This is a genomic window from Pseudoduganella ginsengisoli, from assembly GCF_009720865.1.
Classification (GTDB): Bacteria; Pseudomonadota; Gammaproteobacteria; order Burkholderiales; family Burkholderiaceae_D; genus Rugamonas; species Rugamonas ginsengisoli.
This window is the reverse complement of the sequence record NZ_WNLA01000004.1, coordinates 283,078-340,748: the sequence shown is the minus strand read 5'-3', so window position 1 is coordinate 340,748 and position 57,671 is coordinate 283,078. Positions and strand designations below refer to the sequence as shown.

The 57,671-nt window shown below is 61.8% G+C and carries 45 protein-coding genes and 3 tRNA genes (2 of these 48 only partly in view); 19 read left to right on the top strand and 29 right to left on the bottom strand.

The genetic code is table 11. From position 1 onward, the window contains the following. The 8 genes from fabF to GM668_RS09865 all read right to left on the bottom strand — a co-directional run. Positions 1-924, bottom strand: the 5' portion of a protein-coding gene (gene fabF / locus GM668_RS09900) for a beta-ketoacyl-ACP synthase II (protein WP_155438764.1). It extends 321 nt beyond the left edge of the window; 924 of the gene's 1,245 nt are visible here — the first part of the coding sequence; its start codon is at positions 922-924; its stop codon lies off the left edge, out of view. Positions 925-956: 32 nt separating this feature from the next. Beyond that, positions 957-1,199 carry an acyl carrier protein gene (gene acpP / locus GM668_RS09895; protein WP_155438763.1) on the bottom strand — a complete coding sequence of 81 codons (243 nt, stop codon included), beginning with the start codon at positions 1,197-1,199 and terminating at the stop codon, positions 957-959. A 143-nt stretch (positions 1,200-1,342) separates the two neighbouring features. After that, on the bottom strand, positions 1,343-2,089 hold the full coding sequence (gene fabG / locus GM668_RS09890; protein WP_155438762.1) for a 3-oxoacyl-ACP reductase FabG: 747 nt from the start codon (positions 2,087-2,089) through the stop codon (positions 1,343-1,345). A gap of 52 nt (positions 2,090-2,141) precedes the next feature. Continuing rightward, complete coding sequence (gene fabD / locus GM668_RS09885; protein ID WP_155438761.1) at positions 2,142-3,074, bottom strand: ACP S-malonyltransferase; 933 nt, start codon at positions 3,072-3,074, stop codon at positions 2,142-2,144. A gap of 123 nt (positions 3,075-3,197) precedes the next feature. Beyond that, positions 3,198-4,184, bottom strand: a complete 987-nt coding sequence (locus GM668_RS09880) for a beta-ketoacyl-ACP synthase III (RefSeq protein ID WP_155438760.1) — start codon at positions 4,182-4,184, stop codon at positions 3,198-3,200. A 135-nt stretch (positions 4,185-4,319) separates the two neighbouring features. Beyond that, complete coding sequence (gene plsX, locus GM668_RS09875) at positions 4,320-5,372, bottom strand: phosphate acyltransferase PlsX (protein WP_155438759.1); 1,053 nt, start codon at positions 5,370-5,372, stop codon at positions 4,320-4,322. Between the two features lie 148 nt (positions 5,373-5,520). Beyond that, complete coding sequence (gene rpmF, locus GM668_RS09870) at positions 5,521-5,703, bottom strand: 50S ribosomal protein L32 (RefSeq protein ID WP_028104096.1); 183 nt, start codon at positions 5,701-5,703, stop codon at positions 5,521-5,523. A 207-nt stretch (positions 5,704-5,910) separates the two neighbouring features. Continuing rightward, a complete protein-coding gene (locus GM668_RS09865; protein WP_155438758.1) occupies positions 5,911-6,405 on the bottom strand; it encodes a YceD family protein in 495 nt (164 codons plus the stop codon). Positions 6,406-6,540: 135 nt separating this feature from the next. On the opposite strand from GM668_RS09865, the gene GM668_RS09860 reads away from it, so the two are divergent. Next, on the top strand, positions 6,541-7,164 hold the full coding sequence (locus tag GM668_RS09860; protein ID WP_155438757.1) for a Maf-like protein: 624 nt from the start codon (positions 6,541-6,543) through the stop codon (positions 7,162-7,164). 2 nt (positions 7,165-7,166) lie between these two features. Then, positions 7,167-7,904, top strand: coding sequence for an SAM-dependent methyltransferase (locus GM668_RS09855; protein ID WP_155438756.1), 738 nt, complete (start codon positions 7,167-7,169; stop codon positions 7,902-7,904). A 54-nt stretch (positions 7,905-7,958) separates the two neighbouring features. Here the strand turns inward: GM668_RS09855 and GM668_RS09850 are convergent, their stop codons facing one another. The 4 genes from GM668_RS09850 to GM668_RS09835 all read right to left on the bottom strand — a co-directional run bounded on the left by GM668_RS09850 (position 7,959) and on the right by GM668_RS09835 (position 14,145). Beyond that, entirely contained in the window at positions 7,959-9,224 is a 1,266-nt protein-coding gene (locus GM668_RS09850; RefSeq protein ID WP_155438755.1) for an EAL and HDOD domain-containing protein, read from the bottom strand. Positions 9,225-9,364: 140 nt separating this feature from the next. Then, positions 9,365-10,978 carry a 23S rRNA (adenine(2030)-N(6))-methyltransferase RlmJ gene (locus GM668_RS09845; protein WP_155438754.1) on the bottom strand — a complete coding sequence of 538 codons (1,614 nt, stop codon included), beginning with the start codon at positions 10,976-10,978 and terminating at the stop codon, positions 9,365-9,367. Positions 10,979-11,091: 113 nt separating this feature from the next. Further along, positions 11,092-12,393 (bottom strand): isocitrate lyase, encoded by a 1,302-nt coding sequence (gene aceA / locus GM668_RS09840; protein WP_155438753.1) that lies wholly within the window; start codon positions 12,391-12,393, stop codon positions 11,092-11,094. Between the two features lie 528 nt (positions 12,394-12,921). Then, complete coding sequence (locus tag GM668_RS09835) at positions 12,922-14,145, bottom strand: MFS transporter (protein ID WP_155438752.1); 1,224 nt, start codon at positions 14,143-14,145, stop codon at positions 12,922-12,924. A gap of 98 nt (positions 14,146-14,243) precedes the next feature. On the opposite strand from GM668_RS09835, the gene GM668_RS09830 reads away from it, so the two are divergent. Further along, positions 14,244-15,038 carry an AraC family transcriptional regulator gene (locus GM668_RS09830; protein ID WP_155438751.1) on the top strand — a complete coding sequence of 265 codons (795 nt, stop codon included), beginning with the start codon at positions 14,244-14,246 and terminating at the stop codon, positions 15,036-15,038. Between the two features lie 3 nt (positions 15,039-15,041). Here GM668_RS09830 and GM668_RS09825 read toward each other — a convergent pair whose 3' ends face one another. Continuing rightward, positions 15,042-17,888 carry an ATP-binding protein gene (locus GM668_RS09825; protein WP_155438750.1) on the bottom strand — a complete coding sequence of 949 codons (2,847 nt, stop codon included), beginning with the start codon at positions 17,886-17,888 and terminating at the stop codon, positions 15,042-15,044. Positions 17,889-17,980: 92 nt separating this feature from the next. Between GM668_RS09825 and GM668_RS09820 the strand changes: the two genes are divergently transcribed. Continuing rightward, complete coding sequence (locus GM668_RS09820) at positions 17,981-19,417, top strand: aldehyde dehydrogenase family protein (protein WP_155438749.1); 1,437 nt, start codon at positions 17,981-17,983, stop codon at positions 19,415-19,417. Positions 19,418-19,448: 31 nt separating this feature from the next. Then, complete coding sequence (locus GM668_RS09815) at positions 19,449-19,829, top strand: hypothetical protein (RefSeq protein WP_155438748.1); 381 nt, start codon at positions 19,449-19,451, stop codon at positions 19,827-19,829. A 39-nt stretch (positions 19,830-19,868) separates the two neighbouring features. Here GM668_RS09815 and clpB read toward each other — a convergent pair whose 3' ends face one another. The 7 genes from clpB to GM668_RS09780 form a co-directional block, all read right to left on the bottom strand. Then, positions 19,869-22,454: an ATP-dependent chaperone ClpB gene (gene clpB, locus GM668_RS09810; RefSeq protein ID WP_155438747.1), complete on the bottom strand. Its 2,586-nt coding sequence runs from the start codon at positions 22,452-22,454 to the stop codon at positions 19,869-19,871. A gap of 59 nt (positions 22,455-22,513) precedes the next feature. Further along, positions 22,514-22,981 (bottom strand): molybdopterin synthase catalytic subunit MoaE, encoded by a 468-nt coding sequence (gene moaE / locus GM668_RS09805; RefSeq protein WP_155438746.1) that lies wholly within the window; start codon positions 22,979-22,981, stop codon positions 22,514-22,516. Further along, complete coding sequence (locus GM668_RS09800) at positions 22,978-25,593, bottom strand: DUF349 domain-containing protein (RefSeq protein WP_155438745.1); 2,616 nt, start codon at positions 25,591-25,593, stop codon at positions 22,978-22,980. The genes moaE and GM668_RS09800 overlap by 4 nt, the downstream gene beginning before the upstream one ends. A gap of 98 nt (positions 25,594-25,691) precedes the next feature. After that, positions 25,692-26,282: a hemerythrin domain-containing protein gene (locus GM668_RS09795; RefSeq protein ID WP_229499117.1), complete on the bottom strand. Its 591-nt coding sequence runs from the start codon at positions 26,280-26,282 to the stop codon at positions 25,692-25,694. A 211-nt stretch (positions 26,283-26,493) separates the two neighbouring features. After that, on the bottom strand, positions 26,494-28,893 hold the full coding sequence (locus GM668_RS09790; RefSeq protein ID WP_155438743.1) for a bifunctional acetate--CoA ligase family protein/GNAT family N-acetyltransferase: 2,400 nt from the start codon (positions 28,891-28,893) through the stop codon (positions 26,494-26,496). Positions 28,894-28,987: 94 nt separating this feature from the next. Beyond that, on the bottom strand, positions 28,988-29,977 hold the full coding sequence (locus tag GM668_RS09785; RefSeq protein WP_155438742.1) for a DUF2804 domain-containing protein: 990 nt from the start codon (positions 29,975-29,977) through the stop codon (positions 28,988-28,990). Continuing rightward, the gene (locus GM668_RS09780) at positions 29,974-31,209 is read right to left on the bottom strand and encodes a winged helix-turn-helix domain-containing protein (RefSeq protein ID WP_155438741.1); all 1,236 of its coding nucleotides are present in this window, start codon (positions 31,207-31,209) and stop codon (positions 29,974-29,976) included. Before GM668_RS09780 ends, GM668_RS09785 begins: the two co-directional genes overlap by 4 nt. A gap of 286 nt (positions 31,210-31,495) precedes the next feature. On the opposite strand from GM668_RS09780, the gene GM668_RS09775 reads away from it, so the two are divergent. From GM668_RS09775 to GM668_RS09735, 9 genes are all read left to right on the top strand, one after another. Next, a complete protein-coding gene (locus GM668_RS09775; RefSeq protein WP_371868671.1) occupies positions 31,496-34,039 on the top strand; it encodes a sensor domain-containing diguanylate cyclase in 2,544 nt (847 codons plus the stop codon). Positions 34,040-34,127: 88 nt separating this feature from the next. Next, positions 34,128-35,351, top strand: a complete 1,224-nt coding sequence (locus GM668_RS09770) for an exonuclease SbcCD subunit D C-terminal domain-containing protein (protein ID WP_155438739.1) — start codon at positions 34,128-34,130, stop codon at positions 35,349-35,351. Between the two features lie 2 nt (positions 35,352-35,353). After that, positions 35,354-39,262, top strand: a complete 3,909-nt coding sequence (locus GM668_RS09765) for an AAA family ATPase (protein WP_155438738.1) — start codon at positions 35,354-35,356, stop codon at positions 39,260-39,262. Positions 39,263-39,581: 319 nt separating this feature from the next. Then, on the top strand, positions 39,582-40,052 hold the full coding sequence (locus tag GM668_RS09760) for a putative metalloprotease CJM1_0395 family protein (protein ID WP_155438737.1): 471 nt from the start codon (positions 39,582-39,584) through the stop codon (positions 40,050-40,052). Positions 40,053-40,096: 44 nt separating this feature from the next. Continuing rightward, positions 40,097-40,312, top strand: coding sequence for a hypothetical protein (locus tag GM668_RS09755; protein ID WP_155438736.1), 216 nt, complete (start codon positions 40,097-40,099; stop codon positions 40,310-40,312). A 78-nt stretch (positions 40,313-40,390) separates the two neighbouring features. Then, positions 40,391-41,317, top strand: a complete 927-nt coding sequence (locus tag GM668_RS09750; protein WP_155438735.1) for a hypothetical protein — start codon at positions 40,391-40,393, stop codon at positions 41,315-41,317. 80 nt (positions 41,318-41,397) lie between these two features. Beyond that, positions 41,398-42,549 carry a methyltransferase gene (locus GM668_RS09745; protein WP_155438734.1) on the top strand — a complete coding sequence of 384 codons (1,152 nt, stop codon included), beginning with the start codon at positions 41,398-41,400 and terminating at the stop codon, positions 42,547-42,549. 47 nt (positions 42,550-42,596) lie between these two features. Continuing rightward, positions 42,597-42,673 (top strand) — tRNA-Met (locus GM668_RS09740). A gap of 62 nt (positions 42,674-42,735) precedes the next feature. Next, positions 42,736-43,410 carry a hypothetical protein gene (locus GM668_RS09735; RefSeq protein WP_170305564.1) on the top strand — a complete coding sequence of 225 codons (675 nt, stop codon included), beginning with the start codon at positions 42,736-42,738 and terminating at the stop codon, positions 43,408-43,410. A gap of 37 nt (positions 43,411-43,447) precedes the next feature. On the opposite strand, the gene GM668_RS09730 is transcribed toward GM668_RS09735, so the two are convergent. Beyond that, positions 43,448-44,329 carry a cupin domain-containing protein gene (locus tag GM668_RS09730; protein WP_155438733.1) on the bottom strand — a complete coding sequence of 294 codons (882 nt, stop codon included), beginning with the start codon at positions 44,327-44,329 and terminating at the stop codon, positions 43,448-43,450. After that, positions 44,322-46,088, bottom strand: a complete 1,767-nt coding sequence (locus tag GM668_RS09725; protein WP_211923369.1) for a GMC oxidoreductase — start codon at positions 46,086-46,088, stop codon at positions 44,322-44,324. The genes GM668_RS09730 and GM668_RS09725 overlap by 8 nt, the downstream gene beginning before the upstream one ends. A gap of 331 nt (positions 46,089-46,419) precedes the next feature. On the opposite strand from GM668_RS09725, the gene GM668_RS09720 reads away from it, so the two are divergent. From GM668_RS09720 to GM668_RS09705, 4 genes are all read left to right on the top strand, one after another. Next, positions 46,420-48,051 carry an acid phosphatase gene (locus GM668_RS09720; RefSeq protein ID WP_371868670.1) on the top strand — a complete coding sequence of 544 codons (1,632 nt, stop codon included), beginning with the start codon at positions 46,420-46,422 and terminating at the stop codon, positions 48,049-48,051. A 122-nt stretch (positions 48,052-48,173) separates the two neighbouring features. Then, entirely contained in the window at positions 48,174-48,398 is a 225-nt protein-coding gene (locus tag GM668_RS09715; RefSeq protein ID WP_155438731.1) for a hypothetical protein, read from the top strand. Positions 48,399-48,527: 129 nt separating this feature from the next. Further along, on the top strand, positions 48,528-49,940 hold the full coding sequence (gene dbpA, locus GM668_RS09710) for an ATP-dependent RNA helicase DbpA (protein ID WP_155438730.1): 1,413 nt from the start codon (positions 48,528-48,530) through the stop codon (positions 49,938-49,940). 44 nt (positions 49,941-49,984) lie between these two features. Continuing rightward, positions 49,985-50,371 (top strand): VOC family protein, encoded by a 387-nt coding sequence (locus GM668_RS09705; protein WP_155438729.1) that lies wholly within the window; start codon positions 49,985-49,987, stop codon positions 50,369-50,371. On the opposite strand, the gene GM668_RS09700 is transcribed toward GM668_RS09705, so the two are convergent. From GM668_RS09700 to GM668_RS09690, 3 genes are all read right to left on the bottom strand, one after another. Further along, a complete protein-coding gene (locus GM668_RS09700; RefSeq protein WP_155438728.1) occupies positions 50,372-50,773 on the bottom strand; it encodes a hypothetical protein in 402 nt (133 codons plus the stop codon). Positions 50,774-50,781: 8 nt separating this feature from the next. Further along, positions 50,782-51,744, bottom strand: coding sequence for a threo-3-hydroxy-L-aspartate ammonia-lyase (locus GM668_RS09695; protein ID WP_155438727.1), 963 nt, complete (start codon positions 51,742-51,744; stop codon positions 50,782-50,784). A gap of 72 nt (positions 51,745-51,816) precedes the next feature. Next, entirely contained in the window at positions 51,817-53,484 is a 1,668-nt protein-coding gene (locus GM668_RS09690) for an amidase (protein ID WP_155438726.1), read from the bottom strand. Between the two features lie 177 nt (positions 53,485-53,661). Here GM668_RS09690 and GM668_RS09685 point away from each other — a divergent pair, with 177 nt between their 5' ends. After that, complete coding sequence (locus GM668_RS09685) at positions 53,662-55,509, top strand: DUF4214 domain-containing protein (RefSeq protein ID WP_155438725.1); 1,848 nt, start codon at positions 53,662-53,664, stop codon at positions 55,507-55,509. Positions 55,510-55,578: 69 nt separating this feature from the next. On the opposite strand, the gene GM668_RS09680 is transcribed toward GM668_RS09685, so the two are convergent. From GM668_RS09680 to GM668_RS09665, 4 genes are all read right to left on the bottom strand, one after another. Further along, positions 55,579-56,154, bottom strand: a complete 576-nt coding sequence (locus GM668_RS09680) for an elongation factor P (protein WP_155438724.1) — start codon at positions 56,152-56,154, stop codon at positions 55,579-55,581. A 133-nt stretch (positions 56,155-56,287) separates the two neighbouring features. Continuing rightward, the gene (gene earP, locus GM668_RS09675) at positions 56,288-57,442 is read right to left on the bottom strand and encodes an elongation factor P maturation arginine rhamnosyltransferase EarP (protein ID WP_155438723.1); all 1,155 of its coding nucleotides are present in this window, start codon (positions 57,440-57,442) and stop codon (positions 56,288-56,290) included. A 51-nt stretch (positions 57,443-57,493) separates the two neighbouring features. After that, positions 57,494-57,569: transfer RNA gene (locus GM668_RS09670), tRNA-Glu, on the bottom strand. A 28-nt stretch (positions 57,570-57,597) separates the two neighbouring features. After that, a tRNA-Glu gene (locus GM668_RS09665) sits at positions 57,598-57,671 on the bottom strand; it runs 2 nt beyond the window's last position.

Here is a 57,671-nt window from a genome sequence, read left to right as displayed (position 1 = left end):
CGTGCCGTGGGCGTTCACATACTGCACCTGGTCTGGGTTGAGGCCGGAGTTTTTCAGCGCAGCAATCACAGCCTTGCTGCCGCCGCTACCGTCTTCCAGTGGCGACGTCATGTGGTAGGCGTCCGCGGTCATGCCGAAGCCATGGACTTCCGCATAGATCTTGGCGCCACGGGCTTTCGCATGTTCGTACTCTTCCAGCACCATCACGCCGGCGCCCTCGCCCAGCACGAAGCCGTCGCGGTCCTTGTCCCATGGACGGGATGCGGTTGCCGGGTCGTCGTTGCGAGTCGACAGGGCGCGGGCCGAGGCGAAGCCGCCCATGCCCAGTGGCGACACGGTCGATTCCGCGCCGCCGGCCACCATCACGTCGGCATCGCCGTACTCGATGAGGCGCGCGGCTACGCCGATGCTGTGCAGGCCGGTGGTGCACGCTGTCACGATGGACAGGTTAGGACCACGCATGCCGTACTTGATGGACAGATTGCCCGAAATCATGTTGATAATCGACGCAGGCACGAAGAACGGCGAAATGCGGCGCGGGCCGCGCTTGTCGTAATCCGCTTTCTGCTCTTCGATCATCGGCAGGCCACCGATGCCGGAACCAATGATCACGCCGATACGGTCGGCGTTTTCTTCGGTAACAACAAGGCCTGCATCCTGGACCGCCTGAATGCCGGCCGCCATGCCAAAGTGGATAAACGTATCCATATGGCGCGCTTCCTTACCGGGGATGTAATCCTCGATATTGAAGCCCTTTACTTCACCAGCGAAGTGGGTAGAAAAAGGCTGCGCATCAAATTTGGTGATGTTGGCGATCCCCGATTTACCCTCAGTGACTGCGCTCCACGCTTCGGCAATCGAATTGCCGACGGGAGACACGCAGCCGAGGCCGGTGACCACTACACGACGGTTTTTAGAACTCAAGCGATTCTCCTGGAGTGGATCGGGTCGGCTGATTAGCCAGCCTTGACGTGCGCGGTCGCGTAGTCGATCGCTTGTTGCACGGTGGTGATCTTTTCTGCCTGTTCGTCAGGGATTTCCATTTCGAACTCGTCTTCCAGTGCCATCACCAGTTCAACGGTGTCCAGCGAGTCAGCACCCAGATCGTCAACGAAGGACGATTCGTTTTTGATGTCCGCTTCAGCGACGCCCAGTTGTTCAGCGACGATCTTTTTAACGCGTTGTTCGATATCCGACATGTTATGGCTCCATTGTGTTTGTTACGGAAAGCGCGCATTTTATCAGGTTTGCGCGCTGAAAAACTAATTTCAGCAAGTGGTGCTATTTAGACTGAAATCATTACTAAATGATGTCTTTGCGTGCTCAAAACCACGCAATTCCATCAATTCATATACATGCCGCCATTCACGTGCAACGTGGTGCCCGTGATGTAAGCGGCCTGTGGCGAGGCCAGGAATGCCACCGCTGCCGCGATGTCTTCCGGCTTACCCAAACGGCCCAGCGGGATCTGCGTCAGCAGTGCCGCGTGCTGGTCATCGCCCAGCGCCTTGGTCATATCGGTATCGATAAAGCCAGGCGCCACGCTGTTGACGGTGATGTTGCGGCTGCCGATTTCACGGGCCAGCGCGCGCGTCATGCCTTCCACACCGGCCTTGGCCGCTGCGTAATTGATCTGGCCTGGATTGCCGGCCGACGCCACGACGGACGTGATGTTGATGATGCGGCCGCCCTTGGCTTTCATCATGCCGCGCAGCACGGCGCGCGACAGGCGGCCCACCGACGACAGGTTGGTGGCGATCACGTTATCCCACTCTTCATCTTTCATGCGCATGGCCAGCTGGTCTTGCGTGATGCCCGCATTGTTGACGAGGATGGCGACGGCGCCGTGCGTTTTGGCGATGTCATCGATGATGGCGGCGCAAGCGGCGGCATCGGTAACGTTCAACACCATGCCTAGTCCGGCTTCGGCGCCGATGTCAGCCAGGTAGGCGGAAATCGCTTGCGCGCCGGCTTCAGTCGTTGCCGTGCCGATTACGCGCGCACCCTGGCGCGCCAGTTCTTGTGCGATGGCCTTGCCGATGCCGCGCGATGCGCCCGTTACCAGGGCGACTTGATTCGACAGAGTCATGTCTATCCTTTAATCAGTGGTACCTGACACCTGCGGTATCAGGCACCAGTTATTACTTATACGTTGCAATAATGCTGTCCAGCGTCGCCTGGTCATAGATGGCGCTGCCAACCAGATTGCCGTCGATGCGCTTGGCCAGGCCCATCAACACCTTGCCCGGACCGCATTCGATCACTTGCGTCATGCCGTCAGCAGCGACCTTTTGCATCGTTTCCACCCAGCGCACTGGCGACGCAGCCTGGCGCACCAGTGCATCTTTAATGGCGGCCGGATCGTTGACGATGGCGACATCGACGTTGTTGATCAGCGGGATTTGCGGCGCGTTGAACGTGATGTTGGCCATGTAGTCGCGCAGGCGGTCCGAAGCCGGCTTCAGCAGCGACGAGTGGAATGGCGCCGATACCGGCAATTTCAGCGCACGCTTGGCGCCCTTGGCTTTGGCCAGTTCGCAGGCGCGCTCAACGGCGGCAACGTGGCCGGCAATCACGACTTGCGCGGGCGCATTGAAGTTGACCGGTTCGACGACTTCGCCGTTAGCCGCTTCAGCGCACGCTGCACGCACGTCATCATCGGTCAGGCCCAGGATGGCTGCCATCGTGCCCTGCCCGACCGGCACGGCTTCCTGCATGGCTTGCGCACGGAAGCGCACCAGCGGCACGGCATCCTTGAAGGCGATCACGCCGCTTGCAACCAGCGCCGAGTATTCACCCAGGCTGTGGCCCGCCACCACGGTTGGCACGGGACCGCCGGCGGCAATCCATGCGCGGTAGGCAGCCACAGCGGCCGTCAGCATGACGGGCTGCGTGTTGGTGGTCAGGTCCAGCTCTTCTTTCGGACCTTCGGCCATCAGTTTGCCGATATCAAAACCCAGCGCGTCCGATGCTTCCGCAATGGTTTGCGCCACCACGGGGTTGCCCGCGAAACCATCCATCATGCCAATGGCTTGCGAACCTTGGCCTGGGAATACAAATGCAAATTTGCTCATATCTGTCTCGTTCTAATTGGTCAGGGCTAAGGCGTGCCATGGTAGGACAACTCCCCGCACCATCCCAACTTTTAGAACTCTAATTCTAAAGAGATCGCTATTTTACCGCGCCAGTGGCAAAAATCACATCCGCGCCAGGACGGCGCCCCACGTGAAGCCACCGCCAACGCCTTCCATCAAGACGTTATCGCCTTTCTTGATGCGGCCATCGCGCACGGCGATATCGAGCGCCAGCGGAATCGACGCAGCCGACGTATTGCCATGCTGGTCCACGGTCACGACCATTTTTTCTTCCGGCATGCGCAGTTTTTTCGCCGTGCCTTTCATGATGCGGATATTGGCCTGGTGAGGAATCAGCCAATCCAATTCTTCCGCCGACATGCCGGCATGTTCCAGCGCTTCATTGGCCACTTGCTCCAGCACGGTTACGGCCAGCTTGAATACCGCCTGGCCATCCATGTACAGGTACGAGCTGCCGGCCACGGCGCCGCCCGCCAGCGTGCCTGGCACACTGAGGATGTCCGAGTGGCGGCCATCAGCATGCAATTTCGTGGCCAGGATGCCCGGCTCTTCCGACGCGCTCAGCACAATGGCGCCCGCGCCGTCACCGAACAGCACGCACGTGGTGCGGTCTTCGAAATTCAAAATGCGGGAAAACACTTCGGCGCCTATCACCAGCACATTCTTGTGCACGCCGGCGCGGATAAAGGCGTCCGCCGTCGATACCGCGTAGACGAAGCCGCTGCAAACCGCTTGCACGTCGACTGCCGCACTGTGGTTGGTCATGCCCAGCTTGCGCTGCACGATGCAGGCGGTGCTGGGGAAGCTGCCGAAGAAGTCCGGCGTCGAGCTGGCAACAATGATCAAGTCGATCTGGTCGGCTTGCAAGCCGGCCATTTCCAGCGCTTTGCGGGCCGCGTGGGCCGCCAGGTCGGACGAATTCTGCTCAGGCTCGGCATAGTGCCGCGCTGAAATGCCGCTGCGGCTGACGATCCAGTCGTCCGAAGTCTCGATCCCCTTGGCTGCCAATTGCTCAGCCAGGTCTTGGTTGGTCACACGTTTTTCAGGCAGATAACTGCCGGTGCCTATAATTTTGCTGTACAAAGTCATGCCGTTTCATCCCTGTTATGTGGATGCCCGACCTAAAGGTCCGGCACCCAGTATCCAGATATTCAGGCCGGCGTATTGCGAGGCGTTCCCAGCCGGCGCTCACGCCGGCAGCTCCCTTGGAACGGCATCCCCGCGTTACGCCTGCTCTTGCGTTGGTTCCGCACCGCGCGGCATCAGTTCAGCGATCATGGTCGCCACCTGAGCCTGCACGTCATTTTTTGCTGCCTCGTACGCCCGGCGCAGCGCCCATTCGAACGCATACGCATCAGCCCCGCCATGGCTCTTGAACACCAGGCCGCGCAAGCCCAGCAAACCGGCGCCGTTATAGCGGGATGGGTTAAATTTGTTTTTCATGGCCTTCAGCGCGCCACCGGCAATCACGGCGCCCAGCATGGTCAGGAAATTGCGCTTGAATTCCGTGGTTATCACGGTTTTCATGAAGTGGCCCAAGCCTTCCATGGCCTTCAACGTCACGTTGCCGACAAAGCCGTCGCACACGACGAGGTCCACAGTACCCTTGAAGATATCCGTGCCTTCCACGTTGCCGTAGTAATTCAGTGCGCCGCGCTCTTTATCGGCCTGCAGCAGCTTGGCCGTGGCCTTCACCAGCTCATTGCCTTTGATATCTTCCGTGCCCACGTTCAGCAAGCCGATGGTGGGCTTGTCGATACCTTCCATTGCGTGCACGAGCACGGAACCCATGATGGCGAACTGGTGCAAATGGTGCGGTTCGCAATCAACGTTGGCGCCCAGGTCGAGCATGTAGGTGGGGCCACCCTTCTCATTGGGCAAGATACTGCAAATGGCTGGGCGGTCGACACCGGCCATGGTTTTCAGCACATAGCGGGAGACAGCCATCAGCGCGCCGGTGTTGCCGGCGGAAACGGCCGCTTGCGCCTTGCCGTCTTTGACTTGCTCGATCGCCACGCGCATCGACGAATCTTTTTTACGGCGCAGGGCAACCTCGAGCGGGTCGTCCATGGCCACCTGTTCGGAAGCGTGCTGGATCGTAATGCGCGGCAGCGTATCCGCGCCGTGTTTTTTCAATTCCGCGCGGATGACGTCTTCCAGGCCGACCAGGATCAGCTCGACATCAGGCATTTGCCTGGAAAAGGAAATCGCGGCCGGAATAGTGACAGACGGGCCGTGGTCGCCGCCCATGCAGTCGATGGATATTTTTATTGTCATGTGGGACAGATGCGGGGCCGGAACGGATTGCGTTCAGTCCTGCTGGATACAGATGACGGGCTGGAATTCAGCCGAAAGAAAAGAAAAAAGCGGCGTAACGTCAGTCAAGCTCACGTCGCACCGCCTTTATTCTGGGTAAAAACGCCGATTACTCGTCGTTTTTGGTCTTCAGCACTTTACGGCCACGGTAGAAACCGTTAGGGCTGATGTGGTGACGCAGGTGCGTTTCACCGGTGGTTGGCTCGACTGCCAGGTTTGGTGCAACCAGGAAATCGTGCGAACGGTGCATGCCACGCTTCGATGGGGACTTTTTGTTCTGTTGAACTGCCATGATGACTCCTAATACAAAGTTCTAAGATTCTAACACATTCGACCGGCAAATACATGCGAATCGAGTATCTCTACGGCAAATGGTTAGTAAAACGATTAGTAACTTAGCCACTTGCCAACGCTTACTTCTACTACAACTACAACGATGCCAATACTCGATACTTGCACGCGTCTGACACGTTTTTTACTACTACAAACTTGAATTCGATTATTTTTTCAGGTTCTTCAAACCTGCAAACGGCGACTGCGCATCGGACTTCAACGAGTCGAGCAGCGACGTATCCGGACATTCCTCGTGTTTGGCCGTGTGCGGCAATGCCAGCAGGGCTTCATCTTCCACCAGGTACATCAAGTCCATTTCGCGGGCGCCGACAATCACGTCGATGGTTTCATCGTCGATGATCTCTTCGATTTCATCCGCGTTTGCATCGTCCTTGCCCAGCATCAGCAGGGTCGACGACTCCAATTCATGAGCAAACGGCTGCATGCAGCGCTGGCAAACCAGTTGCACCGTACCCTTGGTCGACAGGCGCAACTGCGGGAAACCATGCTTGCTGGTGCCCCCTTCTGCTTTCCAGGTGATTTCACCGGAGGCGTCCGCAGTCTCCTTGGCCAACCGGGTCATGTCAGCGACTGGCGTTACGCCGTCGCGGGTTCCATTGGTCCGACAAAATTCAAACGCGTCGATCACAAAGGCAGTCATTAGCAGCATTCCCCGGAAAACCTGCGATAATAGCAGGATTTTCTGCGGTGTGCCTGTTTACGAGCACATTTTTATTTGCGCCAAATCACAGTGCGCAAAGCATATAACAAAATATTGCTACGAGCCAGTAAACCAATGCCGATTATTCAAAATTCCCCTCCCGACAACGGTGTGAAACTGGTGCTGGCCTCCAGTTCCGTCTACCGCCGGGAATTGCTGGGCCGTTTGCAGTTGCCGTTTTCCGTCGACGTGCCCGATATCGATGAAAGCCCGAAGCCTGGCGAGACGCCCAGCGCCACAGCGCTGCGCCTGGCCCGGGAAAAAGCGGCAGCCGTGGCGGCGCGCCATCCGGGCGCACTGGTGATTGGCTCCGACCAGGTTGCCACGCTGGACGACGAACAGATCGGCAAACCCGGTTCGCACGCCGCCGCGCTGGCGCAATTGCAAAAAATGCGCGGCCGCGAAGTGATCTTCCATACGGCGCTGTGCCTGTGGGATGGACGCAACAATTCCGCGCAAGTGGAAGATATACAAACCATCGTCACGTTCCGCGATTTACCGGATGCGGAACTGGACGCCTACCTGCGTATAGAGCAGCCGTATGACTGCGCGGGCAGCGCCAAGAACGAAGGTTTGGGCATTGCCATCCTCGAACGCATCGCCACTGACGACCCGACCGCCCTGACCGGCTTGCCGCTGATTGCCCTGACCGGCATGCTGCGCGCCGCCGGCGTGCCCTTCTTCCACCCGACCAAATGAATATGACCGGCACCCTGTTCCTGATCCCGAATACCCTGGGCGACACTGAATCGCTGTCGCACGTCATCCCTGAACACGTACAAGCCACCACGGCCGGCCTCGTCAATTTCGTGGCGGAAAACGCCAAGACGGCGCGCGCTTTCTTAAAACTCGTCAGCGCGAATTACCCGTTGGCCAAGCCGATGCAGGAAATCCGCATCAGCGAATTGAACGTGAATACGCCGCCGGCGGCGCTGAAAGGCTTATTGGAACCGCTGCTGGCCGGTGAAGATGCGGGCTTGCTGTCCGAAGCCGGCGTGCCGGCCGTGGCCGATCCGGGCGCGGACCTGGTGCGCCTGGCGCACCAGCACGGCATTCCCGTGCGGCCTTTGGTGGGACCGTCGTCGCTGCTGCTGGCCGTCATGGCAAGCGGCTTGAATGGCCAGAGCTTTGCTTTCAACGGCTACCTGCCAACCGATGCAGCACTGCGCAGCAAGCGCTTGAAAGAACTGGAAATCCGCTCGCGCCATGAAAAGCAGACGCAGCTGTTTATTGAAACACCGTACCGCAATGGCCCGATGCTGGAAGCGATTACCGCCAGCTGCCATGGCACCACGCTCGTGTGTGTGGCCACCGACATCAGCCTGCCTGGCGAAACCATCAAGACCATGACCGTCGCGCAGTGGAAGGGTCAGCTTGCGGCGGGCAAGACGCCGGACTTCCACAAGAAGCCGACCGTGTTTTTGATATTGGGCCAGTAACGCACGCTCAGCATAAATTGCCGCGGGGCGCGCAGCGTGCCGCGGCATCCATGCTCAGTGCAGCCCCGCCCGGTATTCATTGACCCAGTCATACGCCGTCACCTGGATTTCAAACAAATCCGCCGGTTCCAGCCCCAGGTTATCCAGCAACCCGGCCATCTCTTCACCATCCCCCGCCCGTTCGACATGCTCGATCAACGACAGCATGCCGCCATATTCGCCGCGCCGGTACAGCAGCGCGGCGCGCACGTCGTCAATGACATTGACGCTGTCGAGGATGTCTTCCATCGGCACGGAAAACAGCGTATTCATCAGCGACATGATGCCGACCGTGAAGCCGATATCCGCACCGGTGCGCTGGCCCGGGTGCAAGCGCTCCATCATCAATTCCATCATTTTGCCGCGGGTAGTGGCCATCAGCAGAAGCGGCGAATCAAATTCCTGCTTAGGCCCGCTCTTTACATAGAGCAGTATCTGCAGCCACCGCTGCAATTGCCGCCGCCCCAGCACGATCAACGCATGGCTGACGGAATTGATGCGGAAGCGCGCCCCCACTGCCGGCGTATTGACCAGGCGCAGCAAATTGAGCGTAATCAGCGCATCGTGTTTCACGCTGCGCTCGATTTCCTGCTGGTCCGCATCCGTGTTCAACAGGTTCAGCAAATGCAAGATGGCCATGTGTGACGGCTCAATCTTCTTGCCGCTAAGGATGACAGGGCGGGCAAAGTAATAACCCTGGAAATATTCAAAACCGAGGTCCATGCAGTGCTGGAATTCCTCGATGGTTTCCACCTTTTCCGCCAGCAGCTTTTGCCGTGAATTTTTCAAGCTGTGCGCCAGCGTATCGAGTTCCGCGCGGGGCATGTCGTGGATATCGACCTTGATGACATCGGCCATCGGCTGGAATTTTTGCACGTCTTCCGTGTGATGGATCACGTCGTCGAGCGCAAACCGGAAGCCCTGCTCTTTCAATTCCCGTACCCGCGCCAGCACGTCCGGCGTCGCATGCACGGTTTCCAGGATTTCCAGGATGACTTTATCCGTGGGCAGGAAGTGGATGAAATCACTCATCAGCCCCACTTCATCGACATTGACGAACGCCATTTGCTCGCCCACCACCTGTTCCATGCCCAGCTCGCTGGCATGGGCAATGACGGAAGCGGTGGCCGTGGCATTGTCCGTCACGTGGGCGGATTGCGCATCGGCATGGCGGAACAGCAATTCATAGGCAACCAGACGCTGGCTGCGATTGAGGATAGGTTGTCGGGCCAGATAAAACTGGTTCGCAATAGCAGGAGAAAAGTCCGCAGGCGTGGTCATGAACGGCCTCAATCTGCAAGTTAGTGATAGCGCAGCGGCATGCAAACCGCTACGGCGCCGCCAGACCTGTTGTAGCGTCCGGTTAATACTAGCCTATACCTAACAATGCAGTCCTGACAATACTTTTCGTTACAACTTTTTCAACCTTTGCGGGGGCCGTTGCGCGGTCCCGACGTCCGGCCCGTGCCCACGAAGGGTTTCCCCGCAGGGCGGGCGCCGCGCTGGCTGCCGCCGTCCGCCGGACCGGAGCCGCCCATGCCGGACGGACGGCCAGTGCTTCGGCCGTAGCCGGCGCCGTCACCGCCACGTGGCGGGCGGCTTTCGTAGCCGCTTCCTTCGCCACCACGTTGAGGACGTCCCTCATCGCCGCGCCCTTCACCGCTGCGCCGGGAACGGCTTTCAAAGCTGCGCTCGTCACCACCGCGCTGTGCACGGCCGCCATGGGCACGCTCATCGCTGTCACGCTGGGACCGGTTCGGATAGCCACGCTCGCCGCCATCACGCTGAGGACGGTTCTGATACCCGCGCTCGTCCGCGCGCTGGCCGCGGCTGTCATATCCGCCGTCGCGGCCGCCGGCAGGACGTGCATCGCGCATGCGTTCGCTGCCCGGGCGGCCACGATTGGAACCTTCCATGCCGCCGCGTTCATTGCCCTGCCGCCCACCGCCAAATCCGTCATCGCCGCCACGCCCGCCTTCCGGGCGCTCGCTGCGAGGCCGTCCCGATCCGCCGCGGGCTTTGCCGCCGCCATAAACGCTGCCGCCGCCGGAGCCTTCCGGACCTGCACGCTTGCCGCTGCTGCGCGGCGACGCAGCCGCGCGCGGGCCATCGGCATGCGGCGACGCCGTCATGCGCGGTGTCGTGGCGGCCAGGCCGGATTCCAGCACAAATGCCGCGCCCTCATCGACACCGAGCACGTCCACCAGGTATGGCATCACTTGCTTGAGCGTGGCTTCCAGCGTGTAAGGCGGATTGATGATGAACATGCCGCTGCTATGCAAGCCGCCAAAACCGTCCGGCCCCGGCGTGCGGATTGTCAGCGACACGTTCAGCCATTCGGTGCCCGGCAAATGCTTCAAGCGCTCGGCAAAATTGCGTGCTTCGATGCGCTGCAAGATCGGGTACCACACGGCGTACGTGCCGCCCGGGAAGCGCTTGATGGCTTCCTGCAGCATGTCCGTCACCTTGCGGTAATCCTGCTTGTCTTCATACGGCGGGTCGCACAGCACGACGGCACGGCGCGATGGCGGCGGCAACAGCGCTTTGAGCGACTGGAAACCGTCGGCGCGCGTCACCAGCGCGCGCTGGCCGCGCACGGATGGACGGTGGCCCTGCGCAGCCGCATGTTCGGCCAGCTTGCGGAAGTTATCGGTACACAGCTTGAAATCGGCCGGGTGCATTTCATACATGCGCAGGCGGTCTTGTTCGCGCGCCACCTGCTCGGCGCAATAAGGCGAGCCCGGATAAAAGCGCAGCTTGCCACTCGGGTTCATCCCCTTGATCAAATTCACGTATTCCGCCAGCGCTTGCGGCAAATCGTCGCGCTCCCACAGGGGGCCGATACCGGTCGCCGACTCGCCGCTTTTTGCCGCATACTCCCCGTCCAGCTGGTACACGCCCGCACCCGCATGGGTATCGATATACGTGTAGGCAGTGTCTTTCCGGTTCATGTATTGCAATAACTGGATCAACACAAAGTGCTTCAGCACGTCGGCGTGGTTGCCGGCGTGGAAGGCGTGGCGGTAACTGAACATGGGATTTTTCCTCTTGGTGGATGGTGCTGCAAGGGGTGCATTATACAGGCCGCCCCATGCAAAAACCGCCGCGCGCCAGGAGGAGACTGGCGGCGGCCGCCCTATCCTGACGATTACGCAACCTTCTTGCCGCCTTCAAAGAATTGTTCATTTTCCGTGGAACCATGCAGCGCCGTGGTCGAGCTCTGGCCTTGCTGGATGGTTTGCGTGACCGCATCGAAGTAGCCGGTCCCCACTTCCCGCTGGTGCTTGACAGCCGTGAAGCCCTTTTCTGCCGCCGCAAATTCGGATTCCTGCAATTCCACGAAGGCCGGCATCTGGCGCCGCGCATAGCCGTGCGCCAGATTGAACATCGAGTAATTCAGCGAATGGAAGCCTGCCAGCGTGATGAACTGGAATTTATAGCCCATGGCGCCCAGTTCGCGCTGGAATTTTGCAATGGTGGCGTCATCCAGGTTTTTCTTCCAGTTGAACGACGGCGAACAGTTATACGCCAGCATCTTGCCGGGGAATTGCGCATGCACGGCTTCGGCGAATTTCTTGGCAAAGACCAGATCCGGCTTGCCTGTTTCGCACCACACGAGATCTGCATACGGCGCATACGCGAGCGCGCGGGAAACCGCCTGCTCAAGACCGGCCCGCACTTTATAAAACCCTTCCACCGTGCGCTCGCCCGTGCAAAAAGGCTGGTCATTGACGTCGATATCGGACGTCAGCAAATCCGCCGCTTCCGCATCCGTGCGGGCAATCACCAAGGTCGGCGTGCCCATCACGTCCGCCGCCAGCCGCGCCGCCGTCAATTTTTCCACGGCTTCACGCGACGGCACCAGCACCTTGCCGCCCATGTGGCCGCACTTTTTGACGGACGCCAGCTGGTCTTCAAAGTGCACGCCTGCCGCACCGGCTTCGATCATGGCTTTCATCAATTCATACGCATTGAGCACGCCGCCGAAACCTGCTTCCGCATCGGCCACGATGGGCGCGAAATAATCGATGTCGTCTTTGCCTTCGGACCATTGAATCTGGTCGGCCCGCTGGAACGTATTGTTAATGCGGCGCACCACCATCGGCACGGAATTGGCGGGATACAGCGACTGGTCCGGATACATTTCACCGGCCACGTTGGCATCGCCCGCAACTTGCCAGCCGGACAAGTAAATCGCCTTCAATCCCGCTTTGACTTGCTGCATGGCCTGGTTGCCCGTCAGCGCCCCCAGTGCGTTGACGAAGGGTTCGTTATTGACGAGATGCCACAGTTTTTCCGCGCCCCGCTGCGCCAGCGTATGCTCGATTTTCAGCGAGCCCCGCAAGCGCACCACGTCCGCGGCCGTATAGGTGCGGGTCACGCCTTTCCAGCGCGGATTCGTGTCCCAGTCCTGCTGTAATGCGGCGATTTGCTGTTCTCGGGTAGCCATGGCGTTCTCCTGTCTGAGTCTGATACAAAGTGAAGTGTGTTAAAGACATAGTAGGCGCTGTTGTTCACCGCAGCAATACTCTTATATAAGACAAATGAGTAACAATATGTCACACTAAAACAATGGTTTACCACACTGATTTCATGATTCGGAACGTAATTTCTTCCCGTGAGAGCAAGCGCATGCGGCAGAGCCGCATGGGTTTCCGCGATATGAAACAAGGATTCCGTCACATGAAAAACAGCGAGGGATTCTCTTATGGAAACTATCATTAATAAATAGAAACGATAGTTATCGTAGGAAAATACAATGGGACATTCTGGCAACCTCTGCTATTCTGAAGTCACCAAGAACAAAACATATCGGAGCAGCCAGCAGCACGGATCCGGGACCGGATGATGTCGACGCCAGCGGAAGCAATAGTTCCAATGCGGATATCCAGCCACCAGAAACGCACCTGGCACGCTGCACTGCCCCTCCGGAAGGGCAGTGCGAGCGCATCGGCCGCACCCTCGCAGGTGCGGCTTTTTATTGTGCGGAAGCGTTTTGCAGGCGCACTGCGCGGGTATTGCCCCCTACGCCGACTGCCGTGGCAATCGCCATGGCCTGGAAGATGCCGATGCCGATAAACAGCCAGCCCGGCCGGCCCGCGTCCATCAGCGCGCCAAACAGCAGCGGCGCCATGGACAAGCCGCTGTCCAGCCCCGAATACACGACACCAAATACGCGGCCCGTGGCGTTGGCCGGCGCCGCGGCCTTGATCATCAAGTCGCGCGACGGACCGGCGATCCCGGCGGCAAAGCCGATGGCGCCCATCAGCACGAAGGCCAGCCACGCCGGTACGGCGCCGGACGCCAGCACCACCGCCAGCAGCGCCGCCAGGGTGAAGGCAAACGCGATGGTTTTATCATGGTCTTTGCGCCCTGCTGCCAGGAAGCCGCCCAGCACCATGCCCACTGCCGACGCGCCCATATAGGCCGTGTAGCTGGACGTCGCCATGGCCAGCGACATGCCATACAGCGACACCAGCGCCGGCGACGCGAAACTCTGGATGCCGCCCAGCGCCAGCGCCGTCACGAAGAAGAACGCAAAGCACATCCACACCGATTTCAAGCGCAGGAAGTCCAGCGAGCCGCCGCTCTTCGCATGGGCGTGGCGCACGATGGGATTCGGGCGCAGCGCATGGCGGTTCAAGACCAGGATGGCCAGCACCGTGAACGGCAGCGCGGCGGCCCACAGCAGCGCCGTGCGCCAGTCTGTCATCGTGGTGACGGCCGTCATGAACAGCGGCGACAGGGCCCAGCCGATGTTGCCGCTGATGCCGTGCACGGAAAACGCGTGCGCCATGCGCGCCTGCGATACGCGCTGATTCAGCAGCGTATAGTCAGCCGGGTGGAATACGCTGTTGCCCAGGCCGGCAAGCATGGCGCCGGCAATCAGCACCGGATAATGCTGGGCGCCGGACAGCACCAGCGCCGACACACCCAGCAAGCCGACGCCGGAAAACAGCACGGCGCGCGCGCCGAAGCGGTCAACGACAAAGCCGGCCAGCGCCTGGCCGATGCCGGATACGATGAAGAACACCGTCATCAGCAGCCCCACTTCCACGTGGGTCAGGTTAAATTGCGGAATCAGCCACGGGAACAGCGCGGCCAGGATCACGTGGTAAAAGTGCGAAATGCCGTGCGCGAGGCCGACCAGGCCAATGACACGGGCATCGGAACGCAAGGTAGCGTTGTCAGGGGATGCCATCAAAAGACTCCAGTTGAATGAACTGAAGTGCAGTGTATGCAAATTTGCCGCGTCTGAATTAAGATAGAAAGACATCTTTTATCGCAAAACCGCCAACCATGCCTGTTCCTGTCGTCACCCATACCGGGCTCGATTGCCCGCTTGCAGATCCAAGCGATGCCCGGCCCGTGACCGTGCGCGCCCGCAACCTGGACGTCACCCACCAGATGCAGCCCCATGCCCATGCGTGGGGCCAGGTGACCTTCACCTTGGAGGGCGTGGTGCGCGTGACAGCCAATAACAGCAGCTGGGTCGTGCCGCCGCAGCGCGCCATCTGGATTCCCCCCGGCGTCATGCATGCCGTCGATATCCTGGAACCGGCGCACTTGCGTCCCCTGTTCGTGCTGGCCACGCGCTCGCCCTTCCCCGGCAATGAATGCCGCGTGCTGGCCGTGTCGCCACTGATGCGGGAAATGCTGATGGCGCTGGAACAGCTGGACCAGACCGACCATGGCAGCCGCGCGACATTGCTGTGCGAATTGATCCTCGATGAAGTGCCGCGCCTGCTGACGCGGCCCATGCGCGTGCCGCTGCCGGAAGACAAGCGCCTGGCCAGCCTGTGCGCCGCGCTGATGGCCGATCCAGGCATGCCGCATACACTGGAAACGTGGGCCAGCCACGTGGGCGCATCGGAACGCACGTTGGCGCGCCTGTTTGAAAAAGAACTGGGCATGACGTTTGGACAGTGGCGCCAGCAAGTCCGGCTGGCCCATGCTGCACCCATGATTGCGCGCGGCGTGCCGCTGGCGCAAGTGGCCGAGCAATTGGGCTACGCCAGCCAGTCCGCGTTTTCCGCCATGTTCCGTAAAACCTTCGGCACCACGCCATCCGCATTCTTTGCCGACGGCGTGTAAGTGCTACGCCAGCTCGTCAAGCAGCGCGCGCGCCAGCAGCAAGTCGCGCGTGCCGAATCCTTCCGTAAAGCGGCCGTAGGCCGCCTGCAACGGCGCCAGCGCTTCCCTGGCCCGGCCCTGCGACTGGCGCAGGCGCGCGAGGCTGGTAGCGGCGCGTAATTCCCAGGCGCCCGCGCCCTGTTCGCGGGCAACGTCCAGCGCGCGCTGGAACAGCTGGCCCGCCTGCTCCGGCGATCCGCCCCGCATCATCGATTCGCCCCAGCTGCGCAGCACTTCCGCACAGCTCCAGCCAGCCTGGCCGGCATCGGCGCGCGCAATGGCGCGTGCGCTCAGCAGGCGCAGATGCAGGGTCGCCATCACATCGACTTGCATATCGCCGCAATAAGGGCTTTGCTGCAGCGCCAGCACGGCAGGATCGGCCGCGTCGTCGCCGTCCTGCTGCAAGCGCTGGGCCAGCGCGAATCCCTCGCCCCAGAAATGCCAGTGCGGCAGCGAACAGCGCTGCGAATGGTCCAGCATCATTTCCGTATAGCGGGCCGCATCGGCATCGTGGCCGGACCATGCCGCCACCGTGCAGCCCAGCAGCAGCGCAAAGCACAGTGAAATGCCATGCCCCACGCGCAGCGCATCGTCCACGCATTGCTGCGCCACTTGCGCGGCCTGTTCCGGATAGCCCTGCAGCCACAGCACGCGGCCCTGGATCGCCAGCGTTGATATATGCTGGTCGAACTGGAAGCCCCGGTGCAATGCATGGCGCCGGTGGCTCAATGGGTGGCGCGCCACAAAGTCGACGTGGGCGCGGGCGCGCTGCTGGTGCCCGAGATAATGCATGCTGCGCGCCAGCATGCGCGCGTGCCCTACTTGCGCCAGTTCGCCGCCATGCACCGCCGCCGCGCCATAGCGCTCGGCAAAACCCAGCGCCGCCTGATAGTCGCCGCCGAAGATCGCATCCGTATAGCATCCCCACAGCGCGGCCATGCGGGCCACGCCGTCATCGAGCCGCTCCGCCAGCGCCAGCGCGCGCGCAAACGCCTCGGCGCGGCGGGCGCTGTCGGCTTGCCCGCCCACATGCACCAGTGCGTGTCCCATCGCCAGCTGCAGCCGCATTTCCGTGCCCGCATCGATGCGCAGCGCGCCGCCCTCCACGCGCCGCATCGCCTGTTCCAGGCGGCGCCGGTATTCATCCATCAGCGACAGCTGGTACCACAGCGTGGCGGACGCCGCGCACAGCCGCAGACCCGCTGCAAAGCGGTTGCCGCCATCGTCGTCCAGCGCATCGCCCGCAGTTTCATTGGCTGCATCAAGCGCCCAATCCAGCGCTGCCCGCACGTGGCCAATGCTGCCGCCAAAGCGGTCCAGCCATTTTGCCAGCGGCATGTCGTCGAACAGGTTTTGCGCCTGCTCCATCAACGTGCAGCAGCGCTGCACATAGCGGCCCGATACCCGTTCCAGTTCGCCGCTGGCGCGCAATTTATCGAGCGCATAGGCGCGCGTCGTGCCCAGCAGGCGGTATTGTGTTTCACTGCCGCTGCTGTCCACGCTGAGCAGCGACTTGGCCGCCAGGTTGGCAATGCTGTCAACGACGAAGTCACGGTCCACCTGGCCGCAACATACGACATCGATGGCGCAATCCAAGCCGAATGGCGCACGGAACACGGCAAAGCGCCGCAAGATCGCCTGTTCCAGCGGCGGCAGCATGTCGTAGCTCCAGTCCAGCGTAGCGCGCAAGGTCTGGTGGCGCGGCAGTGCGGTGCGGCGGCCCCGCGTCAACACGGCAAAGCAATCTTCCAGCCGCGCCGCCAGGCCCTGCACGCCGAAAAATTCCGCCCGCCCCGCCGCCAGTTCAATCGCCAGCGGAATGCCGTCGAGGCGGCGGCAAATGTCGGCCACGCAGGCGGCATTGTCCATCGTGAGTTTGAACCCATCCATGCCGCTGGCGGCGCGTTCGGCAAACAATTGCACGGCGGGGCTGGCCGCCAGCGCCGCGAAAGCATCGCCGCTGTCTTCCACGCATTCCGGCAGCGCCAGCGGCGGCAAGCGGTGCACGCATTCGCCTTCCGCGCGCAAGGGTTCACGGCTGGTTGCCAGGATGCGGATGCCATTGGTTTCGTGCAGCAGGCGCTCCGCCAGCGCAGCGGCGGCGTCGATCACGTGTTCGCAATTGTCGAACACCAGCAACGCCTGCATGCCGCGCAAATGCGCCAGCAAGCCGGGGACCGGATCTTGCGCCAGCGCGGGCACGCCCAGCACCATGGCCAGCGCACCGCCCAGCTGGGCGGCGTCAGCCAGCGGCGCCATGTCCAGCATATGCACGCGTTCGCCCAGCGCGGCGCTGCGCGCGGCCACGGACAGCGCCACCGATGTCTTGCCCATGCCGCCCGGCCCGGCCACGGTCACCAGCCGTCCTTCGGACAGCATGTCTTCGATGCGCTGCACCGTATCGCGCCGTCCGAACAGGCGCGGCTGCTGCAGCAATGGCACATTGGCCGGTATCAGGGCGGACGCCGCCGTGGTTTCCGGCGCCGCGGCAACGCGGCGCACCGGCGCAACAAAACTGTAGCCCCGCCCGACGACGTTATCGACATACGGATGGCCGCTGTCGTCCTGTAACACCTTGCGCAATGCCGCCACGTGCACCCGCAAATTGCCCTCTTCCACAAAGGTTTGCGGCCACACGCGGGCCAGCAGTTCATCCTTGGCAATCACTTCCCCGGCCCGCTCCACCAGCGCCAGCAGCAAGTCAAACGCCCGTCCATGCAGCCGGACGGCGCCGCCGCTGCCATACAGTGCACGCTCGGCGGGCACCAGCCGGAACGGACCAAACAGAAAGATGGTATCGGGGGCAAGCATGTCGTTAAAACATGTAGTAATGGCAAAGGGTTTGCTTAACACCAATTTACAAGAATTTATGCGCGGGTGCAGCAATTAGTTCTTAATATGGCATGGTTCCCACCCCGGAGGCTGCTGTGATTCCATCCGTGCCATCCACCGACCATGCTGAAGCCTGGACCCGGCTTGATGCGGTGGTGCGCCGTGCCGACAGCGCCGCCGGCCCCTATGGGCTCAGCAATGCCGCCACGCGCTGCCGTCTGTTGCAGGCGATCGCCGCCGAACTCGATGCGCAGGCGGACGCGCTGCAGGAAGCCGCGCGGCGCGAACTGGGCACCGATAGCGGGACTGTCATGCTGGAGCGGGCCGCGATCCGCCAGCAAATCGATGCGCTGTGCACGGTGTTGCAGCGCCACCACTGGCAACATGCTGCGATTGAAACCACGCCGCTGCGCCTGTGCGCGCAGCATGTGCCGTTGGGTCCCACGGCGATCCTGGGCGGCGGCGCCACGCCCGTCCATGGCGCCATCGGTCCCGATGCGCTGGCAGCGCTGGCGGCAGGCTGCCCCGTCATCGTGCATGCCCGCCATACCCACCCGATGTGCCATGCGCTGGCCGGGCAGGCCGTGCTGCGCGCCGTGCGCGAGGCAGGTTTGCCTGACGGCGTGTATGCGCTGACGCCGGAATTGCCGGGCAGCGTAGACGCGCTGGTGGCGCACCCTGACGTGCGCGCGGCAGCCGCCGGCAACCGCAGCGATGCGCTACGCCTGATGCGGCGCAGCCTGGACCGTGCGGAGCCTATCCCCGTGCTGTCCGAACCTGGTGCGTGCAATCCTGTCTTTATTTTGCCGGGCGCCTTGAATGCGCAGGCGGAACATCTGGGCCAACGGCTGGTGCGCCAGTTTGCCGCCGCACCGGCCGCGCACCGGCCCGCGCTGGTGTTTGCGCTCGGTGGCGATGGCTACGTGGATTTACGTGAAACCATCATCGACGCCGTCAATGCGCTGGCGCCAGTGGTCATGCCGGAGGGGACGCATGGCCATGCGCAGCGGACCGACTGGCTGCTGTCGGCGCCACGCGTCACGCTGCTGGCCGAAGGAGCGCAGCCCGGCGCGCGGGGGCTGGCAAGACCCATGTTTGCTGAAACGGATGACACCCACCTGCCCGCGCCGCCGCTGCTGGACGATGCCTGCCGCAGCCCTGCCGGACTGCTGGTGCGCTGCAGCAGCGGCCAAGCCATGCTGGACGCCGCCGCACGGCTGGGACGCCAGCACGCCGCCGTGATCCACATGACGGCCGGCGACGGCTTTGACGATCTGGCGCTGGCCACTAAATTGCTGTCCCGGCTGCAGCGCATTGCCGGGCAAATCGGCATCAACAGTACCGTGGCGCCGCCAGCCTGGCATGTGGCTGGCGCCAGCTTTGCCATTGAACGGTTCCTGCGTCCCGTGGTGTATCAGGACGCGCCTCCCATCCTGCTCCCCGCCGCGCTGCAGGATGACAACCCGCTGCACTTGTTGCGCGCGGTTGACGGGGAAATGCGGCACTAGTGCTACCCAGCTATCTCTGCAGGAGAACAGTATGCGAAGCAAGTACGTGGAAGAAAAAGTCGGTGTCGCTAAAATCCGCATCCGCCAGCAGCGCAGCTGCACAATGGCGGTTTTGGGTTCCTTCGTGGCGGCGGACAAGCTGCTGAAGAACTGGGCCACGGCCATGCAGCCCAGCGCCGAGTGCGACTTTGAAATCGAATACCTGGATGGCTATACGGTCACGGGCCGCTATCCGATGCGGCAAAAGTGCACAACCAGGCAATCGCTGGGCGCATACGTAAAACGGGCGATTGAAGGCGTGGCGGCGGGCGGCAAGGCCGTGGCCATCGCGGGCATGGAAGCGTCAGGCTTTTTGGCGCGCTATGAAGTGGAGGATTTTGCCGAGCGGGATGGACGCAGGAAGGCGGCTTGATGGGTGGCCTGGATTCCAGGCCACCTTGCCGCACAAGGCTTACTTGCTGAACGCCAGTTCGCCATCCTTGACGTCGACACGGATCGTATCGTTCGGGCCGAAGCGGCCTTCCAGGATCAGTTTCGACAACGGGTTTTCTATCCCCTGCTGCACTGCGCGCTTCAACGGCCGCGCGCCGTACACCGGATCGTAGCCTGCCTCCGCGATCTTTTGCAGCGCCGCGTCGGACACGTTCAAGCCCATATCCATGCGGTTCAGGCGCTGTTCCAGGATCCTCAGCTGGATCTTCGCAATCGCGCCGATGTTCTTGTCGTCCAGCCCGTGGAACACGACGATTTCATCGATGCGGTTGATGAATTCCGGCCGGAAGTGGGAACGCACTTCCGCCATCACGGACAATTTCACCAGCGCCGGATCCGAGTCTTCCATCGACTGGATTTTTTGCGAACCCAGGTTCGACGTCATGATGATCACGGTATTCTTGAAGTCCACCGTGCGGCCCTGGCCATCCGTCATGCGGCCGTCATCGAGCACTTGCAGCAGCACGTTGAACACGTCGTGGTGCGCTTTTTCCACTTCGTCCAGCAAGATCACGCTGTATGGCTTGCGGCGCACGGCTTCCGTCAGGTAGCCGCCTTCGTCGTAACCCACATAGCCGGGCGGCGCGCCTATCAGGCGGGCCACCGAATGCTTTTCCATGAATTCACTCATGTCGAGGCGGATCAGCGAATCTTCCGTATCGAACAGGAACGCTGCCAGCGCCTTCGTCAATTCCGTCTTGCCGACACCCGTCGGGCCCAGGAACATGAACGAACCATAGGGACGGTTCGGGTCCGCCAGGCCGGCACGGGAACGGCGGATCGCGTCGGCTACGGCATTGATGGCCTCATCCTGCCCCACCACGCGCTCGTGCAGCTTTTCTTCAATGTGCAGCAGCTTGTCGCGTTCGCCCTGCATCATGCGCGACACGGGAATCCCCGTCGCACGCGATACGACTTCCGCGATTTCTTCCGCACCCACTTGCGTGCGCAGCAGCTTGGGTTTATCGGCAGCCTGCGCCCCGCCCGCGGCGGATTCGGCCTGCTTCAATTGCGCTTCCAGCTCCGGCAATTTACCGTACTGCAGTTCCGATACCCGCTGCCAGTTCGATGCGCGCGTCGCTTCTTCCATTTGCTGGCGGATGCGTTCGATTTCTTCCTTGATGTGCGTGGTGCCCTGCACGTTGGCTTTTTCCGCCTTCAGCACTTCTTCGAAATCGTTGTACTCGCGCTGCAGCTTGGCGATTTCTTCATCGATCAAGTCCAGGCGGCGGCGCGACGCCTCATCTTTTTCCTTCTTGACGGCTTCCTTCTCGATCTTTAACTGGATCAGGCGCCGTTCCAGCTTGTCCATGACTTCCGGCTTCGAATCGATCTCGATCTTGATCTTCGACGCGGCTTCATCGATCAAGTCAATCGCCTTGTCCGGCAGGAAGCGGTCCGTAATGTAGCGGTGCGACAGTTCGGCCGCTGCGATGATGGCCGGATCGGTAATGGCAACCTTGTGGTGCAGCTCATATTTGTCCTGCAGGCCGCGCAGGATGGCAATCGTGGCTTCCACGGTCGGTTCATCGACGAGGATTTTCTGGAAGCGGCGCTCCAGCGCGGCATCCTTTTCAATGTATTTGCGGTATTCGTCCAAGGTCGTGGCGCCCACGCAGTGCAATTCGCCGCGCGCCAGCGCGGGCTTCAGCATATTGCCCGCATCCATTGCGCCTTCCGCTTTGCCGGCGCCCACCATGATGTGCAGCTCATCGATGAACACGATGGTCTGCCCTTCATCCATGGCCAGTTCTTTCAGCACGGCTTTCAGGCGCTCTTCGAATTCGCCACGGTATTTCGCGCCCGCCAGCAAGGCCGCCATGTCCAGCGACAGCACGCGCTTGCCGCGCAGTGAATCGGGCACTTCATTGTTGACGATACGCTGCGCCAGCCCTTCCACGATGGCGGTCTTGCCGACGCCGGGTTCGCCGATCAGCACAGGATTGTTCTTGGTACGGCGCTGCAACACCTGGATCGCGCGGCGGATTTCATCGTCGCGGCCAATGACAGGATCAAGCTTGCCCTGGCGCGCACGTTCCGTCAGGTCCAGCGTGTATTTTTTCAGGGCTTCGCGCTGGCCTTCCGCTTCCTGCGAATCGACTTTGCCGCCGCCGCGCACGGTGTCGATCGCCGCTTCCAGCGATTTGCGGGTCAGGCCATTTTCACGGGCCAGGCGGCCCGCATCGGACTTGTCGTCCGTCAGCGCCAGCAACACCATTTCACTGGACACGAACTGGTCGCCGCGCTTCTGCGCTTCCTTGTCGGCCAGATTCAACACGCCGATGAATTCACGGCTGGCTTGGACGTCGCCGCCGTTGCCGGAGACCTTGGGCAGGCGCTCCATGCCGCTCTTGATGCCGTTGGTCAAGCCGCCCAGGTTGACACCCGCGCGCTGCAACAGCGAACGGGCGCCGCCATCGTCCTGGTTGATCAGGGCCGACAGCAGGTGCAGGGGCTCAATATAGGGATTGTCGTTACCGACGGCCAAGCTTTGTGCGTCCGCCAGGGCTTCTTGCAATTTCGTTGTGAGTTTGTCTTGCCGCATGATAAACCGCTCCGGTTTGTGTCTGTGTTGCGGACAAGGTAAGGCTCAAAGCCGCATTTTCAAGACTGCCATTTCTTGAGCGCAGCATCATCGCTGACGCGCGCATCGACCCAGCGCGCCCCGTCCGGCGTCTGTTCTTTTTTCCAGAACGGCGCTTCGGTTTTCAGATAATCAATAATGAATTCGCAAGCGGCAAATGCTTCGCCACGGTGGGCCGACGTGACGGCCACCATGACGATTTGTTCCGCCGGCTTCAGCGGGCCGATGCGGTGGATCACCAGCGCACCATAGATCGGCCAGCGCTGCTGCGCCTGGCCAATGATGGCGGCAATTGATTGTTCCGTCATGCCCGGGTAATGCTCCAGTTCCATTTCCGCCACGTGCGCGCCTTCATTCAGGTCGCGCACGGTGCCGACGAAACTCACGACGCCGCCCACCTTGGCATTGCCGGCGCGCAGTTGCGCCAGCTCATAGGCCACATCGAAATCTTCCGCCTGGACACGGACTTGACTAAAAAACGCCGTCATTTTGCATCGGCGCCTATGCGGCGGAACAATTGTTCGATACGCGACGCCGTGCGCGCATCGGCCAGCGCCGGCATCGCGCACAGTTGCAGGAATTGCGCCGCTTGCGTCATGGGCTTTTGGCCGGACTTCAGCGACGATTGCAGCACTTCCACCTGCATTTTCAAACGGTCGCGGGCAAATTCCGCGCCGCTGTCCACGCCCGCCACGATTTCCAGGCGCAGTACTTCACTGAGCAACGTGGCGCGGGCCTGCTCCAGGCGCGCCGCATAGGCGCTGCGCTTGCCGCTCTCGGCGGCTGCCGCAATGCCCGCCGCAAAGCGGCCGTGCAGCACGCGTTCATATTCGCCCGGCAAGGCCGGCAACGCTTTCCAGCGGCTTTCCCAATCGGCGCCATCGATGGTTTCACCGGTGGTGATGGCCGATTCCAGCGCTTGCGTCAAACGCAGCTTGTCGCGCAGCGCATTGGCTTGCGCCGCGCCGGCGCGTTTGCGGATCGCATCGGCTTGCGCCTGGACGGCGGCAGTGGCGGCTTTGTAGCGGGCCTCGATTTTCCCTTCGCTGGCACGCGGCACGTGGCCGGATGCATGCCATGCCTGCGCTGCATCGCGCAGCGCTTTCGTGATGGCAGCCAGTTGCGCCTTGTCGTCGCCCGTGAACGTGGCGTTTTCCAGTTGCGCGCAAATATCTTCACGCACGTGCAAGTGGGCTTTGCGTTCACTGTCGGCTGCATGGGCGGATTCCTTGCGGGCGGCAAAGATCGCATCGCACGCGGCGCGGAAACGCTGCCACAGCGCCTGTTCCTGCTTGCGCTCCAGCGGCAGCGCACGGGCGTATTCCTGCCATTGCTCTTGCAAGTGGCGCACGGTATCGAGCGTGTGGCGGTCGGTCGGCGCCAGCTTTTCCGTCTCGGCAATCAATTGCTCGCGGCGGGCCACTTCGATACGGCGCTGCTCTTCGAGCGGGCCCGTCATCTTGGCCATGGCTTGATCAAACGCGGCATCGAGCTTTTTCTTTTCCTTGCGGTCGATCGCTCCCAAGCGGCCCCATGCCTGACGCAAACGCTGGGCGGCGGCGGCCAGCGCCTTGAAATTCGGTACTTCGCCGGCCAGTTCCGCCGCCATTTTTTCCACTTCGGAAATCATGGCTTCCGCTTTGGCGGCATTCGTGTGGCGCTCATCGGCCAGGTGCTTGAAGTGGGCCGCGGCCGGCGCATACGCTGCCGTACACGCTGCATCGAAACGCTCCCACAGCGACTTGGGCGCGGCGCCGGAGACGCCGTCCAGCGCTTTCCAGCGCTCGCGCATGGAACCGACTTTTTTGGCCAGTTCGGGCATCGACAGTTTTTGCGCCGGCAATTCTTCCACGGCTTTCACCAATTCTTCGCGCGACACATTGCCGCCCCAGCGCGCCCAGTCGCCCAGCCGCTTCAGCTCGGCACGCACGTGCGCGAGGCGGTCCGCTTGCGCTTGCGTCAAACGGCCGGTCCTGGTTTCTTTCAACACCTTGTCGTGGTCGGCGGCTATGTGCAACTGGCCCTGGTTCAACGCCGCTTCCATCTGGTCGACAATCGCCATGAAGTGGCGGTTGGCTTCACGGTTGGCTTCCTGCGCGGCAGGCGATTCCTTGCGCGCTTCGGGCTTGCCGCCGTGTTCCTGATGCTGGACCTTGGGCGGCGGCGCTTCTTCTTTGACGCGCACCGGCGCCGGCACGGCAGCCAGCAGGGCGTCGAATTCCTGTTGCAGCGCCTGCGCCGCAACCGCATCGGCGACTTTCGGCAGCGCATTCCAGCTGCGTTTCAATTCATCGGCATTCAGCGTAGCGGCGTCTTGCGCCTGCCAGCCTGCCAGCGCCGCACGGCGTGCAGCGACAGTCTCTTGCCCTGCGCGGACGCCGGCCAGCGCCGTGTCGAAGTCTGCCAGCAAGTGGCGTGGCAGCGATTCTTTTTCCGGCGACGCCTGGCGCGCCGCATGGCCGGCAGCCAGTTCATCGAGCAGCGCAGGCACGGCATCGGCCGTGACGCCTTCCGGCAACTGCCCGGCCGCGATGCGGCGCACGGCCGCCAGCGCATCGAGCGCGGCGCGCTGCAGCGCCATCTGGTCTTCCAGGCGTTTTGCCAGCGTGGCGCGCACGGCGTCAAATTCTTCTGTCAACGCAGGACCGGCGGCAATGACTTTCCACATGCGGTCCAGTTCGGCGACCAGATTGGGCGTGAGCTTGTCATCTTGCGCCAGCTTGCGGGCCGATGCGATGGCTGCTTCCGCCTGGCGCTGCTCCGCTTGCTGGTGGCGCAAGGCGTCCAGACGGCCTTGCATGAGTTTTGCCACGCGGCGGTCCGTATTGCGCATCGCTTGCTGGACTTTTTCCAGCATGGCCTGGCTGTTGACGTGCTCGGCAGCCGCCAGCCGCACGTCGGCAAATTCGCTTTGCAAGATCAGGTCGACGGCGCCCGTCTCATCGCCCCCCAGCGCCTTGGCCCGTTCCAACTGGGCAGCACGGCGGGCGGCAGTCTGCTCAGCATTGGCGGCAGTTGCAGCGCTTGCTGCAGCCTGTTCCGGATTGGCCTGCTGATCGGACGGCTTGTCGCCGGGGCGTTTGAAGAGGAATTCGAACATAATGGGCTACCGGGTGATCAAAACCACCATCATAGCAAAGTAACGCGTTTTGCTTCGGCGGCCACCCGGAATCGCCCCTCGTTGGCGGGCACGGCCCATTATTCCATCATGGCGCGGCGGCTGTTGGCGCGCCGTTTAAATTGCAGCTCAGACACTGGAATCGGGGTTTCCAGTTCATCATCCGGCACTTCGACCGGCAAGGCCGCCAGCTGCGGCACCAGGTCAATGACATTATCATCGGGTTCCGATAATAATAATTGTTCAGTCGGCGCCGGCAAGGCGCCACGGCAGCGGCGCGCTTCCGCCACATGGGCGTCGTGCAGCAGGAACTGGTTGGCAATCGCGAACCACTCTTCGCCGCCAATGGCGGTGCGGGCCACGTTGAACAATTCCTTTTCTTCCTTGTCCAGCCGGTTCAGCATGGAGTCGCAAAAGGTATCGATGCGTTCGGCAATTTCTTCTCCGCACGCTTCATTATCCCGCTGCGATTTCGCCACCTGTTCCTGCAGCGACCGGATCACATTGAGCGCCGAATCATTCAGGCGGCCCAATTCTTCCAATAGCTGGTCGGCTTGCTGCGTGGCCTGGCGGATGGCGGGGATCAAATACATTTCGATCTTGCGCCAATGGCAAGCCTGGTACAGGCGGTTCAGCGATTCGTAGGCGAACTCCAGTTGGTTCAGTGACATGCCATGCTGGCGCAGCAACGTGGCTTGCACATATTTTTGGAACGATTGCAGACTGACACGGATATTAGCTTGCTCTACAGATAGAGCTACCAAGGTATAAGTGGCCGTTAACATCTTTACTCCAAGCTAGAATCACTCAACAAAGCGAGAGGCGGAAGTAAAAGTGTAAAGATTTGCGACTGCTGATGCCTTGACATTGAACAAACCAACATCAAGGGTCTTGCAACTTGATCCGAAGATCGGCCATCCCCGGTTCCAGCGACGGACTGACTGTACCGCCAAAGCGGCGCACCAGTTGCTGAATACCGCTATTTTCAGACAACGCTTCGCCGACCAGTTCCGCAGTGCCCCGGCCGCGGAAATAGTCGACCAGCTTTTGAAACAGAATAGCGCCTAGACCCATTCCCTTCAAGTCAGATCGTACCAAAATAGCAAATTCTGCCTTTCTGTTATCCGGATCTGCAACAGCCCGCACGACACCCAACGTTTCAGGGTTTCCGTCCGGCATGGACCGCGACGCAATAAACGCCATCGCGCGGTCGTAATCAATTTGCGTCAAGCGCGCCAGCTGGTTCGGATGCAGTTCGCGGATCGGTGAAAAGAAACGCAGCCGCACATCTTCAGGTTGCAATTGTGCAAAGAATTCACGGTGCTGCGGCGTGTCTTCCGGGCGGATCGGCCGCAACACCAGCGGCGCGCCTTGCCATTGGATTTCCTGTTCCAGTTCTTGCGGATAGGGCCGGATCGCTTGCGCATGGCCGGCGCGCGGCGCCCCCAGTTGCAGCGACGCCTGCAGCGCCAGCACGCCTTGCGCATCGGCCAGCAGCGGATCCAGCGTCAGCGACACCAGTTCCGCCGTATCGGCCACCAGGTCCGACACCTGGATCAGCACATGGCACAGCGCATCGATGTCGGCTGCCGGACGCAAACGGGGGCCGTTGCGCACGCCGGCCAATGCGCGCGCCACACGGGTGCGCTCGACCAGTTCCCGCGCCAGCACCATATTTAAGGGCGGCAAGCCAACGGCTTGCTCATCTTCCAGCCCGGCCACCAGCTCCGCCGCTGCCCCGCCCCGGCCAAAGCGGATCACGGGGCCGAACATCGGGTCGGTTTCCACGGTAATGGCCAATTCATGGGCCAGCGCCCGGGCCAGCCGCATGCCGGGGCCAGCGCCTGGATCGGCCACGGCAATGCCATACGCTGCCAGCACGGCGCAAGCATCGGCCCCATCGAGCACCGTTCGGCCCTCTTTGATGGCTTGCAAAACCAAGGCGTGCGCGGCTTCCCGCTCGGGACGGCTGGCACGGGGCAAGGCGCCCGGCACTTGATTCAATTGATCCTGGCTGCGGCGGTATTGCACCAGCTGCATAAAGCCATGCACGGCCTGTTCCGGCGTGTCATACGTCGGCAAACCCGCTTGCGCCAGCACTTGCCGCGCAGGCGCCATGGTTTCGCCGCCCAGCCAGCACGACAGCACATTCTTGCCGGACGCCTGCACCGGCGCGACCAGCGCTTGCGCCACCGCAGCAGCATCCACACCCTGCGACGGGGCAAACACCAGCAGCACGGCATCAGGCGCCAGTGCGGCGCCGGCAGGCGCCAGCAACGCCTGCAGCGCCGCAGCGCACGTTTCAGGCGGCGCATCCATGTCCAGGATCACGGGATCGCCCGCCAGTTTGCCGTCCGCCTGCGCCACGGCGCCGGCGGCAATGCGGGCCAGCGCCGCGCCATTGGACAGGACCGCCAGCTTTTCACCGCGCAGCGGCTTGGCCCGGCCCAGCGTTTCCACCGCGTCGAATAAGTCTTCCGTTGCATGCACGCGCAGCATGCCGGCGCGGCGGAACGCGGCGTCATACACGTCGTCGCCCGGCCCGCCACCTGGTTTCAATACGATCACAGGCTTGGCGCGCGAAGCAATGCGTCCCGCCGTCATGAATTTACGGGCGCACACGACACTTTCCACATACATCAGGATGGCGCCCGTCTCATCGTCATCGGCCAGGTAATCAAGCAAATCACCGAGGTCGATATCGCCCCGCTCCCCCAGCGACACGCATTTGGAAAACCCCACATCGTGCAAATGCGCCCAGTCCAGCGCCGCCGTCATGACGGCATCCGACTCGGACAGCAAGGCAATGCGCCCCATCGGCAGGCGCGATGGGGCCAGGCTGGCATTCAAGCCGCTGGCAGGCGCCAGCAAACCCACGCCGCCCGGACCCAGGATACGCAGCACATGCGGTTTCGCCGCATCCAGCATGGCTTGATGCAAGGTCGTGCCTTCCCACCGGGTTTCCCGCTCCAGCCCCGGCGTCAGCACCACGGCGGCCCGCGTGCCACGCTTGCCCAGTTGCGCAATCAAATCAGGCACGGTGGCAGGCGGCGTGCAAATAACGGCGAGATCCGGCGCCTGCGGGAGCTGCTCCACACTGCCATAACAGGCGATGCCCAGCAAACTGTCATATTTCGGATTGACGGGCCACAGCGCCCCCGCATAGCCGCCTTCGGCCATATGGTTCAGCACAACCGTGCCGGGACGGCCCGGCCGCTGCGAAGCGCCGATCACGGCGACCGATCCAGGGTCAAACAGCTTGCCAAAATTGCGGATGCTCATGGGGCCAGCCTCCTTACCGTTCTTACATGTTGATGTGTGGCCTTGCGTCACTCCCTGCCAGATTGCCGACGACACGCCTCGGCTCATCCATGCCTCACCATTTGGATGTGTGGTCTTCCGTCACGCCCGCCAAATTACTGACCACCCGCTTCGGTTCATCGGCGCTGGAACGCACCCAGCCCGTAAACGTGCCGATCGGCTGCAGATACTTGCTCGCTGCAATCACCAGGTTCTTGTTTTGCCGCCGCGCGCCTTCCGGCGTGAAGTGCAGTTCCAGCAAATCATCTTCCGTAAAGATATGCCACTTCGACAGCGGATCGTGGTGGTCATAAATAAAGTGTGCGGCTGCCAGCGGGTGCACCTGGCCATCGAGCCACAGCGCATTTTCATTGGCGCCGAAATATCCCGCCTGCAAATTGAACCCCAGCTCCAGGCTGTGGCCGGATGCCCAGCGCCACGCTGTATTGCGGGCCAGCAAACCATTGGAATAATCAAAGCTGGCCACGCCGCCATCGAGACTGTATTCGCCGCGCCACAAACGCACTTCGCCCGTCAGCGGCATGCCGGACGATTTTTGCGTGGCATGCACGGAACCGCCGGCAATCGGCCCCGTTGCCAGCAACAGCGGCGCCGCGGGCGGCCCGAATTGCGCATCGATTTCCAGGTAGGGCGACACGAGTTCCAGGCTATAGCGGCCGTCCCCGCTGCAATTGACGGCAATACGCGTACCCTTGGCCTTGAAGGTACTGTTGCCGCCGGCATGGTCCGCGACTTTCGCCGCAATGCCAGGCAAGCCTTCCTGTGAAAAATTAGCCAGCATGTCTTCATCCTTGCGGTCGAACGCATAGGCAAAACATGAACTGATCCAGCCCAGGTCCACAATGGCCACAGCGCAAAACACGTCTTCCGTGGCCAACGCCACGTAATGCCATTTTTTATGGTGAAAGCGCCGCCACAATGCCCCCCGGGCATGGCTGCCCGCCAGCCGGGTCCAGTCAAATTGCGCGGCCTGGCCGGAAAAGCGGCCCAACAGCGGCATGCCGTCGGCGCCGACAACGGCGGCCGGTGCGGATGGCAGCATCATCGCGCATCCTCCTCGGCCCCGGACAGCGCCGCCTGCAGCAGGCCGGCCAATTCCACGGGTTCACACGCGCCTACCCGCACTTGCGGGCAGCCATGCCAGCTGGCGCAGCGTTGCAGCGCGCCCGCCACATCGCGCACGAAACGGTCGCTGATTTTCACTCCGGGCTCCAACGTTACGGATTTCAATTCAAATAATTGTTCGCGCCGGTGCGCTTTCGCATCCACGCGCCCTACCAGCGCGCCACGGCGCAAAACCGGCAGCGTGAAATAGCCATAGCGGCGTTTTTCCGCCGGCGTATAGCATTCCAGGCGGTAGTCAAAACCAAACAAATCCAGCGCGCGGCGGCGGTCCCACACGACGGGATCAAATGGCGACAGGATGGTCGTCGCGGTGGCGGCCAGGTTGCCGGCTGCCGCACCGGCCGCCAGGTCGGCCAGATCCGGGTGGATATACACCGGGTCATCCCAGCCCTGCACCCTGGCGCGCAGCAGCAATCCTTGCGCCACCAGCGTTTCCGGATCCAGCCGTGGTGGTTTAGTCCTGAAATAATCAGCAATCCACGATGCCCGCGCCAGGCCCAGCGCCTTGACGGTTTTCAGCACGAACGTGCGGCGCACGTCGTCAAGGGCGGGCGTGCGGCGGTCATCCCAGTCCGGCAACACGCGCTCCGCCAGGTCATACACGCGCTGGAAATTGTGACGCCGGGCTATCATCAAGTGGCCCGCTGTAAAAAGCACTTCAAGCGACCGTTTTTCCGGCTTCCACTGCCACCAGCCCCCCGCCTGCCCGTCAGTGCGCTCAAAATCCGACGATTTCACGGGGCCATGGGCGCGGATGTGGGCCAGCACGGCATCGACCTCCGCGCGCCGCTCCCGCATCCACGCTGCCGAATATTTCCAGCCCATGGCGGCCGGATCGAGCATGCGGTGCCGGAACAAGCCGTAATCCTCGATGGGCACGAAGCATGCTTCATGCGCCCAGTATTCAAACAGCGCGCCCTCTTCCAATAACTGTTCCAGCCACACGGGCGGGTAATCGCCCAGGCGGCTCCACAACACCAGGTAGGGACTGCGCGCCACGACGTGGATGGTGTCGATTTGCAGCATGCCCATGTGCCGGATGGTGTCCAGCACGTCGGATTTTTGTGCCTTTTTGCGGCGCGGCTGCAACAATCCCTGCGCCGCCAAATGCAGCGCACGGGCAGCAGCCAGGGTTAGCGTTAATTCAGACAAGCGCACATCCTTTCCTCGGGGAAGCCAGCGGGCTATTCTAATGAAGAAAGCTGGAATGTTTCCCCTAACCGTTATCACTTTGGTACACGAAAACGAAAAATGTGCCATGGCTAGCCTCAATAGGTCCGTTTGCGTGCAGAATAGAAGTGAGCAGCCGCTGGCTGCGCTGTTAAGGGGGCATGTGATCCAGACCGAAAGCCCAATCCGACGCCTGCTGCGCAAACTGTATCGGGTGATACTGTTGCCGGCGTTTGCGCTCGTACTTTTGGTCTCCATGTGGACCGCCGTGATATACCAGGTCCACCAGGAATACCGGGGCGCCCGGCATGAAGCGGTGCTGCACGCCCAGACGCTGTCGCGCACCTTGGCTGAAAATGCCGGCCACTTGCTGCGCCAGAGCGATCATGCGACGCAGTTGTTCAAGCTTAAATATGAGGAAACCGGCGGCGCCCTGCGGCTGGCGGAATTCACCCGCAAAGGCGGCTTGCTGGATTCGCTCATGCCTTCCAAGCTGCAATTGCCGATTGCCCTGTATAAAGCCGATGGCAGGTTGATGGACAGCCTGCACGGGATCTTCCAGGACGATATACGCGTCGAACCCGTGTACCAGGCATTGTCGCAATCGGCCGAAGACATCCCGCACGCATCGAACGTCGTGGTCAATTCGCAAACGTCGAAATGGCTGATCCAGATTGCCCGCCGCGTTAACGGCCGCAATGGCGAATTTGGCGGCATCATCATGCTGATGATCGACCCCGCGTATTTCGTCGAAGATTACGACCGGTTGCACATGGATGAAAACGGGCTGGTAATGCTGGTCAGCCGCGATTCCGGGCTGGCCATTGCCCGCGTCGATGAACAGCTGTATATCACGGACACGATAGATTTCACCGCCACGGCAGATCCCTCCGGCTCCGCCGATGAACTGGTGCTGCGCCATGCATTCGACGGCGTCGACCGCATCTACAGCTACCGCGACATGCCGCGCTACCAGCTGACCGCCGTGGTGGGCAACACCGTCACGCATGCGATGGCCCGCTTCGAACGCCAGCGGCGCCTGTATTTCAGCGTGGCGGCCGCCGCTTCCGTGCTGGTGTTTATCTTTGCGCTATTGCTGATGCAGCAAAGCTTGCGCCTGCGCGACAGCATGGAAGCGGCCAACGCGGCCCAGCAAAAATTGCGCGCGGCCGCCGACGCCAGCCTGGACGCCGTGTTCCTGTTGAAGGCGTGCCGCAACCGCGAGGGCGCCGTGGTGGACTTCACGCTGGCCGACGTCAACGAGCGTGGCGCCGCCATGCTGGGCCACCACCACGACGACGTGGTCGGCCACCGCATCGGCGAACTGGCGCCCACGTGGCGCAGCGAAGGCTTTATCGACAAATACCGGCAAGTGCTGGAAACCACGATTCCACTGGAAGAAGAAGTAGAAACGCAGAACTTGCCGGGCCAGCCGAATGAATCGCGCTGGCTGCGGCACCAGATCGTCGCCATTGATGATGGCGTAGCCGTCACCACCCGCAATATCAGTTCGCGCAAGCGCGACGAACTGGCCATGCGCAAGCACCAGGCGGAGCTGCAGGCAGTCAATGACGCGTCGCCTCTGGGCTTGCTGCGTGCCGACGCGAACGGCCATTGCACGTACGTCAACCGCACGTTTGAATCCATCACGGGCCTGACGCGCGACCAGGCGCTGGGCGACCAGTGGCTGGCGGCCGTGCACCCGAACGACCGCAAAGTGCTGCAGGAAGCGCTGGAACATTTGCGCGACACGCTGCAACCGTTCCAGGATACGCTGCGCTGCGTGCACCCGGATGGCCAGATCGTGTGGACGTCGATCAAAGTGGCCCCCATCATCGTCGATGGCCACATCGAAGGCTTTGTCAGCACGGTGGACGACATCACGATGATGCGCAAATCCGTGATGGCGCTGCGGGAAAGCGAAGCGCGCCTGCGCACCATCGCCGATACGCTGCCGGCCATGATTGCCTACATCGATTTTGAAGAAGTCTACCGCTTCAACAATATCGCGTATGAGCGGGAATTTTCCCGCAGCGGCATGGACGTCATGGGCAAGACCGTGCGCGAGACGGTCGGCGAGCCGCGCTATGCATTCCTGGAACCGTATATCCGCCGCGTGCTGTCCGGCGAGCCGCTGGCGTTCGAGGAAGACGATGACAGCACCGGCATCGTGCGCACGTTTGAAGTCAATTACATTCCCCAGTTTGATGAAGAAGGCGCCGCCGTCATCGGTTTCCACGTCATGCGCCAGGACATCACCGCACAAAAACGCGAACAGCAACGCTTGCTGAAACTGTCGCAAGTCGATGCGCTGACGGGATTGACCAACCGCGCCGGTTTCCAGCAAAAGCTGTCCGACACGATGACCGCATGCCGCGACAATGGCTTATTGATGGCCGTGATGTACATGGATATCGACCGCTTCAAGCCCGTCAACGACACGTTTGGCCACAGCGTGGGCGACGCGCTGCTAAAAGCGTTCTCGGGCCGCCTGCAGCATGCGATGCGCGCCACCGATACCATTGCCCGCCTGGGCGGCGACGAATTCACCATCATCATGGAACGCATCAGCAAGCAGGAAGATGCGGAGACGGCGGCCGGGAAAATCGTCGTCGCCATGCAGGCGCCGTTCGTGCTCGACAACATCACCGTGCACGTGTCGACCAGCATCGGCTTGACGTGGTACCGGGGCGAAGACGTCAGCGCGGCGGAATTGCTGAACCGGGCCGACATGCTGCTGTACCAGGCCAAGCAGGCGGGCCGCAACACGTTCCGCTCGGGCGCGCTGATTCCCGACCTCGATGCCGCCTAAATCAAGGCAGTAATATCGACTAGCTCATGCCGGGCGCGCGCCGTTTGCAGTATATTGTGCGCTTTTCCGCAAGTTTGACCGGCTATCCATGCGTTTGCTGCACACATCCGACTGGCATCTGGGCCAGTCGCTCCACAATTACGACCGCCACTACGAACACCAGTGCTTCCTCGACTGGCTGCTGTACACCATCGTGTCCGAGCAGGCCGACGCGCTGCTCATTTGCGGCGACGTGTTCGACAATGCCAACCCGTCCGCCGCGTCGCAGCGCCAGCTATACCATTTCCTGCGCCAGGCGAAGCAGCGCGCGCCGCAGCTCGACGTGATCGTCATAGCCGGCAACCACGATTCGCCGGGCCGCCTCGATGCGCCCGGCCCGCTGCTGGAAGAACATGGGACGCGCGTGGTGGGCAATGTGCCGCGGCACGACGATGGCGGCATCGACGTGGAACAACTCGTGCTTCCGCTGACGGACAGCACGGGCAATGTCGCCGCCTGGTGCATCGCCATGCCCTTCCTGCGCCCGGCCGACGTGCCACGTGTTGAAGGCGACGGCGATCCGTACCTGGGCGGCATCGCGCTGCTGTACAGCCAGGCGCTGGCCGTGGCGCAGGCACGCCGCCAGCCGGGGCAAACCATCGTCGCCATGGGGCACTGCCACATGGTGGGCGGCGAAATGTCGAATGAATCGGAGCGCCGCATTGTCATTGGCGGCACGGAAATGCTGCCGTCCGGAATTTTTGGACCCGGCATCGCCTATGCGGCGCTGGGCCACCTGCACCTGGCGCAGGCCGTCGGCAAGCAGGACCACATCCGCTACAGCGGCAGCCCCTTGCCGCTGTCGTTCTCGGAAGTGCATTACCAGCACCAGGTGCTGCGCATCGACTTAATGGATGGCTTGCCGGCAGACGTGGTTTCGATTCCCGTGCCGCGCGCGGTGGACATGCTGCGCTTGCCGGAAAAGCCCGCGCCTTTGGCCCAGGTACTGGAACATTTGGCGGCGCTGGCGCCGCCCGACGTGCCGTTCGATGCGCGGCCTTACGTCGAAGTGCGCGTCTTGCTGGACCAGCCGCAGCCCGGCATGCGCGCCAAAATTGAAGCGGCGCTGGAAAACAAGGCCGTGCGGCTGGCCCGCATCGACACGTCCGCCGTGCGCCGCGCGCCATCGCTCGATGAAGTCACGCAGACGCTGGAACAGCTGGACAAATTGCAGCCGGACGATATTTTCAAGCGGCTGTACAGGCAGCGCTACGATACCGATGCACCGGCCGACCAGCTGGCGGCATTTGCTGAATTGATGGCGGGGGCATAAGCATGCGTATCCTGCGTATCGGCGGCAAAAACCTGGCGTCGCTGGCCAATGAATTTTCCGTGGACTTTGAACAGGAGCCGCTGGCCTCCAGCGGCCTGTTTGCCATCAGCGGCCCTACGGGCGCCGGCAAATCCACATTGCTCGACACCTTGTGCCTGGCCCTGTACGACGCGACGCCGCGCCTGCTGAAAGCCATGCGCGGCAGCATGGTGCCCGACGTCGGCGCCGAGACGGTATCGACACAAGACACGCGCAACCTGCTGCGCCGCGGCGCCACGGAAGGCTATGCGGAAGTCGATTTCGTCGGCAGCGACCAGATGCGCTACCGCGCCCGCTGGGCCGTGCGCCGCTCGCGCAACCGCGCGGAAGGGGCATTGCAGCCAACCACGATGGCGCTGCATACATTGCCGGAGCTGGTCCCGGTCGGCAACACAAAAACCGAAGTCAAAGGGGAAATCGAAAAGCGCATCGGACTGTCGTTCGAACAATTCACGCGCGCTGTCCTGCTGGCGCAAAATGAATTCGCCACGTTCCTGAAGGCAGACGACAATGAGCGCGGCGAACTGTTGGAAACCCTGACGGGCAGCGCTGTCTACAGCGACATTTCCATGCGCGCGTTCGAGCGCGCCAAGCAGGAAACCGCCGCGCTGCAAAAACTCACGTCGCGCCTGGCCGACCAAAAGCCGCTAAGCAGCGAAGAACGCACGGCCCTGCTGGCGCAGCGCCTTGAAGCGGAACAGGCGCTGGCTGGCCTGGAGACGCGCAAGGAAAGCCTGGAACAGCGCCAGCGCTGGTTTGAACAGGCCGCGCGCCTGCAGGCATCGGAACAGCAGGCAGCCGGCGTGCTGCAACAGCGCCAGCAAGACATCGCCGAAGCGCAGCCGCGCCGCGACGCGTTGCAGCGCCTCGACGCCGTGCAGGCGGCGCGCCCGCTGGCCATGGAAATCGCGCGCATTGAAGCGGAAATCGCGTCCGCACAGGCGGCGCAATCGGCCGGTGCGCAAACCATGGAACAGGCGCTGGCCGGCCACAAGCAAGCCATCACGGCACAGCAGCAGGCCGAAGCCGCGCTGGCGCAGGCAGAAAGCGCGCAGCGCAACGCCGGTCCGCAACTGGACCAGGCGCGCGCACTCGATGCCCGCATCGAAGCGCTGCTGCCCGCCCACAAGCAGGCGTCCGGCGTGCTGGAAGCTGCCAACAAAGCCGATGCGCAAGCCAAAGCCGCGCTGCACAGCAAGCAAAGCGAACGGCGCCAAATGCAGGCGGCGCAGCAGCATGGGCTGGACTGGCTGGCGCAGCACGCGCCATGGCAGCCATTGGCGGAGCGGTGGGAAAAATGGGACCTGCTGTTCGCGCAAGCTGGCCATGCGCAATCCCAGGCCGACAAGCATCACCAGGCGCTGACGGCGATCCAGCAAAACGGCGCACGCTACCGCGAAGAAGATGGCCGCGCCAAAGCCGCGCTGGCCGCCGCCGTGGAAAAGCTGGACGCCGCGCAAGAACAGCGCAGGCAGGCTGACGCGGCGCTGGCCGCCTTCGATGCGGACACCTTGCAAACGCAGCGCCGCGCATGGGAAGCGCGGCGCGACCAGCTGGCCGGCGCCGACAAATTGTGGAGCGAATTGCAGGGCAAGGCGGAACGCCACGCGCAGCTGGACAGCCAGTCCGCCACGTTGCGCACCAGCCGCGCCACGGCGGAAACCGCGCTGGCCGCCGCGCAGCATGGCTACGCCGTCATCATGGCGGAATTCGGCGCGGCGGAAAAAGCGTTGAAGCTGGCTGAAGCCGCGTGCGGCGAAAGCGTGGAAAAGCTGCGCGCCACGCTGGAAGACGACACGCCTTGCCCCGTATGCGGCGCCCACGACCACCCGTACCGCCACGATGACGGCGCGCTGGCGTCGATGCTGCATACGCTGCAGGCCGACGTGCTGCGCTGCCGCGACCAGCTGCAAAAGAATATCGAACAGCAGGCGGCGCAGCGCGCCGCCGTCCAGTCGTGCATCGAGCGCCTGGCAGCCATCGGCATCGAACAGCAGTCATTGCAAGGCGCACTGGATCAATTGATTGTGCAATGGCAGGCGCACCCGCTGGCGCACGAAGCGGCGCACAGCGCGCCGGATGCGCTCGATCCATGGCTGACCGGCAACGCCGTGGCAGAAGCAGCCGACGCCGATCTGGCCGGCGCGCGCGCCGCGTGGCTGGCGCAGCAATTGTCCGCTGCCCGCAACGGCATGCAGCAGCTGGAACAGCAGGAGCAAGCGTGGCGCCGCGCCCAGGCTGCGCGCGATGCCGCGCAAAAAGGCGTCGACCTGGCCGTGGCGGAACACCAGCGCGCGCAAGCTGCCGCCACGCAGTCTGCCGCCGCGCTGGCGCAAGCGATTGCCGATTACCGCGCGCTTGATGAAAAGCGCATTGAAACCGCGCAGCAGCTGGCCGGCCTGCTCGATGAACTGGACAGCGCCTTCAGCGGCGGCGACACGGTGAACGATGAGTGGAAAGATGCGTGGCGCAGCGCGCCGGAAGCATTCCATGATGCGCGCCGCGCGGAAGCCCGGCAATGGCAGACGCAGCGCACGCAAGCCGATGAACGGGCCGCCGCCATTTCCCAGCTCGACACCGAAGTGCAGGCGCTGGCCGATATCCAGGCACGCACGGGCGCCGATGCGGCGGCGGCGCGCGCAGCGTATGCGGCTGCCGATACGGGCGTCATCGCACTGCAGGAACAGCGCATGGCGCTGTGGGGCGGCAAGGAAGTGCGCGACGTCGAAGTTCAGCTGCAGGCCGCTATCGATGCGGCGCGCGAGCGCATGGCGGCGCAACAGCAAGCCAGCCAGCAGGCGTTGCAGCAGCATGCGCGCGCCGAAGAGGCGTGTGCGCAGGCGGCCAGCCGCGTGGCGGCCCTGCGCGACAGCGCCCGCAATGCGGAACAGCGCCTGGCGCTGTGGCTGCGCGAATTCAACCGCGAACGCCTTGGCGATGCAGCGCTGGAGAGCGTAGCGCCCGCCGTGGCGGACATGTTCGAAGACAGCGGAGGCGACGCCGCAGTCACCGCCCATCCCGGCTTGCTGACGATGGAAGGCTTGCAGGCATTGCTGGCGCAGACGGAGGAAGACGTGCGCGCTGAACGTGAAGCGTTGCAGGCGCTGGAGCAGCATGCCGCCAGCGCCGCCACCGTCCTGCAGGAACGCCGCCTGCAGCGTGAACAGCACCTTGCCGGCGGCGACAGCGAATACACGGCTGAAACACTGGCGCAAGCCATGCAGGAACTGGCAATGGCGCACCGCCAGGCTGCCGATACGCTGGCCGCGCACCGCCTGTCGATTGCACAGGATGACGACAAGCGCCAGCGCGCCGCCGCCATGATGGACGACATCGAAGCGCAGGAAGCCGTGGAGCAGCGCTGGGCGCGCCTGGCGGATTTGATCGGCTCGGCGGACGGCAAGAAATTCCGCAACTATGCGCAGCAATTCACGCTGGACGTGCTGCTGGGCTATGCCAATGCCCACTTGTCGCACCTGGCGCGGCGCTACCAGCTGGAGCGCATTCCCCATCCAAGCAACCCGTCACTGGGCTTGCTGGTGCGCGACCAGGACATGGGCGGCGAAACGCGTTCCGTGCATTCGCTGTCGGGCGGCGAATCGTTCCTCGTGTCGCTGGCGCTGGCATTGGGCCTGGCGTCGCTGTCATCAAACCGCGTGCGTGTGGAATCGCTGTTCATCGACGAAGGTTTCGGCAGCCTCGATGGCGAAACCTTGCGGGTGGCGATGGATGCGCTCGATGGCTTGCAGGCGATGGGCCGCAAAGTCGGCGTGATTTCACACGTGCAGGAAATGACGGAGCGGATTTCCACGCGCATCCTGGTGCAGCCGTCCGCCGGCGGCCGCAGCACCGTCTCCGTCCAAACGACGTAATTAACGGCGTAACTAGCGGCGTTTCGCGTCCGCCGGGTTCACTTTCACCAGATCCCACCCCAACTCGCGGCGAATTTGCTGCGGGTCGGGCGGCGGACGCCGTTCCGCCAGGTTTTTTCGCAACCACTGGCGCACTGCTTCCTTGCTTGGTTGTTTCGATTGCTCCACAGCGTTCCTCATTGAATGAACCCGGTTATCCGGTAATTGTTCAACGCGGGCGCTGCCGGCCAGTTGACGTGCGGGGACCGAATACAACACCTTGTTACAATGTTGTTGTCGTTAGTCAGAGGTTGTTTGACCGTTCGCCATTCGTTCCGCCATGGGTATCAGCGCCGTCACTGCCGCGCCGTACACACCTGCCGCCGCGCCGGCCGGCAAGGCAGCCGCACGCCAGGACAAAGTGGAGCTGACGCCGGAACAGCAGGCGCAAATCGACAAACTGAAAGCGTCCGACACGAAAGTGCGCCAGCATGAACAGGCGCACCTGGCGGCAGCCGGCGGCCTGGCCACGTCCTGGCCCACCTACACGTACCAGCGCGGACCCAATGGCGTCAATTACGCGGTGGGCGGCGAAGTTAATATCAATACGTCCCCAGGCAGCACGCCGCAGGAAACCATTGCGCGGGCAGAACGCATCCAGGCCGCGGCGCTGGCGCCAGCCGATCCATCCGGACAAGACCGCAGCGTGGCCGCACGGGCCCAGCAAATGGAACGGGAAGCGCAAGTTGAATTGCAGCAAGCATATTCGACGGATGCTAAACCACGGCCAGCCATCGATGTCCGGGCTTGACGCGCGGATGCTAAAATCCGCGTTTTACCCGAATTCTTTTCACCATGTCCAAACCAGCCCGTACCCTGACTTTCAAGTGTGTTAAATGCAACAAACCTGTGACGCTGTATTTGCAAAAAGTGTCGGCTTGCTCGCACGTCCAGCCCTACCAGGGCCTGTGCGCTTGCGGTGAATTGCGCCGGCACGCCACGGGCCAGGCAGATGCGGTAAAGTCGTTCGTGGAAACCGGTGAAGTGCATCACCACCATCACCACCATTGATCACCGGCCCCTCAAGTAAACCGGAATTTTGCCGATGTATTAAACAAAGCCTAACATTAGCCCATGCCGGGTGCTGCCATGACCAATTTAAGCCCGCTGACTTCCCGCTCGCTGTTGCCCACTGCCCTGCCTGCCCAGGCGGAGAATAAACCTCGCGCCGACGGCGTGGACGATGCGTTGCCGGTGAGCAAGGCAAAAAATGATCTCGTGTCGCTGTCGAAAAACGGCATTGACTTGCAGCAGCGCGTGGAATCACTGGGCCATTCGACAGTCGACCTGGCGCAAAACCTGGTGGGCACGTTTGCCCAGCAATTGTTTGGCGACGCCGGCAAGGATGCAACGATTTCCTTTGACGATGTCAGCCTGGATACGTCGGCGACGTTTGCCGCCGGTATCCAGCACAGCGAAGGCGCCGGCCGCGTATCGGACGCGGCGGCGTTCAGCCTGTCGGAAAGTTCGCATTTCATCGGCAAGGGCACGATCACGACGGCCGATGGCCGCAAATTTGATTTCGAAGTGGAAGTGCAATACGACCGGTCGCTGGAAGCTGCGGCAGGCAAGAGCACGTCCGTGCCAGCCCCGGTACCTGGCAAAGATGGCCAGGCGCCCCGCTCGGCCGCCGATCCACTGCCGGCCGTGCAATTCCCGGACATACACTTCCCGGGCAGCCTGCAAGACTTGTTCCGCCTGTTCGACAAGCCGTTGAAGTCCGACGTCGTGCAGCAAGACCAGGGTGGCGGCAATGGCCAAAAGCTGGGCACGCTGTCGCTGCGCCTGCTGAACCTGGTGGACAACAAGGGACAGCAAGATATTTACCACCCGTCCGACCGCGCCAAAGCCGTCGCCAACGCATACGGCAAGGATGCGCTGCCTGCCACGCCGGGTGCGCTGGCCGAAGCGCAGGCCGATGCCGTGGCCAGCGCTGCTGCCGCCACTGCGCCGGCAGCAGAACCTGCCGCAACTGCTGCCCCGGCAGTCGTGGCAACGCCGGAAAAAACCAGCTGAGACGCCGGTCCCTTATAATAGGGCCCCACGAACCGCCGCCATTGCGCGGCGGTTTTGCGTTTACCTAACAAGAAGAACTTATGGACTCCTCCGCGCCTCAACTCATCCACTGGACAGAAAACGGCGAACAGCACTCCGCCCGCTGGCGTTCCGAAAGCGGCATGCCGCCGCCCAAGCGGGTCGCCATTGCCGACGACACGACCAATGCCGATACCGCCTACCGCCTTGCCTGCGAAGGAACGGCGCTGCTGTGGCGCGGCGATTACCAGAACGCGAAACAATTGCTGCAAGCGCTTGCACGCCGCGCCGACCGCAGCGGCAAGCCGAAAAAATCCAAGGCTGTCAAAGTACCGGCCACGCCAACGGAAGCGTTCCACCTGCACCGTCAGGCGCAATCGCAGCGGGGCCGCACATTGGCCATGCTGCTGATTCCTTTCGATGCGGATTACACGATCCCGCTGCGCCGCGCACCGGACGTCAAGCAGGCATGCAATGAAGCGTATGGCAAAGGCGAACAGCCGTTCATTGCATCGCTGCGCGAATTGCTGGGCCTGATCGGCGCGCATGAATGGCGCCGCAATGGCGTCATGATTCCCGCATTGGGCGAGCGCATCCATCCGCACTATGGCGTGTTCTCGCCCGTGCGGGGCGAATATGTGGCGCTGGTCAATGACGTCCCGCTGCCGGCCAATACGAAACTCGCGTTTGATATCGGCGTCGGCACGGGCGTCCTGTCGGCCGTGCTGGCCAGGCGCGGCATTCCCCGCATCATTGCCACCGACCAAGACCCGCGCGCACTGTCGTGTGCGAAGGAAAACCTGGCGCTGCTGGGCGTCAATGAACAAGTGGAACTGTTGAAAACCAATTTGTTCCCGGAAGGCCGCGCCAATCTCGTCGTGTGCAATCCGCCATGGGTCCCTGCCCGCCCCAGCTCGCCCATTGAATATGCTGTGTACGACCCGGACAGCGCCATGCTGCGCGGCTTCCTGGCCGGTTTGAAAGACCATTTGCTGCCAGGCGGCGAAGGCTGGCTGATCTTGTCCGACCTGGCCGAGCACCTGGGATTGCGCCCGCGTGAGCAATTGCTGGAATGGATCGCTGCAGCCGGGCTGAAAGTCAAGCAGCGCCACGACGTGCGCCCGACGCACGGCAAAGCCACGGATGCGTCCGATCCGCTGCACGCGGCCCGTGCCGCCGAGGTCACATCGCTGTGGAAACTAGAAACCGCATAATGACCCTTGCGGATTGCATATCGGGTCTATATAATAGCGGGCTCAGACGCGGGGTGGAGCAGTCTGGCAGCTCGTCGGGCTCATAACCCGAAGGTCACAGGTTCAAATCCTGTCCCCGCAACCAGATACTAAAAAGCCGTTGATTTCAGCCGAGATCAACGGCTTTTTGCATTCGCGGAGAAAACCGTGCAGCGAACATTTTCCCACTGGGCCGGCGCACTGTTGCTGGCAACCGCCACAGCCTGCGCCGCCGAACCGCCTGCATGGCCCGACAATGACATGGCCCGCCTGCAAGCCCAGGCGCTGCTGCAAACCTTGAACGCCAATATCCTGGCCAGCACCAGCGCCACGCTGTCGCTGGAAAAATGGTGCGGCGACCATGCGATGGCCGCCGAACCCAAAGTCGTCGCGCGCCTGTTGCGCGGCACAGATAAACCCGCCACAGCGGAATTGCGCGCACGGCTGGAGGTGGCGCCGGACACGCCCATCCAATACCGCCGTGTGCAACTGTATTGTGGCGAACACTTGCTGTCCGAAGCAGACAACTGGTACGTCCCCAGCCGCCTGACGCCGGCCATGAACCGCTTGCTGGAAGAAACCGACACGCCGTTTGGCAAAGCCGTCTTGCCGCTGGCGCCCTACCGCCGCACGTATGCGGCGACAACCCTGTGGTCGCCATTGCCGGAACACTGGGAAAACAGCCCCCCGCCGGCCGCAGCCAGCGCGGCCCGCATGGCGATCCCTGACGCCCTGTTTGAACACAGCGCCGTGCTGTACACACGCGAACACCAGCCCATTGCGGAAGTCAGGGAAACGTATCAGCGGGGATTGCTGGAATTCCGCCCGCCTGCGGCACGCTAACCGCCGGCCCCGGTGCTGCGGGCCGGCGTACGCCACATCACAGCGCCGGGGTACTTAACCGGCCGATGACATCGGCCTGCTGCGGGAATTGCGCCTTCAGCTGCGCCAGTTGCTGCACGGTCGGCCGGAGTGAGTCCGCCGGCGCCCATCCCGGCGCCAGGCTGCAGCCAAACAAGCCATAGCCGCCCTCCAGGATTTCACCGCCAAACCAGCTGCCGTGCGGGGCCACAGCCTGCAAGGCTTGCCCGCGCGACAGGTCCGACCCCACGTCCATGGTCAGATAGCGCCCGTCCGGCGTAAAGCAATGCAGGCGTATCGGATTGCCCGCATGGTAAAACCATTGCTCATCCTGGTTCAGGCTGTGCAGCTGCAACACTTGCGGATCCCTCAGCAGGTAGTAATTGGTGGAGTAATGGCGCCGGTCGCCGTTGTACCGTTCCGGCAGCGCAAATTTCAGTGCGCTGTCGCCCGAATCGGCTGCCGGAGCAAAGTAGCCGCCCAAATCAATCTGCTTCAAGCCCAGCTTGCCGATCCAGTCATCGGCACTTTCCTGCAAAGCAAAGCAGACGGTAATGCCGATAATGTCGCCGGTGCCAGGCTGGCGCAGCAGGCCCTTTTGCGTGACGATCTGCACTTCCCGCATGCCGCCCTGGCCATCCGGCACGGTAATGCTTTCATGCAGGTTCAGCACGGGCTTGCCGCTGGCCATGACTTGCTGGTCGAACTTGACGTGCTCGGCGCGCTGGTCGACCTTGCCGATGATGTCATCCTTGGTCTGTCCCGTGAGCCTGGCAAAGTTTTCGTTGCACCACAAGAAGGTGGAATTTTTATCCTTGAAGCACAGATAAATGCCGTCGCATTTATCCATGACATCTTCCACTGTCATGGGCGGATCGGTTTTCAATAAAGTCTCAAGCATGGCCCTGACCTTTCCGGCCCAGCTTGTCCGCCAAGTCTTGCGCCAGCGCCACCATCGTCATCGTGGGATTCCACGAACCGCCCTGTGGCCACAGGCCGCCGCCCGTCACGTAGACATTCGAGCTGCCGCGCAGCTTGTAGTCGGTATCGACCGGCGCATCCTGCTCTTCGCCGATATACAGCGACGACCCTTCATGCACGAGGCCGGAAACCCGGCGCTGGGCAACAGAGGGGCGCGCGCTGGCCCAATAGCCCGCATCGGGATTGGACGGTTCCGGCGTGCCAAACCAGTATTCGGTTTGGCCGGCGCCCTTGCCCAGTACACGCTCCAGCACGTCGAAGGTGGCGTTATCCATCGCATCCCAGGTTTTCTGGTCTGCGGCGCTTTCCTGGATTTGCAGCAGCGAATTGGTGACCAGGTTGCCATCCTGCGGGTTGGTGCGGAACCAGTTGTCGCGGTTGCGGTAATCCAGTTCGCCCAGCACGGCGCACACAAACACCACGTGGTCCGGCGACGTTTCCAGCTGCGTCTGGGTAGCCGTGGCCACCACGTCCGGCATGTAGCGCAAGGCCGTGCCGGCATTCTGTTTCGGGTTCTTGTCCGACAGCGCCGACAATTGAATGTGGAATTGCTGCTTGTAGTCGCCATCGGCCACACCCGCCACATAGCACGCGCCCAGTTCCAGGTCGCCGAATTCGCCATTCGGGTCCAGCAATGCTTTCGGCACGCGCGCGACGATGGCGGTAATAAAGTGCGCGGTAAACCGTTCGCCCACATTCGGCGCATCGGGGAAGGAATTGCGCACCAGCGTGGCCGGCGGCAAGGTGCCCATGGCCAGGATCAGGTTGGCGCTCCCCAGCGGCAAGATGCCGCGCGATGTCTGCAGCGCCGTGGCCGTGCCATCTTGCTGGATGATTTTTTCCACCTCGCAGTGGGTCGCGATATCGATACAGCCACCCGCGCTGCCCGCCTCGCCCAAACGCACGCCGGCCAGCGCCAGCAAATCGCCTGGCGTGGAAAATTTTTGGAAATCGATGCCATCGAGACTTTCCGCGTCGCACGCCAGCGGCGCCGCTTCCGTGCGGTACACACCCGGTATTGTCGTGCGCTTTTCTTCCAGCAGGGTCTGCACGGCTTTTTGCAATGCGCCGTACACGGGGCGGGTCCTGGCGACCACCTGCGTTTCCGCTGCGCTCAAGTCCTTGTCCACCTGGTCGACTTTGCGCACGCGCAGCAGTTTTTCCGCACTGCCAAAGTATTCGTGGGCCGCGCTGATGGTGGCGCCGGGCCAGCCATCCATTTCATCGCGGTTCGGGCGCGGACACCACGCCGACCACAAGGTCGAGCGGCCGCCAAAGAATGGCACCATGCCATGCTGCCAGTGAATGTAGCGCTGCTGGTCCGCCGTCCCGGCCACGGTTTTGGCAGACAGGGTCCATGGGAACGTTTCCGACAGGCCGCCGATCGTGTTCTTGAATGGCAGCGGCAAGTTCTGGAAGTGTTCCGGCAAGAAGAACGCGCCGCGTTCGACAATGAGGATTTTCGCCGTCGGATATTTTTCGCGGGTGCGCTGCGCAAAGGCCAGCGCGCAAAAGCCGGAACCGACAATCACGTGGTCATAGGGCACCGTTTCCCGCGCCTGCTTCCAGCCGGCATTGGAAAGGAAAAACAAGTGATCCATGACTTCCTGGCCGGTGGGCGATTGCGGACCTGGCGTGGGGAAGCCGTGTTGCAGTTTGTCCGATGCGGCAGCGCTCATACTTGTCTCCTGTTATCCATTGTTGGGCCGGCCACATGGCCGGTCAGGCCAGCGTAGTACGTGCGGATTTCCTGAGGCAAATGATTTATTTTTCAGGCAACAATGCATTTCACCATACAAGTTTGTGCCTATATGCCATACGCCCTGCCGTTAAAACAGCTTGCATCCGGCAATCTTTTTCGGCGCTCAACATTATCAATCTGCAACTTGTAGGCAAAAGGCAACATGGCAGCCATGTAACGTTTTGTACTGTTTGCATGGCTGCAACGAATTTGGCTGTTGCTGGTGCTACACTTTGCCACTTGTAAAAATTTCTCGACAGGAGCCGCGCGTGACCGACAACAACGCACCGGAATTGCCTTCCCGCCGCCGCATTTTCCAGGCAGCCGCCGCCACCGGCATTGCCGCCACCCTGCCTGCCGCCACGGTTGACGCCAAGCCAGCCGCCAAGGCGGTATCGCTGGACGACAAGCTGAAAGAACACGTGAAAAACGTGGTCGTCATTTACCTGGAAAACCGCAGTTTCAATAACTTGTTTGCCGACTTCCCCGGCCTCGCGTCCCCGCTGTCCGCGCTGGCGCCTTCGCAATACCAGCAAAAGGATTACGACGGTTCGGTATTGCCATCGCTGCCCAAGGTATGGGGCGGCATGGTGCCGGATGCGCAGACCATCGGCGGCATCAAGTATGAAATCAAGGAAGATGACATCAAGGATTTGCCGAACGCGCCCTTTAAATTGAGCACGCCGGACGGCAAGCCATTGCCGGAAGCGGTCATTACGCGCGACCTGTGGCACTTGTTTTATCAAAACCAGATGCAAATCAATGGCGGCAAGAATGACGGCTTCGTCGCGTGGGGCAATACCGGCGGCATGGTGATGGGCCGCTATGGCGAAACGTCGAAAAACCTGGGCCTGTACCAGCTGGCGCGCCAGTACACGCTGTGCGACAACTTCTTCATGGCAGCGTTTGGCGGCTCTTACTTGAACCACCAATTCCTCATCAGCGCCCGCCCGGCGGAATTCCGCAATGCCGCGCAATCAGCCGCGAAAAAGAAAATCTGCGTACTGGCCGATGGCCCGGCGGGCGTCCGCCTGGCCATTGCGCCGGACAGCCCGAAATCCGCGCTGGAAGGCAAACCCGTGTACGTCAACGATGGTTCCATCACGCCGGACGGCTACGTGGTCAACACGATGGCGCCGCCCTACCAGCCCAGCTGGATCAAGCCTGCGCCCGGTGGCGACCCGAACCTGGCGAGCTCCGATGAAGCGTATTACCAGCCGCCGCAAAGCTATGACACGATCGGCGACTTGCTGTCGGCGAAAGGCGTCAGCTGGGCTTGGTATGGCGCCGGCATGCAGGCGGCCCTCGATGCCAAGGGCGGCGGGCCGAAACCGAATTTCCAGTACCACCACCAGCCATTCAATTACTTCACGCAATTTGCACCCGGCACGCGCGCCCGTGCCGAACACTTGCGCGATGGCGGCCTGGGCGACAGTCCCATGTCGAACAAATTCCTGGCCGACGTGGTGGCGGGCAGGCTGCCTGCCGTGACGTTCTATAAGCCGCAAGGCAATTTGAACTTGCACGCCGGATACTCTGACGTGGAATCGGGCGACCAGCACATCACCAACGTCATCGCCCACCTGCAAAAGTCGCCGCAATGGAAAGACATGGTGGTCATCATTACGTTCGATGAAAATGGCGGCTGGTGGGACCACGTGGCGCCGCCGCAAGGCGACCGCTGGGGCCCGGGCTCGCGCGTTCCCGCGATCATCGTGTCACCGTATGCGAAAAAAGGCGCGGTGGACCACAGTTTTTACGACACCACGTCGATCTTGCGCTTCATTTCGCGCCTGCATGGTTTGCCGCTGCTGGACGGTATCAAAGTGCGCAATGACGCGTTTGCCGCGCGTAATGCGCAACCACCGGGCGACTTGACGGGGGCATTGAGCTTTCGCTAACCCTGATGCCGGATTACGCTGCGCTAATCCGGCCTACGCTATGCCTGTACAGCGGCATGTGATACACTCCATGCCGCTTTAAATTGCCAAGCCCGACTCTTGCAGCCGGGCTTTTGTTTTGCATGAGAGATAAAAAAGACAACGCGACGTTTGATTTGCCGGGCTTTGACCCGGCCGCGCCGATGGAGCCGGAGCCGAAACGCCCGCCGCCTCCGCGCGTGCGTCGCGCTGCCATGAAACAGGTTCAACTTGAGCTGCTGGAAGAGACCGACACGACGGGCTTGCCAGTGTGGAAGCGCGACGAGGGCCTGGATTTGACTGGTTTGCCGGTTTGGCAAAAAGACTGACCTAGCCTACCAGCTGCCGTCGCCGATCAGCAACCGGAATGCCCCCCTGCGGGAATTTCACCTTGCCGTCCATGCCGCAAACGCGGCAAACTGAACGGCGCCGCCTACCCTCTAACTTACTGCCCCGCCATGACGTCCACCGCCTTCCATACCCTGCCCCTGTCTTCCGCGTTCATCGCCAACCTCGACGTGCTCGGCTACAAGCAAATGACGCCGATCCAGGCCGCCAGCCTGCCCTCCGTGCTGGAAGGCCGCGACTTGCTGGCGCAAGCCGCCACCGGCAGCGGCAAGACGGCGGCGTTCGGCATCGGCATGCTCAATAAACTGAACCCGGCATGGTTTGCCACGCAAGGGCTGGTGCTGTGCCCGACACGCGAACTGGCGGACCAGGTGGCCAATGAATTGCGCCGCCTGGCGCGCGGCGTCGGCAACGTGAAAATCCTCGTGCTGACGGGCGGCATGCCGATGCGGCCGCAAATCGCGTCGCTGGAACATGGCGCGCACATCGTGGTGGGCACGCCGGGCCGCATCCGCGACCACATCAGCCGCCAGACCATCGACTTGTCGACGGTCGGCACCCTGGTGCTGGATGAAGCGGACCGCATGACGGACATGGGCTTCTACGACGAAATCGCGGGTATCGTGTCAGCGTGCCCGAAGCGCCGCCAGACGCTGCTGTTCTCGGCCACGTATCCGGACGATATCCGCGCCGCCACGGAACCGTTCCTGGCCGATCCCGTCGAAGTCATCATTGAAGCGCAGCACGACAACAGCAAGATCGAGCAGCGTTTCTATGAAGTGGATTACGACGACCGCGACAAGGCCGTCGGCCGCCTGCTGAAACACTTCAACCCGGCCTCCGCGATTGCCTTCTGCAATACCAAAGTGCATTGCCGCGAACTGGTGGAATCGCTGCGCGCCGATGGCTTTACAGCGCTGGCGCTGTATGGCGAACTGGAACAGCGCGAACGCGATGAAATCCTCGTGCTGTTCTCGAACCGCAGCGCAACCGTGCTGGTGGCCACCGACGTGGCGGCGCGCGGCCTCGATATTTCAAACCTGGAAGCGGTCATCAACGTCGACGTGTCGAAAGATACGGAAGTCCACATTCACCGCATTGGCCGCACGGGCCGTGGCGATGAACAGGGCCTGGCGCTGTCGCTGTGCGCGCCCAATGAAAAGAAATGGGTCAAGCTGATCGAGGAATACCAGGGCGCACCGGTGCAATGGCATAGCCTGGACGAATTGCCGGACAATGAAGATACCGTTGCGGATCCGGCGCCGATGATGACCCTGTGCATCCTGGCCGGCAAAAAAGACAAGCTGCGTCCGGGCGACGTGCTGGGCGCATTGACGGGCGATGGCGGCCTCAGCAAGGAACAAGTGGGCAAGATCAGCGTCCTTGAATTCAACACCTATGTGGCGCTGGACCGCCGCGTGGCGTGGGATGCGTTTGGCCGCCTGACGCAAGGCAGCCGCGCCGGCGCCGACTTTGGCAGCTTCAAGGGCCGCAACTTCAAGATGCGCTTCGTGGAAGTATAAATCTGCTACAGTTGCCTGATCGGGCTGTTTGACAGGAGAGCGCTATGCGGATCGGTTTATCGGGCATCATGGTGGATAACCAGGACAAGGCGCTGGCCTTTTATACCAATGTCCTGGGCTTCACGGTCAAAAACGATATCCCCATGGGCCAGTTCCGCTGGCTGACGGTGACGTCGCCGGAAGGCGCCGATGGCGTGGAACTGGTGCTGGAACCCATTGGCTTCCCGCCTGCCCACGCTTACCAGACGGCGCTGTATGCCGCGGGGATTCCTGCCACGGCTTTTCTGACCAGCGACATCCATAAGGAATACCAGCGCCTGAAAGACCTGGGGGTCGTATTCCGGGGCGAGCCCAATAACATGGGGCCGATTATTGGCGTGATGTTTGAAGATACGTGCGGCAACCTGATCAACCTGGTGCAGCCGCTCTGATTACAAACCAAACAGGTCGCGCGAATTCAATAGCGCATAAATAATTTCCGGCTTGCGCTTCATGCAGCGCCGGATCGCCGCGGGGATCGCTTCGCGCGTCTTGCGGCACAAGCCCTTCTTTTCAGCCAGTTCGATGGTCAAGCCCATCACCGTGCGCACTTCATTGTCGCCCGGCTCGATGGTCAGCACGATGCCTAGCTGTTGCTGCAGTTTTGCGCTAACGCGCAGCAATTCTTCATACGTTTCAATCGCTTCAATGCGCTCGCACAGACGCTTTTCCTCTTCCTTCGTCAGCCGCAGGATCGTCAGGTCCGCGTCCGGCTTGTCCAGCAAATCGTCCCGCTGGCACACGCATGCGCCAGGCGGACATTCTTTGCGGATGGGGAAAGGCAAGTCCGCCATGGGGCCGGCTAACTGCTCAGCAACGCGCAAAAGCGCTCCATATCGACATTGCCGCCACTGATGACAATGCCGACTTTTTTGCCGCGCAATTCGTCGCGCCGCGCGCGGGCTGCCGCCAACCCCAGGCATCCGGTCGGCTCCGCGATGATCTTCATGCGCGACGCAAAAAAGCGCATCGCGTCAACCAGTTCCGCATCCGTCGCCGTGACGATGTCGTCCACGTCGCGCTGGATGATGCCGAACGTGATATTGCCCAGGTGCTGCGTCTGCGCGCCATCGGCGATCGTGTTTGGCGTATCGATGTGCACGATGCTGCCACTCTCGAACGAGCGCTGGCCATCGTTGCCCGCTTCCGGTTCCACGCCGATAATGCGGCAACCCGGGGCCAGCTCGCGCGCCGCCAGCGCAGAGCCGGACAGCAGGCCGCCGCCTCCTAGCGGCACGAACAGCACATCCAGCGCGCCCGCTTCATCGATCAATTCCTTGACGGCCGTGCCCTGCCCGGCAATCACGTCCGGATGGTCATATGGCGGAATCAAGGTCATGCCATGCTGTTCCGCCAGCTGGCGGCCGATGGCTTCGCGGTCTTCCGTATAGCGGTTGTACAGCACGACTTTGCCGCCATAGCCTCTGGTGGCGGCGACTTTCGCGGCCGGTGCGTCTTCCGGCATCACGATGGTGGCGGGAATGTCCAGCAGGCGGGCCGACAATGCAATGGCTTGCGCATGGTTGCCCGACGAGAAAGCCACGACTCCGGCCTTGCGCTGCTGTTCCGTGAAACGCGACAGTGCGTTGTACGCGCCGCGGAACTTGAACGCACCCATGCGCTGCAAGTTTTCACATTTGAAGTACAGTTGCGCGCCAACGTCATCGTCGGCAGTACGGGAAGTCAGCACCGGGGTGCGGTGCGCATGGCCGGCTATCCGCTGGGCAGCGGCAGCCACGTCGTCATAGGTGGGCAGTGTCAGCATGGCGTCCTGTCGATATAACCTGGTTCAGTGCCGATGCAGCATAAGCCAAGCCCGCCGCTTACGTCAAACCACTTATGCCATCCCTGGTGAAATCGTGGCAGGGAACTGTGGCGCCCTGCGGTGGTGCGTCGCCTGTTCAAACGCATAGGCCATGCCGATCAGGCTGGCGTCGCTGTAGGGCGCCCCCACCAGCGACAAGCCGACTGGCAAGCCATGCACATACCCGGCCGGCACGGTAATGTGCGGATAGCCCGCCACGGCGGCAGGCGATGAAAAACTCATGCCGGAATTGTCGCCGGAAATGAAGTCCGTCAGCCACGCGATGCTGCCGGTCGGCGCCACCAGCCCATCGAGCTGGTGTTCCGCCAGCACCTGGTCGATCCCTTCATCGCGCGCATAGCGGTGGTTGTGCGCCAGCGCGTCGAGGTATGCCTGTTCATCGAGCCCCCCTTTCGCCTGCGCCCGCTCCAGCACGTCCTGGCCGAAATACGGCATTTCCTGCGCGCTGTTGCGGCGGTTGAACTCAATCACGGCCGCCATATCCTGCACGGCCGCATCGGGCGCATATTGCCTCAGGTACGACGCCAGCCCGGCCTTGAATTCATACAGCAGCACATCCATTTCCGTTTCATCGTAGCGGCTCACGTTCGGCACGTGCACGTCCACCAGCGTTGCACCCTGCGCCTGCAGTACGCGCAGCGATGCATTAATGAGCGCATCGATATCGGCGCGGTGGCCAAAGAAATTGCGCGCCACGCCCAGCCGCTTGCCCTGCAGCGCTTTGGTATCGAGCGCTTGCGCATAATCACACGTGCGGCCACGGCAGCCCTCAGTAACAGGGTCATCCGGATCGCAGCCCGCCATGGCGGTCAGCATTAGCGCGGCATCGGCTACGCTGCGCGCCATGGGGCCGGCCGTATCCTGTGCCTGCGCAATGGGAATGATGCCGCTGCGGCTGATCAAGCCCAAGGTCGGCTTGATCCCCACCAGCCCGCAAATCGATGCGGGCGACACGATGGAGCCATCGGTCTCGGTGCCGACAGCAACTGTCGCCAATGCGGCCGCCACCGCTGCCGCGGAACCCGAACTGGAACCGCTGCAATTGCGGTCCAGCGCATACGGGTTGCGCGTCAATCCGCCTCGCGCACTCCAGCCGCTGACCGCCTGCGATGAGCGCATATTGGCCCATTCCGACAAATTGGTTTTACCGATAATGACAGCGCCCGCCGCCCGCAGGCGCGCCACGATACACGCGTCGCGCGCCGCCTTGACGCCGGCCAGCGCCAGCGAACCGGCTGTCGTGCACATGCGGTCGCCTGTGGCAATGTTGTCTTTGATGAGCACGGGAATGCCGTGCAGCGGCCCGCGCACTTTGCGGTGCAGCCGCTCGCGGTCCATGTCCAAGGCAATCTTCAGCGCTTCGGGATTGAGTTCAATCACGGCATTGAGGCGGGGGCCGGACTTATCCACGCTTTTAATACGCGCAAGATATTGCGACGTCAGCGCATGCGACGTCAGTTTGTGCGCAGCCATTAATTCTTGCTGCGCCATCACGCCGGCATCGAGGATGCCGGGTTTATACATGGATGCGGGCGTGGCAGCCTGCACCGATGGCGCCGCAACCGGCGCAGGCGAAACCGCCGCGTCCGGCGGCAATGCCGTGGTTGCCGCGCCGGTGCGCGGCAGGCCGGCAGCGGCACCGGCCGCCAGCCCCATCCGGACAAAGTCCCTACGATCCATGCCAGCTCCAGGCCTGGTGCATCGCGGGGCGCATGCCCCGCCGCATCCGCAGCCCGATTTCACTCTGTCGCTATGTCCAGAGGTTGCTCAACAGTACCGTGCGGCGGTTTTTGTATTGATTGATGCACAATTTATCGGCCAAATTTCGACAACCTTTAAGACACTTTTCTTACGATAATGCAAGCGAATACATCAACTATCATCCAAAGCAGTGTTTCCGCTACCGACATCGGCCCCCGCTTATCCGGCAATGGCCGCTATGCCGCATTCACCACCAACCAGGACTTGAGCGGCTCTGATGGCAACCTCGCCAGCGACGTCTATGTGCGCGACTTGCAATCAAATTCCATCTCGCTGGTATCGTCCGGCGCCGGCAGCACCGCGCCGTTAGCGGGCGCCTCATCCGGTGTCAGCCTCAGCACGGACGGCCAGACCATCGCATTCCAATATGCCAGCAGCAACAATGCCCTGGTCGACGTGATGGTGAAAAACATCGCGACGGGCACACTGGTCAATGCTTCCACCAACAGCAGCGGCGCTGATGCCAATGGCCATAGCTACAATGCGGCGATTTCCGGAAACGGCCGCTATGTGGCTTACCTCAGCAAGGCCACCAACCTGGTGGCAACCGATACCAATGGACACGATGACGTATTCGTCAAAGATTTGCAAACGGGTGCCGTGCGGAATATCTCCACCACGGCAGCCGGGGTCCAGGCCGATGCCGACAGCAAGGACATCGCGATTTCCAGCGATGGCAAGCTGGTGGCCTTCACCAGCTATGCGACCAACCTCGTCCCGAACGACAACAGCTATGCGGACATCTTCGTCAAAGACACGGCAACGGCCAGCTTGCAGCGCATCAGCACGGATTCGTTCGGCAATGCCGGCAATGGCAACAGCGACCACGCCACGTTTTCCGCCAATGGCCGTTACGTCGTCTTCGCCAGTGAAGCCAGCAACCTGGTCGATGATGACACCAACGGCACGCGCGACGTGTTCCGCAAGGATTTGCAAACGGGACAAACCGTGCGCGTTTCCACCACGGCCGACGGCATGCAAGTGACGGGCGATTCCGGCGATGCATCGATTTCCGCCGATGGCCGCTATGTGGTGTTTTCCAGTACGGCCAGCTTCACGCCCGGCGATACGGATGGCAAGACGGACATCTTTATCAAGGATATGCAATCCGGTGCGGTATCGCGCCTGTCGCAATCGGGCGGCGCCGATGATTACAACTATGCGGAAGGTGGCGCGCTGGCCGCGGACAGCCTCACCGTGCTGTATACGAATTACAAATACACCGCCGGCAAGGCATCGGACGTGCGCAATCTCGTGAAAGTCAATGTGGGCGCGGGCTTTGGCGATACGGCGGGCCAGACCATCGCAGGCGGCACGGGCGCCGACGTGATCAACGCCAACCAGGGCGCCGACCGTATTTCCGGGCTGGGCGGCAATGACGTCATCGATGGCGGCGGCGGGGCCGATACCGTGGTGTTCCAGGGTGCGCGGGCCAATTACACGGTCACGCGCGGCGCCGGCGGCTTGACCGTCACCGACAGCACGGGCGTCGATGGCACGGATATCCTGGCCAATGTCGAACGCCTGCATTTCGCCAATGCCGACATCGCGTATGACGTCAATGGCACGGCAGGCAGCGCGTACCGGATCTACCAGGCCGCCTTTGACCGCGCGCCGGATGCGGCCGGCTTCGGCTATTGGATCAACAAAATGGACCAGGGCCTCAACCGCTTTGACGTGGCGTACTGGTTCATGGCCAGCGAGGAAGCCCAGGCCAGATTTGGCATCGCACCGAAAAATGCCGACGTGCTGACGGAGTTCTATCAGCACGTGCTGCACCGCGCGCCGGAAGCGGCGGGCTACAACTATTGGCTCAATGTCATGGATGCCGGCAAAGTCACGCAATCGCAAGTGCTGGCGTATTTTGCCGACAGCGCGGAAAACCAGGCTGCGCTGGTCGGTACGATGCAAAACGGCATGGCGTTCACGCCATGGGCCGGCTGATTTGCCGGTAGTACGGGCGAAAAAAAACGCTGCAAAGCTTGCAGCGTTTTTTTATGCAGTCAGCGCAGATTAGTTACGCACGACTTTCTTGTACTCGTGGGTACGGGTGTCGATTTCAATCACGTCGTCCTGGCTCACGAACAGTGGAACCTGGATGGTGAAGGATTTCGATTCGATCGCGTTTTCGATCTTCGCGTCTTTCAAGACGTTGCCCGACGTGTTGCCTTTGACTGCTGGCTCCGAGTAAACAATCTTACGAGCGATGGTGGTTGGCAGTTCCACGGAAATTGCCTTGCCGTCGTAGAACACGGCTTCGCATTCCATACCGTCTTTCAGGTAGTTGATGGCTTCGCCCAGGTTTTCTTCTTCGATTTCGTACTGGTTGTACTCTTCGTCCATGAAGACGTACAGCGGGTCAGCGAAGTACGAGTAGGTGACTGGCTTCTTGTCCAGCACGACCACGTCGAACTTGTCGTCGCCACGGAAGACGTTTTCCAGCGGAGCGTTCGTCAGCAGGTTTTTCATCTTCCACTTGTAGGTGAAGCCCGTGCGGCTCGAACCGTTGACGTCGGAACGCAGAACGATGAATGGCTTGGCGTCAACCATGATGATGTTGCCAACACGAATTTCTTTTGCGGGTTTCATAGCGAGTTTACTTAAAAAGTAGGTTGCGTAAAAATCATCTGCGCTTGTTGGCTCGCGCCGCCAGCCCAGGTTTGATCGGATAAAAATACGTTGCAGAGTAACCGCACATTATGCCGGTTTTTTCGATGAGCGTCTACCGCAGCGAGTTCGCGAACTGGAGCAGATTGGACGCCAGGTCGCCATGCGCCAGCATTTGCTGTTCCCACACAGCGGCGCGCGCCGCCAGCGATGGCAAGGCAGCATGCAAACGCTGCCACCGTGCAGCCCAGCCGCCCTGCCCTTCGGCATCGGCATCGGCGGCGCCATTCCAGCACAGTGAAAAATCGTCGAGCGCCGGCTGGCCATCTGAATAACGTTGCAGGAATGCGCGCAATTTCTTGTGGTGCAAGTTTTCATCTTGCGCATAGATATGCCACACGAACGGCTTGCCGGCCCATTGCGCACGCACCCACGAATCCTCGCCGCGGACAAAATTCAAGTCGCAGGCCCACAGCAAGCGGTCGTAATCCGGCTGCGGAATAAATGGCAGCACGCGCAATGTCAACGCGCCATGCGTGGCCACGTCGCCGGCTTTCACAGGCTTGCCGAAGAATGCTTGCACAGCATCGGCCGCGACGCCTTCCGGCACCACGCACGTCACCGGCTGCCCACCGTGCTGCCACGCCTGCAGCAATGCGAAGACTGGCGCATACGGGTAGCAAAACAGCGACACCAGCAATGCCTGCTGTTCTTGCTGCGTCATGCCAAGCCTGGACAGGAAGGCGCTGCGCACCGTACCATCATGCTGGAACGCATGTCGCGCAACCGCCAGCCCGGTTTCGCGCAGCAACCCGCCAGTCTTGCCGGTAAAACCAGGGAAATAGAAATGTTTGGTTAACGGCAACCGCGGATGGGACGACGGCAGCGTGTGGCAGCCTTCCACCCACTCTTCCGCCGTCAAGCCTTCCAGGTTCAGCCAAACGGGACGGGGCTCGCACTGCGCCATGGCTTCGATATAGCCAGGTGGAATATCGCAGCCAAAAAATTCAATGACGATATTGGCGATGTCTGCTGACTGGAATTGTCCATCCTGCGTGCACCAATGGCGGACTGCAACGCTTTCAATGGTTTGCGTGGCAGCGGCCACATCCACTGACGGGCAAATCCTGCGGAAACTGGCCAGATCATCGACCCACAAGGTGACAGCAACACCATGCTCGACCGCCAATTGCCGCGCCAGGCGCCAGCAAATGCCGATGTCGCCATAGTTGTCGACGACTTTGCAAAAAACCGAAAGAGTAAGGGACATGGCAGTGGCTCAAATGAAAAAAGCCGCACTAGGCGGCTTCATTCTAAACTTTGGCGTCCCCACGGGGATTCGAACCCCGGTACTCACCGTGAAAGGGTGATGTCCTAGGCCTCTAGACGATGGGGACCCTGGACTTGCACTACGCATCAATAACTTGGCGTCCCCACGGGGATTCGAACCCCGGTACTCACCGTGAAAGGGTGATGTCCTAGGCCTCTAGACGATGGGG

What these genes read in the sequence shown, in the direction of transcription:
- GM668_RS09755 (WP_155438736.1), top strand. Translation starts at nt 40,097, where the DNA reads ATGTCCAAACCAGCCCGTACCCTGACTTTCAAGTGTGTTAAATGCAAC.
- acpP (WP_155438763.1), bottom strand. Translation starts at nt 1,199, where the DNA reads ATGTCGGATATCGAACAACGCGTTAAAAAGATCGTCGCTGAACAACTG.
- GM668_RS09835 (WP_155438752.1), bottom strand. Translation starts at nt 14,145, where the DNA reads ATGGCATCCCCTGACAACGCTACCTTGCGTTCCGATGCCCGTGTCATT.
- clpB (WP_155438747.1), bottom strand. Translation starts at nt 22,454, where the DNA reads ATGCGGCAAGACAAACTCACAACGAAATTGCAAGAAGCCCTGGCGGAC.
- GM668_RS09880 (WP_155438760.1), bottom strand. Translation starts at nt 4,184, where the DNA reads ATGACTTTGTACAGCAAAATTATAGGCACCGGCAGTTATCTGCCTGAA.
- GM668_RS09680 (WP_155438724.1), bottom strand. Translation starts at nt 56,154, where the DNA reads ATGAAACCCGCAAAAGAAATTCGTGTTGGCAACATCATCATGGTTGAC.
- GM668_RS09725 (WP_211923369.1), bottom strand. Translation starts at nt 46,088, where the DNA reads ATGAGCGCTGCCGCATCGGACAAACTGCAACACGGCTTCCCCACGCCA.
- GM668_RS09795 (WP_229499117.1), bottom strand. Translation starts at nt 26,282, where the DNA reads ATGTCACTGAACCAACTGGAGTTCGCCTACGAATCGCTGAACCGCCTG.
- GM668_RS09865 (WP_155438758.1), bottom strand. Translation starts at nt 6,405, where the DNA reads ATGACTGCCTTTGTGATCGACGCGTTTGAATTTTGTCGGACCAATGGA.
- aceA (WP_155438753.1), bottom strand. Translation starts at nt 12,393, where the DNA reads ATGGCTACCCGAGAACAGCAAATCGCCGCATTACAGCAGGACTGGGAC.
- dbpA (WP_155438730.1), top strand. Translation starts at nt 48,528, where the DNA reads ATGACGTCCACCGCCTTCCATACCCTGCCCCTGTCTTCCGCGTTCATC.
- rpmF (WP_028104096.1), bottom strand. Translation starts at nt 5,703, where the DNA reads ATGGCAGTTCAACAGAACAAAAAGTCCCCATCGAAGCGTGGCATGCAC.
- GM668_RS09850 (WP_155438755.1), bottom strand. Translation starts at nt 9,224, where the DNA reads ATGACCACGCCTGCGGACTTTTCTCCTGCTATTGCGAACCAGTTTTAT.
- moaE (WP_155438746.1), bottom strand. Translation starts at nt 22,981, where the DNA reads ATGACGGCGTTTTTTAGTCAAGTCCGTGTCCAGGCGGAAGATTTCGAT.
- GM668_RS09845 (WP_155438754.1), bottom strand. Translation starts at nt 10,978, where the DNA reads ATGTTCAGTTACCGCCACGCCTTCCACGCCGGCAACCACGCCGACGTG.
- GM668_RS09715 (WP_155438731.1), top strand. Translation starts at nt 48,174, where the DNA reads ATGAGAGATAAAAAAGACAACGCGACGTTTGATTTGCCGGGCTTTGAC.
- GM668_RS09700 (WP_155438728.1), bottom strand. Translation starts at nt 50,773, where the DNA reads ATGGCGGACTTGCCTTTCCCCATCCGCAAAGAATGTCCGCCTGGCGCA.
- GM668_RS09815 (WP_155438748.1), top strand. Translation starts at nt 19,449, where the DNA reads ATGCGAAGCAAGTACGTGGAAGAAAAAGTCGGTGTCGCTAAAATCCGC.
- GM668_RS09820 (WP_155438749.1), top strand. Translation starts at nt 17,981, where the DNA reads ATGGTTCCCACCCCGGAGGCTGCTGTGATTCCATCCGTGCCATCCACC.
- fabG (WP_155438762.1), bottom strand. Translation starts at nt 2,089, where the DNA reads ATGACTCTGTCGAATCAAGTCGCCCTGGTAACGGGCGCATCGCGCGGC.
- earP (WP_155438723.1), bottom strand. Translation starts at nt 57,442, where the DNA reads ATGTCCCTTACTCTTTCGGTTTTTTGCAAAGTCGTCGACAACTATGGC.
- GM668_RS09765 (WP_155438738.1), top strand. Translation starts at nt 35,354, where the DNA reads ATGCGTATCCTGCGTATCGGCGGCAAAAACCTGGCGTCGCTGGCCAAT.
- GM668_RS09760 (WP_155438737.1), top strand. Translation starts at nt 39,582, where the DNA reads ATGGGTATCAGCGCCGTCACTGCCGCGCCGTACACACCTGCCGCCGCG.
- GM668_RS09800 (WP_155438745.1), bottom strand. Translation starts at nt 25,593, where the DNA reads ATGTTCGAATTCCTCTTCAAACGCCCCGGCGACAAGCCGTCCGATCAG.
- GM668_RS09685 (WP_155438725.1), top strand. Translation starts at nt 53,662, where the DNA reads ATGCAAGCGAATACATCAACTATCATCCAAAGCAGTGTTTCCGCTACC.
- GM668_RS09860 (WP_155438757.1), top strand. Translation starts at nt 6,541, where the DNA reads ATGCCGATTATTCAAAATTCCCCTCCCGACAACGGTGTGAAACTGGTG.
- GM668_RS09730 (WP_155438733.1), bottom strand. Translation starts at nt 44,329, where the DNA reads ATGCTTGAGACTTTATTGAAAACCGATCCGCCCATGACAGTGGAAGAT.
- GM668_RS09770 (WP_155438739.1), top strand. Translation starts at nt 34,128, where the DNA reads ATGCGTTTGCTGCACACATCCGACTGGCATCTGGGCCAGTCGCTCCAC.
- plsX (WP_155438759.1), bottom strand. Translation starts at nt 5,372, where the DNA reads ATGACAATAAAAATATCCATCGACTGCATGGGCGGCGACCACGGCCCG.
- GM668_RS09745 (WP_155438734.1), top strand. Translation starts at nt 41,398, where the DNA reads ATGGACTCCTCCGCGCCTCAACTCATCCACTGGACAGAAAACGGCGAA.
- fabD (WP_155438761.1), bottom strand. Translation starts at nt 3,074, where the DNA reads ATGAGCAAATTTGCATTTGTATTCCCAGGCCAAGGTTCGCAAGCCATT.
- GM668_RS09790 (WP_155438743.1), bottom strand. Translation starts at nt 28,893, where the DNA reads ATGAGCATCCGCAATTTTGGCAAGCTGTTTGACCCTGGATCGGTCGCC.
- GM668_RS09855 (WP_155438756.1), top strand. Translation starts at nt 7,167, where the DNA reads ATGACCGGCACCCTGTTCCTGATCCCGAATACCCTGGGCGACACTGAA.
- GM668_RS09830 (WP_155438751.1), top strand. Translation starts at nt 14,244, where the DNA reads ATGCCTGTTCCTGTCGTCACCCATACCGGGCTCGATTGCCCGCTTGCA.
- GM668_RS09695 (WP_155438727.1), bottom strand. Translation starts at nt 51,744, where the DNA reads ATGCTGACACTGCCCACCTATGACGACGTGGCTGCCGCTGCCCAGCGG.
- GM668_RS09785 (WP_155438742.1), bottom strand. Translation starts at nt 29,977, where the DNA reads ATGATGCTGCCATCCGCACCGGCCGCCGTTGTCGGCGCCGACGGCATG.
- GM668_RS09750 (WP_155438735.1), top strand. Translation starts at nt 40,391, where the DNA reads ATGACCAATTTAAGCCCGCTGACTTCCCGCTCGCTGTTGCCCACTGCC.
- GM668_RS09825 (WP_155438750.1), bottom strand. Translation starts at nt 17,888, where the DNA reads ATGCTTGCCCCCGATACCATCTTTCTGTTTGGTCCGTTCCGGCTGGTG.
- GM668_RS09705 (WP_155438729.1), top strand. Translation starts at nt 49,985, where the DNA reads ATGCGGATCGGTTTATCGGGCATCATGGTGGATAACCAGGACAAGGCG.
- GM668_RS09690 (WP_155438726.1), bottom strand. Translation starts at nt 53,484, where the DNA reads ATGGATCGTAGGGACTTTGTCCGGATGGGGCTGGCGGCCGGTGCCGCT.